The organism is Streptomyces sp. NBC_00376, from assembly GCF_036077095.1.
GTDB lineage: Bacteria > Actinomycetota > Actinomycetes > Streptomycetales > Streptomycetaceae > Streptomyces.
This window is the reverse complement of record NZ_CP107960.1, coordinates 2,702,664-2,760,334: the sequence shown is the minus strand read 5'-3', so window position 1 is coordinate 2,760,334 and position 57,671 is coordinate 2,702,664. Positions and strand designations below refer to the sequence as shown.

Below are 57,671 nucleotides of genomic sequence, written 5' to 3'. Positions count from 1 at the left end.
AAGTCCCGGCCCGCGGCCAGGGCGCGCAGCGCCAGCTGCCAGCCGTCCTGCGCACCGCTCAGGAACGGCTGGAGGACCCCGAGGGTGAGCGGCTTCGCGGCGGTGGCGGCCTCGAACCAGGCGACGGGGGCGGGCACCCGCCCGCAGCCCTCCCGCGCCAGCGCGAGCGGCAGCTCCAGATCGGGGTTGGTGCCCGGGAAGATCCGGCGGAAGATCTTGAGGATGTAGGCGTCGCCGTAGACCAGCGAGGTGTTCGACTGGTCGGTTTCGAGCAGCCGCGGTGCGAGCCCCGCCGCGATGGCAGGGCCGCTCCGGTCGAAGCGGAGCGCGCCCAGGGTGCCGGGCGTACGGAATCGTTCCAGCAGAAGTTCGGCCAGGCGCGGATCGTGCAGCGCCTCGTAGACGGTGCGGCCCGCGAGCGGCCCCTCGGTCACCCGGCCGATGAGCGCGGGTGCCAGCCGGGGCGGCAGCACCGCCCTTACGCCGAGCAGCAGTTGGTAGCAGTCGTCCGGCGACTGCGCGGGTGTGGCCGGCTGATGGGCCCGGACCAGCAGATGGAGCAGCCCGGTTCCGGTTCCGGAACCGGTGCCCACCGGCAGTATCTCGGTCGCCGACACCAGCGAGAACGCGGTGACCGGCCGCCCCTTGCCCGCGAACCACCGCTGCCGGGGCAGCCAGTCGTGCAGCAGGGGGGCGAGAGACGGGAGCAGGGCTGGGCTGTCGGCCAGGGCGACCCGAAGGGATGCAGCCTCCGACATGGCATCGCGTCCTTTCCCCGGGCACACCACAGGATGCGAAGAGTGTCCCGGATTGCGGCAATAGCTGTCCGGCTGTGCGGGACGTGTCGGGTCAGGATGGTCCGTACGGACTCGACTCGATGGGATCAAAACGCCAGATGGGGCCCGGAAGGGGCCGTATGTGTGCGGCGTCGGGAGGGTGTTCCGTGCGGGGCGGCGGAAACCGCCCCGCGGTTGGTGGTGGGAGGTGCTTTAGGGTCAGCTCGGCGGAGCGTCCTTGCGCAGCCGGAACCAGTAGAAACCGTGCCCGGCCAGGGTCAGCAGGTAGGGCCACTTGCCGACGGCGGGGAAGCGCACCCCGCCGATCAGCTCCACCGGATGACGCCCCTCGAAGGACCGCAGATCGAGCTCCGTCGGCTGCGCGAACCGCGAGAAGTTGTGCACGCACAGCACGAGATCGTCCCCGTGCTCACGGGTGAAGGCGAGCACGGCCGGGTTCGACGAGGGCAGTTCGTTGTACGTGCCGAGACCGAAGGCGGGATTCTGCTTGCGGATCTCGATCATCCGCCGCGTCCAGTGCAGCAGCGACGACGGGGAGGCCATCGACGCCTCGACGTTGGTGACCTGGTAGCCGTAGACCGGATCCATGATCGTGGGGAGGTAGAGCCGCCCGGGGTCGCTGGAGGAGAACCCGGCGTTGCGGTCGGGCGTCCACTGCATCGGGGTGCGCACGGCGTCCCGGTCGCCGAGCCAGATGTTGTCGCCCATCCCGATCTCGTCCCCGTAGTAGAGGATCGGGGAGCCTGGCAGTGACAGCAGCAGCGCGGTGAACAGCTCGATCTGGTTGCGGTCGTTGTCCAGCAGCGGTGCCAGCCGCCGCCGGATGCCGATGTTGGCCCGCATCCGCGGGTCCTTGGCGTACTCCGCGTACATGTAGTCGCGTTCTTCGTCCGTGACCATTTCGAGGGTGAGCTCGTCGTGGTTGCGCAGGAAGATGCCCCACTGGCAGTTCTTCGGGATCGCCGGTGTCTTCGCCAGGATCTCGGAGACCGGGTAGCGGCTCTCGCGCCGTACCGCCATGAAGATCCGGGGCATCACGGGGAAGTGGAACGCCATGTGGCACTCGTCGCCGCCCGCCTGGTACTCGCCGAAGTAGTCGACGACGTCCTCCGGCCACTGGTTGGCCTCGGCGAGCAGCACGGTGTCCGGGTAGTGCGCGTCGATCTCCTTGCGGACCCGCTTGAGGAAGTCGTGGGTCTCCGGGAGGTTCTCGCAGTTGGTGCCTTCCCGTTGGTAGAGGTACGGCACGGCGTCCACCCGGAAGCCGTCGATGCCGAGGTCCAGCCAGAAGCGGAGCGCGGAGATGATCTCCTCCTGAACCGCCGGGTTCTCGTAGTTGAGATCGGGCTGGTGGGAGAAGAACCGGTGCCAGTAGTACTGCTTGCGCACCGGGTCGAAGGTCCAGTTGGACGTCTCGGTGTCGACGAAGATGATCCGGGCGTCCGGGAACTGCTTGTCGTCGTCGGCCCAGACGTAGTAGTCGCCGTACGGCCCGTCGGGGTCGGTGCGGGACTGCTGGAACCAGTCGTGCTGATCGCTCGTGTGGTTCATGACGAAGTCGATGATCACGCGCATACCGCGCTGGTGCGCGGCGTCGACGAACTCCACGAAGTCGGCCAGGTCGCCGAACTCCGGGAGCACGGCGGTGTAGTCGGAGACGTCGTAGCCGCCGTCGCGCAGCGGCGACTTGAAGAACGGCGGCAGCCAGAGGCAGTCGACGCCCAGCCACTGGAGATAGTCCAGTTTGGCGGTGATGCCCTTCAGGTCGCCGATGCCGTCGCCGTTGGAGTCCTGGAAGGACCTGACGAGGACTTCGTAGAAGACGGCGCGCTTGAACCAGTCGGGATCGCGGTCCTTGGCCGGGGTGTCCTCGAACGTGTCGTGGACAGGCTCATTGACGATCATGGTGTGGGTGACCCTCCGGTCGGCGGGGACGGTCGCAGGACGACGACGTGCGCGGGCGTGACGCCCGGCTCTAGGCGCACGTAGAAGGTCCTGCCCCAGTGATAGGTATCGCCGGTGAGCTCGTCGCGCACCGGCACGCGATCGTGCCGGTCGAGGCCGAGTCGCGGCATGTCCAACGAGACCGTGGCCTCGTGGGTGTGGTGCGGGTCGAGGTTGACGACCACCAGAACGATGTTCGACCCCGAACGCTTGCTGTACGCGATCAACGCGTCGTTGTCGGTGGAGTGGAAGTGCACGTCGCGCAGCTGCTGCAGAGCCGGGTTGCGGCGTCTGACGCGGTTGAGCGTGGTGATGAGCGGGGCCAGCGAACGGCCCTCGCGCTCCGCCGCCTCCCAGTCCCTGGGGCGGATCTCGTACTTCTCCGAGTCGCGGTACTCCTCACTGCCGGGCCCGGCCGGGGTGTTCTCGCAGAGCTCGTAGCCCGCGTACACACCCCAGGAGGGGGAGAGCGTCGCGGCGAGTACGGCCCGCGTCTCGAAGGCCGGGCGGCCTCCGTCCTGGAGATAGCCGGACAGGATGTCCGGGGTGTTCACGAAGAAGTTGGGCCGCATGTACGAAGCGGTCTCGCCCGACAACTCCATGACGTATTCGGTGATTTCCTGCCGGGTGTTGCGCCAGGTGAAATACGTGTAGGACTGCTGGAATCCGATGGTCGCGAGCGTCTTCATCATCGCGGGCCGGGTGAATGCCTCGGCCAGGAAGATCACATCGGGATCGGTCCGGTTGATGTCCGCGATCACCTTCTCCCAGAAGATCACCGGCTTGGTGTGCGGATTGTCGACGCGGAAGATCCGTACGCCGTGATCCATCCAGAACCGCAGAATGCGCACTGTCTCCGCGACCAGTCCGTCCAGATCCTTGTCGAAGGCGATCGGATAGATGTCCTGGTATTTCTTCGGCGGATTCTCGGCATGGGCGATCGTGCCGTCCGTGCGGTGGTGGAACCACTCCGGGTGCTTCTCCACCCAGGGATGGTCGGGAGAACACTGGAGCGCGAAATCGAGGGCGATCTCCATGCGCAGATCACGGGCGGTCGCCACGAAATGATCGAAATCCTGGAGCGTGCCGAGATCGGGATGGACGGCGTCGTGACCGCCCTCGGCCGAGCCGATCGCCCACGGCACCCCCACGTCGTGCGGGGCGGCGGAGAGCGCGTTGTCGGGGCCCTTGCGGTGGGTGGTCCCGATCGGGTGGACGGGCGGCAGATAGACCACGTCGAAGCCCATCGCGGCGACCGCGGGCAGCCGTTCGGCGGCGGTGCGGAAGGTGCCGCTGACGATCCTCGTCGGGACCTCGGCCGCCTTCGCCGCCCTGCCCTTCCGCTTCGTGGGCGGGCCGGCCGATTCGACCCTGGCGCCCTCGGAGCGGGGGAAAAGCTCGTACCAGGAGCCGAACAGGGCCCGCCGGCGCTCCACCACCAGCGGCAGCGGCGGGGACGCGCTGACCAGTTCGCGCAGCGGATGACGGGCGAGCGCGGCCCGCGCCTCGGGGGCGAGCGCCGCGGCCAGCCGGGCGGCGGCCGGACGGGATTCGTCGCGCAGCGCGTCCACGGCGGCCAGCACCGCCTCGCGCCCGTCCCGCTTCGGTACGCCCTCGGCGGCCCGCTCGTGCAGCTCGGCACCCTCCGCCAGGACGAGCGCGGTGTCGATCCCGGCCGGAATCTTGATCCCGGCCTGCTGCCGCCAGGTGGCGACCGGATCGCTCCAGGCCTCGACCGTATACGTCCAGCGGCCCTCCGAATCCGGGGTGGCATCGGCGCCCCAGCGGTCGGTGCCGGGGGCCAGCTCGCGCATCGGCGTCCAGGGACCGGGACGCCCGCCCGGGTCCACCAGGACCACATTGGCGGCGACGGCCTCATGGCCCTCGCGGAAGACGGTCGCGGTGACCTGGAAGGTCTCACCGGCAACGGCCTTGGCGGGCCTTCTGCCACAGTCGACGAGGGGACGGACGTCGAGGACGGGAATGCGACCGATCATGGAATCACCTGGGGACTGGTACTGGGACTGGGAATGGGGCTGGGAGCGGGACCGGGGTCGAGCGGGGCGCGGCACAGCGGCGGAGGGCGAAATTCGCGCACCGCGACCGATGGGTTCCGTCCTTTCTAGCTGCTCCGTTGACGGCTGACGGGGTGTGGGCATGGCCGCTCCTGTCCGCATTCACTCGAATGGCAGTCGAATGGCCGGGGCACGGGTATGTTTCGTGGATGTGAACCGGATGGAAACCGGCTCGTGGATGCCTCGCATTCGTGCTGCGTCCGGGCATCGTTCATATGGCACCCGGTGCGCATCCGGGCGACCTACCGGAGAAGCCTTCCCACGATTCCAGGTGGGCCAATCCGGTGGTTTGTCAAATACTCGGGCGTATCTCTGACGACCTTTTCGCACCGGGCACCGACCCGCGTTCACGAGCCCGCAGATGCCCCTTTGGACGCCACTGGGCAGCTTTCCTTCTGGTGCGGAGTGCCACAAGACCGAACGGGGGAACGGAATCGGCCATTACCTGTGTGGCCGATGTGCCGGAACGGGCGTGGGGGACGCACCGGAGTACGTCCCCTCGGATCCGTACGTCCCCTGCGAAGGTGGAACACGTGAAGGCCATTCGTCGATTCACCGTGCGTCCAGTCCTCCCCGACCCCCTTCAACCGCTCAGCGACCTCGCCCGCAATCTGCGCTGGTCCTGGCACACCGAGACCCGTGAGCTGTTCCAGGCCGTCGACCCGGAGATCCGGGAGGCGGCGGAGCGCGACCCCGTGCGGCTGCTCGGCGCAGTGTCCGCGGGCCGGCTCGCCGAGCTGGCCCGGGACGAGCAGTTCCTGCACCGGCTGACCGAGGCGTCCCAGGACCTCCGGGACTACCTGGAAGGACCCAGGTGGTACCAGGAACAACTGGAGCTGGGCGCGGAACTCCCGGCCGCCGTCGCCTACTTCTCACCCGAGTTCGGGGTGACCGCGGCGCTGCCCCAGTACTCCGGCGGGCTCGGCATCCTCGCCGGCGACCACCTCAAGGCCGCCAGCGACCTCGGCGTCCCTCTCGTCGGGGTCGGCCTGCTCTACCGGCACGGCTACTTCCGCCAGAGCCTGTCGCGCGACGGCTGGCAGCAGGAGCACTATCCGGTACTCGACCCCAACGAGCTCCCGGTCACCCTGCTGCGCGAGGCCGACGGCACTCCGAGCCGGGTGGTGCTGGCCCTGCCCGGCGGCCGTTCGCTGCACGCCCACATCTGGCAGGCCCGGGTCGGCCGCGTACCGCTGCTGATGCTCGACTCCGACGTGGAGGAGAACGCGCCGGGCGAACGCGAGGTGACCGACCGGCTGTACGGCGGCGGCAGCGAGCACCGGCTGCTCCAGGAGATGCTCCTCGGCATCGGCGGCGTACGGGCCGTGCGCACCTACTGCCGCCTCACCGGACACCCGGAACCCGAGGTGTTCCACACCAACGAGGGGCACGCCGGCTTCCTCGGACTCGAACGCATCCGGGAACTCTCAGTCACCGGCCTGGACTTCGACTCCGCGATGGAGGCCGTCCGGGCCGGCACCGTCTTCACCACCCACACACCCGTGCCCGCCGGGATCGACCGGTTCGACCGCGAACTCGTCGCCCGGCACTTCGGCGACGACGGCGAACTCCCGGGCGTGTCCGCCGAACGCATCCTGCAACTGGGCACGGAGACCTACCTCGGCGGTGAGCCGGGCCTGTTCAACATGGCGGTGATGGGACTCCGGCTCGCCCAGCGGGCCAACGGTGTCTCCACCCTCCACGGCTCGGTCAGCCGGGAGATGTTCGCCGGGCTGTGGCCGGGCTTCGACCCGGCCGAGGTGCCGATCACCTCGGTGACCAACGGGGTCCACGCACCCACCTGGGTCGCGCCCGAGGTCTTCCGGCTGCGCAACCGCTACGGCGGCACACCGGGCCGCTGGGACTCCGCCACCGAGGTCCCCGACCGCGAACTGTGGGAGCTGCGGCGGTCCCTGCGCGGACAGCTGGTCACCGAGGTCCGCGAACGGCTGCACGCCTCCTGGCGGGCCCGGGGCGCGGAGCCGGCCGAGCTCGGCTGGATCGACTCCGTGCTGGACCCGGACGTGCTGACCATCGGCTTCGCCCGGCGCGTCCCCTCGTACAAGCGGCTCACGCTGATGCTGCGCGACCGCGACCGGCTGCGGGAGCTGCTGCTCCACCCGGACCGCCCGATCCAGATCGTCGTCGCCGGCAAGGCCCATCCAGCCGACGACGGCGGGAAGCGGCTGGTGCAGGAGCTGGTGCGCTTCTCCGACGACCCCCGGGTGCGCCACCGCATCGTGTTCCTGCCGGACTACGGGATGGCCATGGCGCAGAAGCTCTACCCGGGCTGCGACGTATGGCTGAACAACCCGCTGCGCCCGCTGGAGGCCTGCGGTACGAGCGGGATGAAGGCGGCGCTCAACGGCTGCCTCAACCTCTCGGTGCTCGACGGCTGGTGGGACGAGTGGTTCGAGCCGGACTTCGGCTGGGCGATCCCGACCGCCGACGGTCTGGCCCTGGACGAGGACCGCCGGGACGATCTGGAGGCGGCCGCCCTCTACGAGCTGATCGAGGACCGGGTCGCGCCGCGCTTCTACGACCGGGGCGGCGATCAGGCCCTTCCGGGGCGCTGGATCGAGATGGTCCGCCGCACGCTGGGCACCCTCGGTCCCAAGGTGCTGGCCGACCGGATGGTCTGCGAGTATGTGGAGCGGCTGTACGCGCCCGCCGCGCACGCCCGGCGTGCGCTTGACCCGCCGGCGGCGCGCCGGCTCGCCGACTGGAAGGCCCGGGTCCGCGCCGCCTGGCCGCGAGTGGCCGTCGACCACGTGGAGGCCGTGGCGCCCACCTCGGCGGACGGCTCGGCCGAGCTGGGCTCGACGCTGCTGCTCCGGGTCAGGGTCGCCCTCGGGGTGCTGGAGCCGGACGACGTGGAGGTGCAGGCGGTGGCCGGCCGGGTGGACGCCGCCGACGGCATCTCGGACGGCCGCCTCTTCCCGCTGAAACCGGCCGGCGGCCAGGACCTGGAGGGCCGCTGGCTCTACGAGGGGCCGCTCGCCCTCGACCGCACGGGCCCGTACGGCTACACGGTGCGGGTGCTGCCGGCCCATCCGCTGCTGGCGACCGGGGCGGAACTCGGCCTGGTGGCGCTGCCCGCGGAGGCGGCGGTGGACGGTGCGGGCGTGCTGATGCGCTGAGGGCCTGCCGGACGTGGAACCGCCCGGCAGGGGCGTGAGCTCCTGCCGGGCGGTGATCACCGGGTCATGACCGGTGAGTGGTTCAGAAGGTGAGCTTGAAGCTGTTGATCTTGCCCGTGTCACCCGAGTAGACGTCCTGGACCTTGAGCTTCCAGGTGCCGTTGGCGACCTCGGACGACGCGTTGACCGTGTACGTGGTCTGAACGTTGTCCGCGGAGTCGGAGGCCGAGGAGTTCTTCAGCCGGTAGGCCGTGCCGTCCGGGGCGACGAGGTCGATGACCAGGTCACCGCGGTAGGTGTGGGTGATGTCCACGCCGACCTTGAGGGTGCTGGGGGCGTTGCCGGTGACACCGGTGACGTTGACCGAGCTGGTGACGGCCGCACCGCGGTCCGGGATGTTGACCGTGGCCTTGTTCTCGAAGACCTTGCCGCCCGGGTCCGGGTTGCCGCCGTCACGGGTGCCGACGTTGATGGCCGCCCAGGCGTCGCCGACCGCCTTGTACTCGGCGCTGGTCGTGCCGTACAGCTCACCGGCCACGGCGAGGGTGCCGGTGCGGGCCGCCGCGTAGTTGGTGGTGGAGGTGAACTTGGTGGAGAGCGCCTTGAACCAGATCTGCTCGGCCTTGGCGCGGCCGATACCGGTCACCGGCAGGCCGTCGGAGGTCGGGGAGTCGTAGGAGACCCCGTTGACGACCTTGGCGCCGCTGCCCTCGGAGAGCAGGTAGAAGAAGTGGTTCGCCGGGCCCGAGGAGTAGTGGACGTCGATGTTGCCGATGCCCGAGTACCACGCGTCCTTGGACGCGCCGTCCTTGCTCGGCTTGTCCATGTAGCGCAGCGGAGTGCCGTCGCCGTTGATGTCGATCTTCTCGCCGACGAGGTAGTCGCCCGGGTCCGCGGAGGTGTTGGAGTAGAACTCCACGCCCGCGGCGAAGATGTCGCTGGTCGCCTCGTTGAGGCCACCGGACTCGCCGCTGTAGACCAGGTTGGCGGTGGCGGCGGTGACACCGTGCGACATCTCGTGCGCGGCCACGTCGAGCGAGGTCAGCGGCTTGAGGTTGCCCTCGCCGTCGCCGTACGTCATGCAGAAGCAGCTGTCCTGCCAGAAGGCGTTGACGTAGGCGTTGCCGTAGTGGACGCGGGAGTACGCGCCGACACCGTCACCGCGGATACCGGTGCGGCCGTGCACGTTCTTGTAGTAGTCCCAGGTCTCGGCCGCGCCGTAGTGGGCGTCCGCGGCGGCCGTCTCGGCGTTCGACGGGTTGCCGTTGCCCCACACGTCGGTGGTGTTGGTGAACAGCGTCCCGGTGCCGGACGACCCGTGGTTCAGGTTGTAGGTCTTGTGGTTGCCGCGGCCCGTGTCGGTCAGCGTGTACGACGGGGCGGTGCCGAGGGTGACCTGGCCGTTGTACTGGGTGTTGCCGGTGCCGTTCTCGACACCCTGCCACTCGTACAGCTTCGCCCCGGTGGCCGCGTCCGTGATGACGTGCAGCTCGTTGGGGGTGCCGTCCTGCTGGAGGCCGCCGACGACGGTCTCGTAGGCGAGCTGCGGCTTGCCCTGCGCCATCCAGACGACCTTGCGCGGTGCCTTGTCGGCCTCGGCCTTCTTGGCGCCGTCGGCCTTGGCGAGGCCGAGCGCCTGCTTCTCCGCCTTGGCGGGCGCGACGTCCGCCTTCAGGTCCACGGCCTTCAGCTGACCACTGGTCACCTTGGAGGCCTTGGTGACGGCCTGGGTCGCCCCGGCCTTGGACTCCTTGACGACCAGGTCGCCGCCGAGCACGGGGAGCCCGGCGAAGGTGCGATCGTAACGCGTGTGCGTGGTGCCGTCGTTGTCCTGGACGATGTCCTTGACGACGAGCTTCTCCTGCGAGCCGAGACCGAGGTCCTTGGCCGTGTCCGCCTTGTTCGCGTCCGCCTTGCGGATCAGCTCGGCGCGCTGGGACGGGGAGAGCTGCTTGGCGAGGGAACCCTGGTTGGCGCCGGCGGACGCCGGTACCGCCGAGGTCGTGCTGCCGGGGGTGGCAGTGGCCGTACCGGTCTGGACTCCGACTGCGATGAGGGCTGCTGCGGCTATCAGAGCGCCGGTCGCGGTGGCACGACGGCTGGGCGTGGATCTCACGCGGACTCCTTCTGCGAGGGGGGTACCGGCGGCACGGTGAGCCGTCCGGGGTGAGCGAGAAGTGCGCAGAACGGGGTGAAGAGTGTCAGCCGGAGGATGTTCCTGTCAGGACCGCGTCAACAAGTTGGCCGGAATTCGTTCGTTGCCAGAAAGGTCATGTTCGTTAAGCGGACGTTTCGCCGATCATCACCGCGATGCCGTCCAGCGTCCTCCGGAGCCCGAATTCGAAGAGAACGCCGAGGTCGAGCTCGAACTCCTCCTGTTCGAACAACGAGTTGAGGAACGGGTAGTCGCCACTGGCCGAGATGGCGTTGAAATGTGGCTCATTCCTTTCCATCCACTCCTCCATGGAGAGCCCGGTGTCCTGCAGAGCCTGCGATTCCAGCTCGCCGGCCATCGCCAGCCCCTGCACATGGGCGAAGAGCGTGAGGTGGATGTGCAGCTTCGTGTACGGCGGCAGTCCGGTGCCGGCGAGGGCGCGCAGCACCCACTCCGTGTACCGCATCGTGTGCGGGGAGGCCGTCGGCCGGGTGAAGGAGGCCACGGCCTGGGCCAGCCACGGATGGCGCCCGTACACCGACCGCAGCCACCGGGCGGCAAGTTCCAGCCCGGGGCGCCAGCCGTGGGGCACGGCGCCCAGCGAGCGCTCCCCGAACGCCTCGTCCGACATCAGCCGGACCAGCTCCGCCTTGCCCGGTACATGCCGGTACAGCGCCATGGTGGAGGTGGACAGGATGGTCGCGACCCGGCGCATCGACACCGCGGGCAGCCCCTCGGTGTCGGCCAGTTCGATGGCGGTACGCACGATGCGTCCACGGCTCAGGGCGGGCCCGTCGCCCGCGCCGCCGGGACCCGGCACGGGCCGCTCGGCGACGACCGTGCCGACCCCCGGCACCGCACGCACCAGACCCTCGCCGCGCAGCACCGACAGCGCCTTGGTGGCGGTCGCCATGGCGACCCCCCACTCCCGCACGATCATGCGCGTGGAGGGCAGTCGGTCGCCCGGGGCGAGCTCACCGGAGACGATCCGGTGGCGCAGTCCACCGGCGATCCTGAGGTAGGGCGGTTCGGTCGGCACGGGTGCACTGTACTAGTGCACCCGGAACGGCGTACGCCCCTTCAATCCAGGGAATCGGGAAGGGCTTTCGGGGCCGCTCGCCAGGTGCACTACGACAGTGATTGCGGTGTACGCGGAGCAACTGCTCTGCTCCCGGCATGACTTCAGGACCGAACACCCCGACCCCGGCTCCGGCCGCCCCGGCCTCCGCCGCGCCGGAGCCCGCCGCCCCGCGTGCCGGACGCCGCGAATGGACCGCGCTCGGCGTGCTGATGCTGCCGCTGCTCTTCGTCTCGATGGACGTCTCCATCCTGTTCTACGCCCTGCCGGCCATCGGCGCGGACCTCGAACCCGGCTCCACCCAGCAGCTGTGGATCCTGGACATGTACGGCTTCGTCCTCGCCGGACTCCTCATCACCATGGGCGCGCTCGGCGACCGCGTCGGCCGCCGCAAGGTGCTCATCGCCGGCACGGTCCTCTTCGCGGCAGCCTCGCTCGCCGCCGCCTACGCGCAGACCCCCGGGGCACTGATCGCGGCCCGTGCCCTCCTCGGCGTGGGCGGCGCCTGCCTGATGCCGTCCACCCTCGCCCTCGTACGCAACCTCTTCCACGACCCGGGGCAGCGGGCACGGGCGGTCGCCGTCTGGACGACCGTGCTGGCCACCGGCATCTCCGTCGGCCCGGTCCTCAGCGGGGCCCTCCTCGAACACTTCTGGTGGGGCTCCGTGTTCCTCGTCAACCTGCCCGCGATGGCGCTGCTGCTCGTCCTCGCGCCGCTGTTGCTGCCGGAGTCCAAGTCACCAGCCCGGGGCCGGTTCGACACCCTGAGCGCGGTGCTCTCGCTCGCCGCGCTGCTGCCGCTGATCCACGGCATCAAGGAGCTCGCCAAGCACGGCTACCAGCCGCTGCCGGCCCTGGGTATCGGCGCGGGCCTCGCCCTGGGCTTCGTCTTCCTGCGCCGGCAGGCCCGGCTCGCCCACCCGATGGTCGACCTGGCGCTCCTGCGCCGCCGCGCGTTCGGCGGGTCGGCCGCCGTCAACCTGCTGGCCATGGCGGCCACGGTCGGATTCGCCCCGTTCTTCTCCCAGTACATGCAGTCCGTCCTGGGCAAGAGCCCTTTCGAGGCGGCGATGTGGAGCCTGGTGCCCTCGCTCGGCGTCCTGGTCGCCGCTCCGGTGGGCGGGGCGCTCGCCCGCCGGTTCGACCGGGGACACGTGATGGCCGGCGGGTTCCTCGTGTCCGCCGCGGGCTTCCTCTGGCTGACCGGGACCGGGGTGGACTCGCCGCTCTGGACGACGCTCGCCGGGTCCGCCGTGTACGCGGGCGGGCTGGTCTCCGCGATGACCCTCGCCAATGAGCTCGCCCTGGGCGCCGCACCGCCCGAGCGCGCGGGCTCGGCCGCCGCCGTCGTCGAATCGGGGCAGGAGCTCGGCGGCGCCCTGGGAATGGCCCTGCTCGGCTCGGTCGGCGCCGCCGTCTACGGCCGGGACATGAGCGGTACGGTGCCGGCCGCCGTCCCCGATGCCGCGCGGGAGACGCTGGGCGGCGCGGTCGCGGTGGCCCGGCAACTGCCGGGCGAACTGGGGGACACGGTGCTCGCCGCGGCCTCCAGGGCCTTCACCCACAGCCTGGACATGGCCGCGGCCGGTGCCGCCGCCACGATGCTCGGCGCCACCGTGCTCTCCTTCGTCCTGCTCCGAGGCGTCCGTACGCCGCGGTGAGGCCCCCGGCCACCGGGCCTCAGCCGGTGGTGAGCACCATCCGGAAGCGGGCCGCGCCGGACATCATCTTCTGGTACGCGGCCTCCGCGCCGTCCAGCGGCACGGTCTCGGTCATCGGGCGGATCCCGTGCAGGGTGCTGAACGCCAGGGTGTCCTGCACGTCCTGCGCGGTGCCGGCCGGGTGTCCCCGGACGACCCTGCCCGACATCAGCAACTGGTTCGGGCTGATCCCCAGCGGCTCCGGGTCCGCCCCGATGACCACCAGCTCGCCGCGCGGCGCGAGTCCTTCCACGGTCGCCGTGATGGCGGCGGAGTTGGCGGCGGTGGCCAGCACGACCCGGGCGCCGCCCAGGGCCTGCAGCGCGTCCGCCACGCCGGTGCCCGCGGTGCTGTCGATGTAGTGATGGGCGCCGAGCTCCTTCGCGAAGTCGGCCTTGGCGGCGCCCCGGGCGATCGCCACCGTCTCGAACCCCATGGCCGCCGCGTACTGCACCCCCAGGTGCCCGAGGCCGCCGATGCCGAGCACGGCGACCAGGTCCCCGGGCCGGGCGGCGCTGCGCCGAAGCCCGTTGAACGTGGTCACCCCCGCACAGCCCATCGGCGCCGCGTCGACGGCGGACAGTGCGTCGGGGATCCGGGCCAGGGCGTTTGCCGGCACGGTCGCGCTCTCGGCGTAGCCACCGTCGTACGCCCAACCGGGCACCTTCAGGTGCTCGCAGACCATGAAGTCGCCCCGCCGGCAAGGTGTGCAGTGGCCGCAATTCCCGCCGAACCAGCCCACCGCCACCCGGTCGCCCACCTGCCAGGCACCCTGCGTACCCTCGCCGAGCTCCGCGATCCGGCCCGCGATCTCGTGCCCGGGTACGACCGGGAACCGTACGCCCGGCAGCGCGCCGCTCACGAACAGCGCGTCGCTGTGGCAGACCCCGCAGGCGTCCACGGCCACTCGGACCTGCCCCGGGCCGGGCTGCGGCACCGTGCGCTCGACGATCTCGAAGGGGCCGCCCGCGGCGGCGGCCTGCGCGGCTCGGTAGGTGCTGGAGACACTCATCTGGATCTCTCCGGGTTACGGACGGACGGCCCCCGGAACCAGCAGACCAGCTCCGGCCGGGTCGCGCGCGCCGGGTGGGGCGGACGGGGGCGGTCCCCTCCCCGGCCGCGCCCGCCGGCTCAGGAGGACGGCGGCCGTTCGCCGTGCCAGGAGTGCCAGAGCGCGGCGTACGCGCCGTCGGCCGCCACGAGCTCGTCGTGGGTGCCCAGTTCGGTGATCCGGCCGTCCTCCATCACCGCCACCCGGTCGGCGTCGTGAGCCGTCTGCAGGCGGTGTGCGACGGCCACGACGGTCCGGCCGTCCAGCACGGCAGCCAGCGCCCGCTCCGTGTGCCGGGCCGTCCTCGGGTCCAGGAGCGCGGTGGCCTCGTCGAGGATCAGCGTGTGCGGATCGGCCAGCACCACGCGCGCCAGGGCGAGCTGCTGCGCCCGTGCGCCGTCCGGCCGGTGCGCCCCGTGGCCCAGATCGGTGTCCAGGCCGTCGGGCAGCTCGTCGGCCCAGTCGGCGCCGACTGCGGAGAGCGCCGCGCGAAGTTCGTCGTCGGTGGCGTCGGCCGAGGCGATCCTCAGGTTGTCCCGGACCGTGCCGAGGAAGACGTGGTGCTCCTGGGTGACCAGCACGACGTGCCTGCGCAGCCGCTCGGGGTCCAGCCCATGGACCGGGACCCGCCCGACCGTCACCGAGCCGGTGCGCGGTGCCTCCATGCCCGCCAGCAGCCTGCCCAGGGTGGTCTTGCCCGCGCCGGAGGGGCCGACGACCGCGAGCCGCTCGCCGGGGCGGACCGTCAGGTCGACACCGTGCAGGACGTCGTCCCCGCCGTCGTACGCGTATCGCACCCCTGTCACCTCGATCCGGTCGTCGGCCGGTGCGGGGGAGGCGGCCAGCGGTACGTGCGCCGCCAGGGCGAGACCCTCGACCCTGGCGAAGGAGGCGCTGCTGCTCTGGAGCTGCTCCAGCCGCTGGAGGATGGTGTCCAGGGGCTGGGAGAGCTGCCGCAGATACAGGGCCGAGGCGATCACCGCGCCGAGGCTCACCGCGCCGTGGTCGTGCAGTACGCCGCCGACCAGCAGGACACCGGCCACCGGAACGACGTACGAGACGTCCACGGCCGGGAAGAGCACACTGCGCAGGAACAGCGTCCTGGTCCGGGTCTTCCAGCACTCCTCGACGGCCTCCTCGCAGGCGGTGACACGGTGCTGCTGAAGCCCGAGAGCCTCGACGGTGCGGGCCCCGGCGGCGGTGGCCGCGAGCTGCTCCGCGAGCGCCGAGTTGGCGCCTCCCTCGGCCAGGTACGCGGTGAGCGCCCGGCGCAGGTACCAGCGGGCGGCGAACCAGATCCCGAGCAGGCCCAGCACCCCGCACACACCGAGCAGCGGGTCCAGTACGAAGACCGCACCGAGGATGAACAGCGCCTGGACAGCGGCGATGAGGACCTCGGGCCCGGTGTCCCGGAGGGTGGCGCCGACCATGGCGACATCGGTGGTTCCGCGGGTCAACAGATCGCCCGTCCCGGCCCGTTCGACCACCCGGGCAGGCAGCGCGAGCGTCCGGTCGGCGAACTTCTCGCGGATGCGCGCCAGTGTCCGCTCGCCGAAGCGGTGTCCTACGTAACCGGCCCAGCGGACCAGGAGGAGCTGCGCCACGGCGAAGACGAGGATGGTGAGTGCCAGACGGTCCACCGCGGCCACCCCGGCGCCCGCCCCGACCTCGTCGACGATGCGGCCGAGCAGCCACGGGCCGACGAGTCCGGCACCGGCGGCCAGCGCGTTGAGGCCGATCACGGCGGCGAAGACACGGCCGTCCAGCCGGATCAGCCGGAGCGCCGCCCGGCGTGTCCGGGACGGTTCGGCGATGGGCAGGGCCGGTTCGGCGATGGGCAGGGCCGGGGACATCGGTTCGGATCCGGTGGTCATCGCACGGTCTCCCTGGTCGGCGGGACGGTTCCTCGGTCCCCTTCGTCGGCGGGGGCGTCGTCCGTTCCGCGGGACACCAGGAGGCGGTAGCCGGGCTCCAGGTCCAGGAGTTCCCGGTGGCTGCCGACGGCCGCGACGCGACCGTCGACCAGGTAGTACACGGTGTCCGCCCGGTCCAGTACGAGCGGTGAGGTGCTGGTGACGACCGTGGTGCGGCCGGCGCGTGCGGCGCGCAGCCGGGTCGCCATGGCCGCCTCGGTGTGCGCGTCGACCGCCGAGGTGGGCTCCACCGCCAGCAGCACCTCGGGATCGGCCAGCAGGGCCCGGACCAGCCGGACGCGCTGTCGCTGGCCTCCGGAGAGGTTGCGGCCCTGCGCGTCGACCGGCGAGTCGAGTCCGTCCGGCAGCCCTCGCACGATGTCCTGCGCCACTGCCGCGTACAGGGCCCGGTCGATGGACTCCTCGTCCCGGTCCCGGGCGCCGCCGATCACCTCGCGCAGCGGGCCGGCGAACAGATCGGCCTCGTTGTCCGCGACCAGGATCCGTCGGCGCACCTGCGTCAGGTCGATCTCGTCGAGGCGTATCGCGCCCCAGGTCGCGGCCGAACCGGTGAACCGGCCGAGCCGCTCGACCACCGCCGCGGATTCCGACGGCCGGGCACCGGCCAGCACGGTCAGCCTCCCGGGTGCCACCTTCACGCCGGACGCCGGATCACGGAGCGTGGCCGGCGAGCCCGGCCCGTCCGCCGCCGCTTCACCTGCCGTCCCGCTGCCCGTGGAATCGGGCTCCAGGTCCAGGAAACGGATGACCCGGCGGGCGGCGACCAGTCCGCGGCTGAGGTCGTAGCCGCCCTCGATGAAGAACTCGACCGGCACCGCGAGCACCGCGGCGTACCCGTAGACCGCGACCAACTCGCCGACAGTGATGGTCCCTTCGGCGGCCATCCGGGCCGCGAGCCAGGTCACGGCCCCGAGGAACAGGGTGGGCAGACCGACGCCGAGGGCCTGGATCCAGCTGGTCACCGCGCCGACGCGGTACCCCTCCGCCCGAAGCTCCTGCGAGCCGCGCCGGTAGCGCTCGGCGTACACCTCCTTGCCGCCGATGCCGTTGAGGACGCGCAGGCCCCCGACCATGTCCGCGAAACGGCCGGCGAGCCCGCCCTGCCGCTCCCGGTACGTCGCCTCGACACCCTGCAACCGCCCCAGCAGCGGGCCGACCAGCACCGCGAGCAGCGGCACCCCGAGCAGCACCACCGCGGCGAGCAGCGGTGACACGGCAAGCAGTAGCGCGGCCACGACGAGAAAGGCGAGGACCGCGCCGACACCGGGGCCGGTGATGGTCAGCGTGGCGGCGATCACCCCGACATCGCCGAACCCGATCGTGACGACCTCCCCGGCCGTGGCCCGGCGCGGCAGCGCCCCGCCCAGCCGGGTCGCCTGCGAGACCACGGCCCGCACGGAACGGAAGGCGGCGTCCAGCCGCACCCTGGTCATCGTGCGGTGCCGCATGATGGCCAGCCAGGCGTTCAGCACCCCCACGCCCAGCAGGGCCGCGACCCAGCCTGCCAGCGCGGGCCACCGCCCCGGTTGCAGCCCGTCGTCGATGGCGCGGGACAGCAGGTACGGCGGCAGCGTCAGACACACCATCCAGGCGCTGCCGAGCAGCGCGCCGGCGGCGATCCGGCGGCGCTGGCAGACGATCAGCCACCACAGGTAGCGCAGGGCGCTGCGGCGGTCGGGGGGTCGTACGGGGTGCGGCGAGCGATTTCTGATGGTGATCCCTCCCCGGGGCGGCAGCAGAGCGTGGTTCCATGTGCCTGTTCCGCGGATCGTACGGACACCGTGTATGTGCAGTCCTCGTCCGGGACGACGACGAGCAGCGGGGCTCCGCCCTTGATGTGTGCGCGGGCGGTGCGTTGGGTCTCGCGGTCCTCGTACCAGGCGCGGAGTTCGGCGAGGTGGTCGACGAGATCGAGCCGGCCCACGATCCACAGGGCCTGCCCGCCGAGCCAGCGCAGTGCGAGGACGGGGGAGATCGTCCAGAAGGTGCCCAGAACGTACCGCGCCGTTTCGTCCGTCCCGCCCACGAACCCTTCGGCGACTGCCTCGCACCGGTAACTCGCCTGTCCGGGGGCGGTGTTCACCTCGCCGGTCACAGGATCCGCCCCTCGCTCCGGGCGTTGCACCGCGCGATCTCGGCCCGTAACCGCTCCATGGGGCTCGGTGCCCGCACGTTCGCGGGTTCCGCCTCCCACTCCGTACCGCCGCAGACCGGCCGCAACGACCAGTAGGGGCCGGCCACTCCTCGGAACTCCCCGACCTGGTCACGACGGCCGGTGTCGACCAACAACGAGCCAGTGGACGGGACTTGCTGGGGCTTCTGCTCCCCAGAGGGGTCATCTTCCACACACACGAGCCACTCCTCTCCGTAACGTTTCCGCTACCAAGGGGGATCAGCGTGACCTAGGGTCGAGAGGTCTTCAACTTGCGCAAATTGTTCAGGGAATCAGGTGGTGGCTGATGAATCGGAAAGAGCTAGACCCCGAGGAATCGCCGAGTGCGCAGTTCGGGCAACACTTGCGCATGCTGAGAGATCAGCGAGGATGGACGCAGGACGAGCTGGCCGCACGCATCGGATGCTCCGGAACGCACATTTCTGCCGTCGAAACTGGGCGTCGCCCTCCAACTCGCCATTTTGCTGCAAGTGTTGACAGGGTGTTCGGAACTGGAGACAGGTTCGAACGTCAGAGCCTCGCTGTGCGTCAAACAGCGCTCATCGAAGGGTTCCCGGAGTACGTCGCCCACGAGGCGCGGGCCTCGGAGATCAGGCTGTACGAAGTGGGCGTCGTCCCTGGCCTGCTTCAGACGCTGGAGTACGCGGCGGCGCTCGAAGCGGACGCGGTGCGGCGGGAATCGATCACCTCTGAGCAGGCCGACGAACGTGTCGGGCTGGTGGCAAGGCGCCAAGCTTCTCTTGTCCGGTCGCCATCGCCCTTGATTTTTGCGGTACTTGACGAAGGGTGCATTCGTCGGCCTATGGGGTCTCCCGCTGTCACCGATGCCCAGTTCGCGCGCTTGCTCAAGTTCGCGGAGCTGCCGAACACCGTGCTGCAGATCGCACCGTTCTCCATGGGAGAGCGCAGGCCGTTCAGCCTGCCCATCACCGTGCTCACCATGCCGGACCGCTCGCTGATGTCCTACGCCGAGTCCACTCATCGGGGCCATCTCGAACGGGAAAGTGCGGTCGTGCTGCCGATGCTGACGGCCTACCATCAGCTACAGGCCGAGGCGCTCTCTCAGGCGGCATCCGTGGCCTTGATCGAACAGGTACGAAAGGGCACCCCGTGACTACCGAATCCCCCCGTTGGTTCACGTCCTCCTACAGCGGCAACGGCGGCCAGTGCATCGAGGTCGCTGCCAACCTCGTCGGCTCGCTCGGCGTGGTCCCCGTCCGCGACTCCAAGAACCCGAGCGGCCCGGTGCTGAACGCCTCCGCCGCCTCGTTCGCCTCGTTCGTGGCGGGCGTCAAGGCCGGAGAGTTCGGCGCCGTCTGACCATCCGGCCCATGTCCTGTGACCGCGCGACCGCAGGGCATGGGCGGAGTCCGTCCCGACGAACTATCACGTGAACAGGTCCAGTTCGGTGAGCTCGCTGGAGAGTTGCCAGAGTCGGGATGCCGCGTCCGGGTCGACGGCCCAGGGCTTGACCCCACCGATGAGCATGTCGTCGGTGTGGGCGGGTTCGGCGATGCCGCAGTCCTGACAGTAGGCGCCACCGTGGCCTTCGAGCAGTGGTGATGTCGCAGCCCATATGGCCGTCGCCGCGCCCTGTGCCGGCGTCTTGAATCCGGTTGCCGGTCTGCCGTCCGGGGTGATCCAGCCCTGGGCCATCTGTTCGTCACGGGGGATGTGCCGCTGCAACGGGGTCAGGATGCTGCCCGGGTGGACCGCGAAGGCGTGCAGCCCACTGTCGGCGCCGAGCGTATCCAGATGCACGGCGAAGAGGGCGTTCGCGGTCTTGGACTGCGCGTACGCCAGCCACCGGTCGTAGCCGCCACGGAAGTGGGGGTCGTTCCAGCGGATGTCGGAAAGAAAGTGACCGGACGAGGCCACCGAAACCACGCGTGCCCCATGTGCCAGTGCGGGGCGGAGGCGGTTGATGAGCGCGAAGTGGCCGAGGTGGTTGACCGCGAAGTGCGCCTCCCAGCCCGGACCGACGCGTGTCTCCGGACAGGCCATGATGCCCGCGCCGTTGATGACGAGATCGAGGGTGCGCCCGGTCTCCAGGAAACCGGTCGAGAACGCACGGACGCTCTCCAGGTCTGCCAGGTCGAGAACGTGAACCTCCGCCCGGGGGACACCTCGCAGGGCCTCTTCCGCTGCGGCGGACCTGCGCGCGGGGACGATGACATGTGCTCCCGCCCGCGTCAGAGCAAGCGTGGTCTCCAGTCCGAGGCCGGAGTAGCCGCCGGTGACCAGGGCGGTCTTGCGCGACAGGTCGATCCCGGCGAGGACGTCGTCCGCCGTGCTGTGGGCGCCGAATCCGGTGGCGGAGTTCTGTTGCTGCGTCGTCATGGCCGCGACGTTAGGATCTAGACCGTGCTCTAGGTCAAGGTACTGTCTGCGGCATGGGTAGAAGTGCGGGTGATCTGTCGATCGGAGAGGTTGCCGACGCGACCGGATCGAGCGTGCACGCGCTGAGGTTCTTCGAACGCGAGGGCCTCTTCCTCCGGCCGATTCCCCGTTCCGGCGGCGGGCAACGGGTCTACGAGCCCGCGGACGTGGAGTGGCTCCTGCTGTGCAACCGGCTCCGGGCGTCGGGCATGCCCATCGCCATGCTGAAGGAGTTCGCCCGGCTCGTCCGGTCGGGTCCGGGCAATGAGTCGGAGCGGCTGGAACTGCTGCGGGAGCACGAGCAGGCAGTACGGGCCAAAGTCGCCGGCCTGAACGCGGACCTGGAGGTCATCCACAGCAAGGTCGTCGCCTACGAGAAGCACGTCCGCGACGGGACCGCGGCCGGGGTCTGGGCGCCGACACCGTCCCACTGAGTCCCGGGGCCCGAGGGGGCGGCTCGGCGCAGTGAAGGCGGTGCACCGGCATCTCGCGGTCGTCAAGGCGTCCCGCACGTCTCCGTTACCTTCGTTTTCGGACTCCTTTCGCGGAACCGTGTGTTCCTCCCGTGCCCACGGAACACCTGTGGTTCCGGAGTGAACGCGTGAATGCGGGACGTTGTGGAAGATCTGGCAGCTGTGGCGATCGGTGTTCTGGCCGCGACCGTGACGGGCACCGCCACGCACTTCGGGCAGGAGAGTGCCGCCGCGGTCGTTCAGGTGGTCCGCGAGCGGCTGGGCAATACGGGACGCGGGCAGACCGCGCTCGCGGAATTGGGGGCGGCGCCGGGCGATCAGAGGGTCCGGCGGGAGGCCGTGACGGTGCTGCGCGGGGAGGTCCGCGAGGACCCGGATCTCCAGCGCACTTTGGCGATGCACTTGGACAGCCCGATGTCGCAGACGACCGGCAGCGTGACCTTCCACGGGAGCAAGGTTCGCGGCAACCAGATCGCATTCGGGTCGATCACCGTCAACAAGCCCGATTCGACCATCGCCACGGTGGGGCTCGTTGCCGTGGTTCTGGCCCTGGTCGCGTTGATCGTCTATGGAGCTGTCAACCTCTTCTCCGACACAACGGCGGACAGCGGGGACGAGAAGAAGGGCAAGCTCGGCACCGCCGTACGGGCGTTGAGCGCGGCCTAGGCCGAGCGGATGCTTCCCGGGCTGTCGGACCTGCCGGGAAAATGGAACGCAGATGGGCAGCCGTACGTCGAGGACGGCGGCAAGTGCCACACGGGCCAGGTCGACTACCGTGGCGTTGACGGGAACGGCTGGAGTACGGGAACGGCCGCCGGGAGGATGACCGGTTGATCTGCGAAGACAGCATCGCGCCCGTCCACCGGGCCGGGCAGACCGTCCTGTGGGACGGCACCCACCGCATCGATGAACACCTCACCCTGGAGTCCGCGCCGGGCCGCACGCCCGGCTCATCCGTACTGCGGCTCGCATCCGGGAGCGACCGGGCGGTCTTTCGTGGGGGATCTTCTGCACAGCCCGGTACAGATCCTCGCACCCTCCTGCAACCGCTGCTTCTGTCTGGATGCAGAACAAGCAGTGGCCAGCCGCCACTGGATTCTCGAACGAGCCGTAGTCGAAAAGGAGTTGGTCGTCCCTGCGTACTTCGGCGGGGCGGGTGCCGTGGAAGTCTGGCAGGAGGGCGCCGGGTTCACCCTCGGGCGGTGGGCGGCCTACGGCACGGAGTAGGCCGCTCAGGCTCGGGGGAGCCGGTGGCCACGCTGCGGCGCCCCGGCAAGCACGATCGAGTAGCTGAAGAACCACCACGTGAGACAGCCTCTTACTCTAGTTACGTAGAGGTCATCTCATTTGGCGCGTCTGTGGCGGCAGATGAGGGTGCGGGCGATGCCGGTGAAGGGCGCGGCTTTGCGCTCGTTGCTGCGGTTGAGGCGGCGGCAGTCGGCGAGCCCGGCCATGGTGCGTTCGATGGGTTAGCGGTGGCGGCTCGCGCTCGGAGGCCGCGCCTACGTCGACGCGGCCTCCTTCCTGCGGTCCGATGGACCGTCTCACGGCTGGACTGTCGGTCAGATGCCGGGAGCCGCGAGGTAGGTGAATCCGTCTGCTGCCAGGACGATCCCGGCGGCGTTGGTGACCCGGACGTCAGACGGGCCAGCCCCGCCATCGGGAGTGGGCGGGACGACCACGGACAGGGTGGTGTCGTTGATGACGGTGAACGGGGCATGAACGGCACCGAAGGTGACCGATTCGGTCGTTGCGAAGCCGGTACCGGTGATGGTCACCGCCGTTCCGCCGGACGCCGGGCCGGAGTTGGGGGCGATGGTGGTGATGGTCGGCACGTCGACGTAGGTGTACGACAGGCCGTTGTTGGTGCCGCCCGCGGTTGTCACGCTCACCGACACGGTTCCGGCTGCGGTGCCCGCGGGCACTGTGACGCTGATCTGGCTGTCGGAGACGACCGTCGGGGTGGCGGTGACGGCACCGAAGGACACACTGGTCGCGGTGGAAAGCCCGGTGCCGTTGATGGTGATGCTGTTGCCGCCGCCCAGCGGGCCGGAGGTGGCACTCAGTGAGGACTCGAACGGGGCGCCGACATAGAAGAACGACACCGGGTTACTGGCCCCGCCCGGGGTGGTCACGGTGACCCCGACCGTGCCGGCTCCCGAGGGAGACACGGCAGTGACCTGGGTCGGCGAGACCTGGGTGACGCTCGTCGCGGAATTGGAACCGAACGTCACCGCGCTGGCGTTGGACAGGTTCGTGCCCGTGATGGTCACGAGGGTTCCGCCACCGGTGGAACCCTCGTTCGGAGAGATAGGCATGGTTGGTCTCCCTTGCTGGATGAGAGGGACGGAGAAGCCGCAAACCGGTCGAACGACCACTGCTGCCTGCCGGTCGGTAGCCCAGGCGAGCGAGCAGTTCCAGAGGGACACGTGGTGCCGCACGGCGGCCACCCTGCGCACGCAGACGCAAAAAAGACCAGCGGACGTCGCCCCTACCACGCTTCCCCGGTATTGGGATGGGCGACCCACCGGTTCGATACTGACAGTGGCCCATACGGGCGCATGACCGGCAAGGGCATAAGCAGATGAATCAGCCATATGGAGTAACAGAGAGAGAGGATCCACCCTCCCCACGGCTGCACAGCCCCTTCAGAGGTCATCTCATTTAGCGAGTCTGTGGTAGCAGATGAGGGTGCAGGCGATGCTGGTGAAGGCGAGGAAGTGCTCGGCTTTGCGCTCGTAGCGGCGGTGGAGGCGGGGGCAGTCGGCGAGCCAGGCCATGGTGCGTTCGATGGTCCAGCGGTGGCGGCCGAGTCGCTGTGTGGACTCGGTTCCCTTGCGCGCGATGCGGTGGGTGATGCCGCGTCCGCGTAGCCATCGCCGCAGGTGGGAGTAGTCGTAGCCCTTGTCGGCGTGGAGCTTTCCGGGCTTGCGCCGTCGGGGCCCGCGGCGGGAGCGGATCGGCGATATCCCTTGCACGAGGGGGATCAGGGCCTGGCTGTCGTGCAGGTCAGCCCCTGAAATTCCGACGGAGAGGGGCAGACCGGTCCGCTCGGTGATCAAGTGGATCTTCGAGCCGTACCTGCCCCGGTCGACAGGATTCGGACCTGTCAGGTCCCCCCTTTTCAGGGCCCGCATGTTGACCGAGTCGATCGCGCAGCGGGACCAGTCCAGCTCGCCGCAGGCACCGAGTTCGTCGAGGACCAGGCGGTGGAGCTTGGCCCGCACCCTGGCCCTTGTTCATTCGGAGAACCTTCGGTGGGCCGTGGCCCCCGACGGCCCGAACGACGCCGACGACAACTGCTGTCACGTGCAGCCCGACGTGGCCACGAACACGATCGCGGCCAGCACCTCACGGTCGCCATGCCGGCGCCGTCCACCGCCCTGAGGCCGCGACGGCGCCTCCGGCACCACCCGCTGAAACAGTTCCCACAGTTCATCCGGCACCGGCCGCTCGACAATCCCCACGAGTCACGGCCTACTCAACTAGCCAAATGAGATGACGTCTTGGTTACTGAACGCAGCCAGAATGCGGAACCTGCATTCGGCCGGAACTACGACAGGCTCTCCCGCCACGCCCGGTGCAGCCCCGCGAAGCGGCCCGTGCCCGCGATGAGTTCGGCCGGGGCGCCGTCCTCCACGATGCGGCCGTGCTCCATCACCAGGACCCGGTCCGCGATCTCCACCGTGGACAGGCGGTGGGCGATCACCACCGCGGTGCGGCCGTGCAGCACCGTGTCCATGGCCCGTTGCACCGCCCGTTCGCCGGGGATGTCGAGGGAACTGGTCGCCTCGTCGAGGATCAGCACCGCCGGGTCGGCGAGCAGGGCGCGGGCGAAGCCGACCAGCTGGCGCTGACCGGCCGAGATCCGGCCGCCCCGCTTGCGTACGTCCGTGTCGTACCCGTCGGGCAGACCGGTGATGAAATCGTGCGCGCCGATCGCCTTCGCGGCCTGCTCGATCTCCGCGCGGGTCGCGTCCGGGCTGCCGATCGCGATGTTCTCGGCGACCGTCCCGGAGAACAGGAACGCCTCCTGGGTCACCATCACCACGCCGCGCCGCAGCTCCGGCACGGCCAGGTCGCGCAGATCCGTGCCGTCGAGCAGCACCCGGCCGTCCGTCGGGTCGTAGAACCGCGCCAGCAGCTTGGCCAGCGTCGACTTGCCCGCGCCCGTCGACCCGACCACGGCGACGGTCTGCCCGGCCGGGACCGTCAGATCGAAGCGGGGCAGCACCTCGCCACCCGTGCGGTAGGCGAAGCGCACCTGCTCGAAGACGACCTCGCGGCCCGGGTGTTCGCCGGTGAGGGCCGGCAGCTCGCGCGGATCCGACGGCTCGGGAACGGATGGGGCCTGGGCCAGCAGGCCCGCGATCTTCTCCAGGGAGGCCGCGGCCGACTGGTAGGAGTTGAGGAACATGCCGAGACGGTCGATCGGGTCGTACAGCCGGCGCAGATAGAGCACGGCCGCGGCCAGCACCCCGAGCGCCAGGGCGCCCGAGGCCACCCGGTACGCCCCCCACAGCACGATTCCGGCGATCGCCGTGTTGGCGACCAGCCGGGAGCCGACGACATAGCGGGCCATCTCCAGCATCGCGCTGCCGTTGGTCCACCGGTGCGTGTTGTTGAGGCCCTCGAAGTGACCGTCGTTGACCGGTTCGCGGCGGAAGGCCTGGACGGGACGGATGCCGTTCATCGTCTCCGCGAACTTCACGATGACCGCGGCGATCGCCGAGGACCGCTCGGCGTACAGCAGTCCGGCCCGCCGCTGGAAGCGCCGCACCAGCAGATACAGCGGGACGAAGGAGAGTACGGCCAGCGATCCCAGGCCGAAGTCCAGCCAGAGCAGCATCAGCGAGATGGAGACGAAGGACAGTACGACGGCGATCAGCTCCTGGAGCCCCTCGCTGAGCAGCTCCCGCAGCGACTCCACGTCCGTGGTGGAACGGGAGATGAGCCGGCCCGAGGTGTAGCGCTCGTGGAAGTCCACGCTCAGTGCCTGCGCATGACGGAAGATCCGCCCGCGCAGATCGAGCAGCGCGTCCTGGTTGACCAGGGAGGAGACCCGCACGAACGCGTACTGCGTGGCCCCGCCCGCCGCCGAGCACAGCGCGTAGGCGACGGCCACCGCGATCAGCGGCCCGTAGTCCGCGTCCCGGAACGCGGGCACCCCGCTGTCGATGGCGTAGGCGACGAGCAGCGGACCGGCCTGGAGCGCGGCCTGCTGGACCAGCAGCAGCAGCGCGATCAGCGCCACCCGGGCCTTCATCGGCCGCAGCAGCGACCGCAGCAGTGTCCCGGTCGCGCCGGGCGGGGTGGGCAGGTCGTCGCGGTCGAAGCGGTCACGGGACCCGGCTCGGGGGCCGGTGGCGTCCGTCGTGGCCGTCTCGGCCGCTGTGTCCGATGTGTTGTTGGCGGGGGCTGTGTCCGGCGTCGTACTGGTCATCGGGTGCCCTTCTCGGCGAGGACGTCCTCGGCGGACTGGTCGGGGAAGGCGCCCTCGGCATCACCGGCGCCCTCGGCGCCCGACATCAGCCAGGCGTACTCGGCGCTGCTGCGCAGCAGTTCCTGGTGGGTTCCGACGGCGGCGATCCGGCCCTCGGAGAGCAGTGCCACCCGGTCCGCGAGCATCACCGTGGACGGCCGGTGCGCGACCACGATCGCCGTCGTCTCCGCCAGGACCTCTCGCAGCGCGGCCTCCACCAGCGCCTCCGTGTGCACGTCCAGTGCGGAGAGCGGATCGTCCAGGACCAGGAAGCGCGGCCGGCCGACCACGGCGCGGGCCAGCGCGAGCCGTTGCCGCTGACCGCCGGAGAGGCTGAGGCCCTGCTCGCCGACCTGGGTGTCGACGCCCTCGGGCAGCTCGTGCGCGAAGCCGGCCTGGGCGATGGCCAGTGCCCTGCGCAACTCGTCGTCCCCGGCGCCCTCGGCACCCATCAGCACGTTCTCGCCGACACTCGCCGAGAAGAGCGTCGGCTCCTCGAACGCCACCGACACCAGCTCGCGCAGCCGCTCCCGGGACATGGTGGCGATGTCCGTGCCGTCCAGTGTGATCCGCCCCGCGGTGGCCTCGTGCAGCCGCGGCACAAGGGCGGTGAGCGTCGTCTTGCCGGAGCCCGTGGCCCCGACCAGGGCCATTGTCTCGCCGGGCCTGATCCGCAGATCGATCCGGGACAGCACGGGCACGGAGCCGGGCTCCGCGTCGGGGTAGCGGAACTCCACGCCCTCGAAGACCATTTCGCCCCGGGACGATTCGCGGCCCTGAGTCTGCCCGTCCACGCCGGCCCGCTCGTCCGCGCCGGCCCGCTCGTCCGCGCCGGCCTGCCCGGCCACGTCCGGCGCGTCCGCCTCCTCGGCCACGTCCATCGCCTCGAAGAACCGCTCGGTCGCCGTCGCCGACTCCTGGCTCATCGCCAGCAGGAAGCCGATCGACTCCACCGGCCAGCGCAGCGCGAGCGCCGTGGAGAGGAAGGCGACCAGGGTGCCCGCCGAGAGGTTCCCGTCCGCGACCTGGACCGTGCCGAGCACCAGCGCCGCACCGATGGACAGCTCCGGGAGCAGGGTGTTGGCGGACCAGATGCCCGCCAGCAGACGAGCCTTGCCCAGCTCCGTGGTGCGCAGCCGCTCCGAGAGGGAACGGAAGGCGAGGGCCTGGCTGCGGTGCCGGCCGAAGCCCTTGATGATGCGGATGCCGAGCACGCTCTCCTCGACCACCGTCGTCAGATCGCCGACCTGGTCCTGGGCCCGGCGCGCCACCAGTGAGAACTTCGTCTCGAAGAGCAGGCAGATGACCATCAGGGGCACCGCCGGACCGAGCAGCACCAGCCCCAGCGTCCAGTGCTGCATCAGCAGAATGACGATGCCGATCAGGATCGTCGCACCGTTGACCAGCAGGAAGGTCAGCGGGAAGGCCAGGAACTGACGCAGCAGCATCAGATCCGTGGTCGCGCGCGAGAGCAACTGCCCCGAAGGCCAGCGGTCGTGGAACGCCACCGGCAGCCGTTGCAGATGCCGGTACAGGTCGGCCCGCATCGCCGCCTCGACCCCGGCCAGCGGTCGCGCCACCATCCATCGCCGCACCCCGAACAGCGCGGCCTCGGCGATGCCCAGCAGCAGCAGGTACAGCGCGCCGAGCCAGACCCCGCCGGGGTCGCGGTCCGCCACCGGGCCGTCGACCATCCACTTCAGGACGAGGGGGATCACCAGGCCGGCGCTGGACGCGACGATCGCGACCAGGGCGGCGCCGAACAGCCGCTTGCGTACCGGCTTCACATAGGGCCACAACCGCAACAGGGACTGAACGGTGGACCGGTCCTTGGGCTCTGCATGTTCTTCGGGCATCACAGTCGAGACTACGTTTCACCCCTGACATCGCTCATGTGGTTTTCCGGCCGACGTACGGCCCATGGGCTGCGGGAGCGCAGGTCGTAGTCCGTATCAACCGATCGGCTGATGCCCCTTTGAGCGCGATGGACGATGGTGCGCCGGGCCCCCGCGCCCGATGCTCGTGGGCATGGCAATCATCGAAGTGAACGGGGTGCGGAAGGCGTACGCCGGGCGCACTGTGGTCGACGGAGTGAGCTTCGCCGTCGACGAGGGGGAGATCTTCGGGATCCTCGGCCCCAACGGCGCGGGCAAGACCACCACCGTCGAGTGCGTCGAGGGGCTGCGGGTCCCCGACGCCGGCACGGTCCGCGTCGCCGGACTCGACCCCGTCGCCGACCACGACCGGCTCACGCGGCTGCTCGGCGCCCAGCTCCAGGAGAGCGAGCTCCAGCCCAAACTCACCGTGGCCGAGGCGCTGGAGCTGTACAGCGCCTTCTACCCGGACCCCGCCGACTGGCGGGAGCTCGCCGAACGGCTGGGCCTGCACACCGTGTACGGCACCCGCTTCGCCAAGCTGTCCGGCGGTCAGAAGCAGCGGCTGTCCATCGCGCTCGCCCTGGTCGGCAACCCGCGCGTGGTGGTGCTCGACGAGCTGACCACCGGCCTGGACCCACGGGCCCGCCGGGACACCTGGAAGCTCATCGAGGACGTACGCGACAGCGGTGTCACCGTCCTGCTGGTCACCCACTTCATGGAGGAGGCCAGGCAGCTCTGCGACCGGATCGCCGTCATCGACAAGGGGAAGGTCGTCGCCCTCGACACCCCCTCCGGCCTGATCGGCAGCTCCGCCAGCTCCACGGTCATCTCCTTCACCCCGTCTCGGCCGCTCACCGACACCGAGCTGGAGCAACTGCCCGGCGCGGTCTCCGTGGAGCGCGAGGACGACCGGATCGTCATCAGCGGCACCGACGAGACGGTCAACGCCGTGATCTCCCTGCTGGCCCGGCACAGCATCACCGCACACCGGCTCCGCGTCTCGGAGGCGACGCTCGACGACGCCTTCCTCGACCTCACAGAACAGGCGGCCTGAGATGACCACGCCGAACTCAGCCACGGCGAACCCGGCCCCGGCCACGGCCACCACGAAATCCGCCCCCGCCTCCGCATCCGCGCGCAAGGCGGTGCTCAGGTCCGAGACCCGGCTCTTCCTCCGCGAACCCGCCGCCCTGTTCTGGATCCTCGTCTTCCCGACCGCGCTCATGACGATCCTCGGTCTGATCCCCTCCTTCCGGGACCACGACGACGCGCTCGGAGGACGGCGCGTCATCGATCTGTACGTACCGGTGGCGGTACTGCTCGCCATGATCATGTCCGGGCTGCAGGCCATGCCGCCCGTCCTCACCGGCTATCGCGAACGCGGCATCCTGCGCCGGATGTCCACCACTCCGGTACGCCCCTCCGCGCTGCTCACCGCGCAGATCGCCCTGCACGGCGCCGCCGCCCTCGGCTCCGCCGCACTGGCGATGGCCGTCGGCCGGGTCGCCTTCGGCGTCGCGCTGCCCGGACAGCCCGTCGGCTACGTCCTGGCGCTGCTGCTGTCGACGGCGACCGTGCTGACCCTCGGCGCACTGCTCTGCGCCCTCTCCCGTACGACCAAGGCGTCCGCCGGCATCGGTTCGGCGGTGAACGTCCTGATGATGTTCACCGCAGGCGTCTGGATCCCGGTGCAGAGCATGCCCGACACCCTCCGGAACATCGTCCGGTTCACCCCGTTCGGAGCGGCGTCCGAGGCTCTGGACCGGGCGGTGTCCGGCAGTTGGCCCGGTCTGACCCAGCTCGGTGTGATGGTGCTGTGGACCGCACTGGTGACCTTCCTCGCGACCCGTCTGTTCCGGTGGGAGTGACCGGCGCGCCGGATACGGGGAGACTGCACCCATGAAGGCGCGGGACACGGCGACGGCGCACCGGAACGATGTGACGAGCGCCGAGCTGGGGTGGGAGCGGTTCTTCAGGTACGGGCCCTACGGGTTCCTCGGCCTGAGCACCTTCGTCGCGGTCGTGAGCGCCCCGCTCATCATGGACCGCGCGGACGTGTACGCCACCGCGGTGCTGGTGCCGGTGGCCTTCGTCCTCCAGCTCTGGTGGGGGCGGGTCGGGCCGACCGTTGCTCCCAGGTCGCGGGCGGCGCAGTGCTACTTCGTCGCCCGCACCGCGCTCGCCTTCGCGCTGACCTGGTGCAACTCCTTCTACTCGGTGTTCGCGGTCCTCGGGTACTTCGACACCGGCCGGCTGCTCCCGCGCCGGGCCGTCCGCCCCGGGCTGCTGCTCACCGCCGCCATCATGGCGGGCGCGCAGTGCGGCAGTGGTCTGCCGCCGGTCTCCGCGATGAACTGGGTCGCCTTCGCCGCCCTGTTCGGCCTGCACGGAACCCTCACCATGGTCTTCGCCAGGATCGGCGACCGCGAGGCCGACCACGCCCGTACCCAGGTCGACACCATCACCGAACTGGAGTCGGCCAACGCCCGGCTCGAACAGGCCATGGCGGAGAACGCCGGGCTGCACGCCCAGCTCCTGGTCCAGGCCCGCGAGGCGGGCGTCGCCGACGAGCGCCGCCGGCTCGCCGCCGAGATCCACGACACCCTGGCCCAGGGCCTGGCCGGCATCATCGCCCAGCTCCAGGTGGTGACCTCGATCGGCGACGCCGACCCGGCGCAGGCCCGGGTGCACCTGGACCGCGCCGCCGCCCTCGCCCGGCACAGCCTCGGCGAGGCCCGCCGCTCGGTCCACGACCTGGTTCCCGCCGCACTGGAACACGACGACCTGCCGGGCGCGCTGAAGCGCACGGTCACCGAGTGGTCCGAACGCCACGGGGTCCGGGCCGACTTCACCGTCACCGGCACCGTCGAGCCGGTCCACGACGAGATAGCCGCCACCCTCCTGCGGATCGCCGGGGAGGCCCTCGCCAATGTCGGCCGCCACGCCGGGGCCTCCCGGGCCGGGGTCACGCTGTCGTTCATGGGGGAGGAACTCACCCTGGACGTACGGGACGACGGCTGCGGCTTCGAGCCGGCCGCCCTGCCACCGGCCGGCGGTTCGGGCGGCTTCGGGCTCGGCGGCATGCGGGCCCGAGCCGAACGCATCGCGGGCACCGTCGAGGTGGAGACGGAGCCGGGCCGGGGCACGGCGGTCAGCGCCCGGGTGCCCCTGGTCCGGCACAGCCGATGACCAGTACGGTTGTCCTGCCATGGCTCAGGAATCCGCACGTGTCATCACCCTCGTCGTCGTCGACGACCACCCCGTCGTACGGGACGGTCTGCGCGGCATGTTCGACTCGGCCCCGGACTTCGACGTCCTCGGGGAGGCGTCCAACGGGGTCGAGGGGGTCGAGCTGGCGGTCCGGCTGGACCCCGATGTCGTCCTGATGGACCTGCGGATGCCGGGCGGCGGCGGAGTCGCCGCCATCGCCGAACTGGCCAGGCGCGGCGCCCGGTCCAAGGTGCTGGTCCTCACCACGTACGACACCGACTCCGACACCCTGCCCGCGATCGAGGCCGGCGCGACCGGCTATCTGCTCAAGGACGCGCCCCGCGACGAGCTGTTCACCGCCGTCCGCGCCGCCGCCGACGGCCGCACCGTGCTCTCGCCCGCCGTCGCCTCCCGGCTCATCTCACGGGTGCGCACCCCGGCGGCGGGCAGCGAGGCGCTGTCGGGCCGCGAGCGCGAGGTGCTCGAACTCGTCGCGAAGGGCACGTCGAACCGGGAGATCGCCGCCGAGCTGTTCATCAGCGAGGCCACCGTGAAGACACATCTCACCCATGTCTTCGCCAAGCTGGGCGCCAAGGACCGGGCCGCCGCCGTCGCGATCGGCTACGACCGGGGCATCCTCGGCTGACCCAGGCCCCGGCGCCCGCTCACTCCGCTCATTCCGTGACGCGCAGCAGCTGCACCGACCTGGCCGGCACGGTCAGCGTCCCGTCGCCCGGGTGGACGGTGCCGGGAGCCGTGGCCTGGTCCTCCCGCGAGGTGTCCAGGACCAGCTCGTAGCTCCGCGCCCACGGCGGCCCGGGGAGCCGGAAGCCGCACGGGCGGTGGCCGGAGTGCAGGACCGCCAGGAAGCTGTCGTCCGTGATCTGCTCGCCCCGCGCGTCCCGGCCGGGGATGTCGCGCCCGGAGAGGTAGAGGCCGACCGTGGCGGCCGGCGCGTACCAGTCCGCCTCCGTCATCTCCGTACCCCCGGCCGTGAACCACGCCAGGTCCCGCAGCCCGTCCGCCGCCTGCGGCAGCCCGGAGAAGAAGGCCCGGCGGCGCAGCACCGGATGGGTGCGGCGCAGCCGCAGCACCCGGGTCGTCAGCTCGGTCAGCGCCCGCCAGCCGGGCTGTTCGAGCAGCGACCAGTCCAGCCAGCCGATCTCGTTGTCCTGGCAGTACGCGTTGTTGTTGCCGCCCTGTGTACGGCCCATCTCGTCGCCCGCGACCAGCATCGGCACGCCCGTCGACAGCAGCAGCGTGGTCAGCAGATTGCGCAGCTGGCGGCGGCGCAGCGCGTTGATCCCGGCATCCTCGCTCTCGCCCTCGGCACCGCAGTTCCAGGCCCGGTTGTCGTCGGTGCCGTCCCGGTTGCCCTCGCCGTTGGCCTCGTTGTGCTTCTGCTCGTAGCTCACCAGGTCGCGCAGGGTGAAGCCGTCGTGCGCGGTGACGAAGTTGACCGAGGCGTACGGGCGCCGGCCGCCCCACGCGTAGAGGTCGCTGGATCCGGTCAGCCGGTAGCCGAGGTCGCGCACGTCGGGCAGGGCGCCGCGCCAGAAGTCCCGCACGGCGTCCCGGTAGCGATCGTTCCACTCGGTCCACAGCGGCGGGAAGGCGCCCACCTGGTAGCCGCCGTTGCCGACGTCCCACGGCTCGGCGATCAGCTTCACCCGGCGCAGCACCGGGTCCTGGGCGATCACCGCGAGGAACGGCGAGAGCATGTCGACGTCGTGCATGGAGCGGGCCAGCGCGGCCGCGAGGTCGAAGCGGAAGCCGTCGACGCCCATCTCCGTCACCCAGTAGCGCAGCGAGTCCGTGATCAGCCGCAGCACCTGCGGCTGGACCACGTGCAGGGTGTTGCCGCAGCCGGTGTAGTCCGCGTACCTGCGGGCGTCGGGCTGGAGACGGTAGTAGCCCCGGTTGTCGATGCCGCGCAGCGACAGCATCGGACCGAGCTCGCCCGCCTCCGCCGTGTGGTTGTAGACCACGTCGAGGATCACCTCGATCCCCGCGTCGTGCAGCGCCCGCACCATCCGCTTGAACTCGCCGACCTGCTGGCCCGCGGTGCCGCTCGCCGAGTAGCCGGCGTGCGGGGCGAAGTAGCCGATGGAGTTGTAGCCCCAGTAGTTGTGCAGCCCGCGCCTCAGCAGATGGTCCTCGTGGGCGAACTGATGCACCGGCAGCAGCTCCACCGCCGTCACCCCGAGCCGCCGGAGGTGCCCGACGGCCGCCGGATGGGCGAGACCGGCGTACGTGCCCCGCAGCTCCTCGGGGATCTGGGGGTGCAGCTTGGTGAAGCCGCGTACGTGCAGTTCGTAGATGACCGAGTCCGCCCACGGGGTCTTGGGCCTGCGGTCCTCGGCCCAGTCGTCGTCGTCATGGACCACGACGCCCTTGGGGACGTGCGGGGCGGAGTCCCGTTCGTCGCGGACGGTGTCGGCGACCTGCTGCTGCGGCCAGTCCCTCACATGGCCGTACACCTCGGCCGGAAGGGTGAACGCGCCGTCCACCGCCCGTGCGTACGGATCGAGGAGGAGCTTGGCCGGGTTCCAGCGGGCCCCGGTCCAGGGGTCCCAGCGGCCGTGCACCCGGTAGCCGTAGCGCTGTCCCGGCCGCACGCCCGGCACGAAGCCGTGCCGGATCTCATGGGTCAGCTCGGTCAGCGCGAGCCGCTGCTCGGCGCCGCCCTCGTCGAAGAGGCAGAGCTCGACCGCCTCCGAACCACCCGCCCAGAGCGCGAAGTTGGTGCCCGCGACCCCGTCGGGGCCCACCCGGAACCGGGCCCCGAGCGGCGTCGGGGCGCCGGGCCACACGGTGGGCGGCCGCCCCCGGCCGACTGCCGTACCCGGCTCCGGTACTGCCTCCTGCTCGGCTGCGCTCGACACCTGCTCGCCTCCCGCGGCTCGTGGGGACCGGCACCGAAAAGGAGCGCACGGCGTCCCGGCCGCGGCTCCCCGAGTGTGGTCCTCCCCTTGTTTCTGCCCACCCGGACGCCCGCACTCACGTTTCCCCCGACCGGCCCCCGTCGTTGGGCGGGCGTGAACCACGTAGCGAAGAGGGCGGTGGCGAACCCGGCCACCGCGGCGACATGGGCAGGGCTGCTCGTCGTGCTGGCCGTACTGACCGGCTGCACCGGCGTCGGATCGATCTTCAGCGGGAAGGCGGGCCCGCCACCGGACGCGATCCAGGTCACCCCGCAGGACGGGGCGAAGAACATCGGCCCGGAGGACCGGATCGGGGTGAAGGTCCCCGACGGCCGGCTGGAGAGCGTGGCGGTGACCCGGATCGAGGACGCGCAGCGCCAGAAGGTGCCGGGCCGGATCGCGGACGACGGCCGGTCCTGGGAGCCCGCGAGCGGGGCGGGCCGGCTCAGGCTCGCCGCCAAGTACAGCGTGGACGCGGTGGCCGTGGACGGCTCGGGGCACCGCTCGGCCCGCCACACCACCTTCACCACGACGGTGCCCGAGCACCGCTTCATCGGCTACTTCAAGCCGGAGAACCGCTCCACGGTCGGCACCGGGATGATCGTCTCCTTCGACTTCAACCGGCCGGTCACCAATCGCGCGGCCGTCCAGAGGGCCATCAAGGTGACGGCCGTACCGCCGGTCGAGGTGGCGGGACACTGGTTCGGCGGGAGCCGGCTCGACTTCCGCCCCGCCGCCTACTGGAAGCCGGGCACCGAGGTGACCGTCGAGATGGCGCTGCGCGACGTGGCGGGCGCGCCGCACGTGTACGGGACCCAGGACAAGAAGGTCGTCTTCGAGATCGGCCGCTCCCAGACGTCCGTGGTCGACGCGGCCGCGCACACCATGGAGGTGCACCGCGAGGGCGAGGCCGTCACCACCATTCCGATCACGGCGGGCGCCGCGGGGAAGACGACCACGTACAACGGGAAGATGGTGGTCAGCGAGATGCGCGAAGTGACCCGGATGAACGGCCGCACGGTCGGCTTCGGCGGCGAGTACGACATCAAGGACGTCCCGCACGCCATCCGGCTCACCGATTCCGGCACCTTCCTGCACGGCAACTACTGGTCGGACGAGGACGTCTTCGGCTCTCAGAACGTCAGCCACGGCTGTGTCGGGCTGCTCGACGTACAGGGCGGCGGCAGCGACACCCCGGCCGGCTGGTTCTACGACCGGACGCTCGTCGGCGACGTGGTCGAGGTCGTCAACTCCAAGGACAAACAGGTCGCGCCGGACAACGGGCTCAGCGGCTGGAACCTGGACTGGACCGGATGGAAGGCCGGCTCCGCCCTCCGCTGACCCCCGTCGGCCCGCCCCGCCCGGCCGCCTCCCGTGCCACCCGGCAGAGCCCCGGGACAACTTGGGACTGAACGGTGACATCCGGGGGGTCATTTCCCCATGCTCGGTGTGATTATCTTTCGCTGAGCGTGCATGTGCAGCGCGCGGGGGAGGGAGCCTTCGGGCTCCCGGGGGCCTTGGCGGGGCCAGGCCGTGTGAGGGGAGACAACCACATTGAACGGGCAGCCGATATCGGGGACATCGGCCGGGGCGAACGGCGTACGGGGCGGGCGAGGATCCACCGGACCGCTTGCTCTGGTTCTGGGTGCGCTGTTGTTGCTGGTGACGGCGTGCGGCGGGGGAGACGACGCCGGCGGCAAGGGCGGCGGCGCGGGGAAGGCCGAGGACACCTCGGCCTCGCAGGCCGTGGTGACCGTCGCGCCGAAGGACGGCGCGGACTCCGTCGCGACGAGCGGCGTGCTGAAGGTCTCGGCCGACCAGGGGAAGCTGACCACGGTCAAGGTCTCCGACCCCAAGGGCACCGAGGTCGAGGGGAAGATCGCGGCCGACGGCGCCAGCTGGGCCCCGGACCAGCACCTGGCCGCCGCGACGAAGTACAAGGTCCACGCGGTCGCCAAGGACTCCAAGGGCCGTGAGTCGGCGAAGGACACCAGCTTCACCACGCTGGTCCCGCAGAACACCTTCATCGGGCAGTACACCCCGGAGGACGGTTCCACCGTCGGCGTAGGGATGCCCGTCTCGATCCACTTCACCCGCGGCATCACCGACCCGGAGGCGGTCGAGAAGGCGATCAAGGTGACGGCCGAGCCGTCCGTCCCGGTCGAGGGCCACTGGTTCGGCAACGACCGGCTCGACTTCCGCCCCGAGGACTACTGGGCCGCGGGCACCAAGGTGACCGTGAAGCTCAACCTCGACGGCGTCGAGGGCCGTCCCGGTGTCTACGGCAAGCAGGCCAAGACGATCTCCTTCACCATCGGCCGCAAGCAGGTCAGCACGGTCGACGCGAGCACCCACCGGATGAAGGTCGTCCGCGACGACCAGCAGATCAAGGACATCCCGATCTCGGCGGGCGCCCCGGCGACCACCACGTACAACGGTCAGATGGTCATCAGCGAGAAGCTCAAGGTGACCCGGATGAACGGTGACACCGTCGGCTTCGGCGGCGAGTACGACATCAAGGACGTGCCGCACGCGATGCGTCTGTCCACCTCGGGCACCTTCATCCACGGCAACTACTGGGGCAACTCCGGCATCTTCGGCTCGACCAACACCAGCCACGGCTGCGTCGGTCTGCAGGACGTGCGCGGAGCCTGGTCCAAGACGACCTCGGCGGCCTGGTTCTTCGACAACTCGCTCATCGGGGACGTCGTGGTCGTGAAGAACTCGCACGACGAGACGATCCAGCCGGACAACGGCCTCAACGGCTGGAACATGTCCTGGTCGGAGTGGACCAAGTAGTCCTCCGCGCAAGCGACACGTAGTTCTCCGCGCGAGCCGTACGGAGCGGGCCCGGTGCTGTGACCAACAGCACCGGGCCCGCCGTCGTTAGCGACGGTTAACCTGCCCCCATGACCGCAAACCTCGAAGTACGCGACGGCGTCGGCACGATCCTGCTGGACCGCCCGCCCATGAACGCCCTGGACGTCGCCACCCAGGACCGGCTGCGTGAACTCGCCGAGGAGGCGACCCGCCGCGACGACGTGCGCGCCGTGGTCCTCTACGGCGGCGAGAAGGTGTTCGCGGCGGGCGCGGACATCAAGGAGATGCAGGCGATGGACCACACGGCGATGGTCGTACGGTCCAAGGCGCTGCAGGACTCGTTCACCGCGGTGGCCCGGATCCCCAAGCCCGTCGTCGCCGCCGTCACCGGCTACGCACTGGGCGGCGGCTGCGAGCTGGCGCTCTGCGCCGACTTCCGCATCGCCGGCGACAACGCCAAGCTCGGCCAGCCCGAGATCCTGCTCGGGCTGATCCCGGGCGCGGGCGGCACCCAGCGCCTGGCCCGGCTGATCGGCCCCTCCCGGGCCAAGGACCTGATCTTCACCGGCCGCCACGTGCGGGCCGAAGAGGCCCTGGCGATCGGTCTGGTGGACCGGGTGGTGCCCGCCGCCGAGGTGTACGAGCAGGCGCACGCCTGGGCCGCCGCGCTGGCCAAGGGGCCGGCTCTGGCGCTGCGCGCCGCCAAGGAATCCATCGACGCCGGCCTGGAGACGGACATCGACACCGGGCTCACGATCGAGCGGAACTGGTTCGCCGGACTGTTCGCCACCGAGGACCGGGAGCGCGGAATGCGCAGCTTCGTCGAAGAGGGGCCGGGCAAGGCCAAATTCCTCTGACCGAACGCAAGTTGGGCACAGACCGACGCGCGTTCATCCGTGCGGGCGGATTAGCTGGGCCTTAAGACAACCTTAAGGCCCAGCACCCCGATGAGCCCTCGGATCGCGCTCGGAGGGCATGTTCGTGCAGGTCAGAGGGGTTGTAGCAGCTCGCATTCTGCCACTGGCATATGCCTACCCGTCTCCATGGAGCGGCGAGTTCCGGGGCGCTGATTCCTTTGGAACGGCCCCGGCCCGTCCGTCGTGCGGCCATGATGGTGTCCATGGCGGGCCTGGAGGGTGTGGAACAGCCGCGACCGCACAGCGGTGCGACGGCGGCGCGGTGGATGCCGACCGCGGAGGACGAACAGGCGTTCAAGGCACTGGAGTTGTTCGGGAATCCGGCGGAGGGCGAAGTCCGGTTGCCCTCCCGTCCGGAGTCCGCGGCGACTGCCCGGCGGCTCACCTCGTGCGTGGTGCTGCGTCAGTGGGCGCTCTCCCCGCAGACCGCCGAGTACGCCGTGCTGCTCGTCTCGGAGCTCGTCGGCAACGCGGTGCGGCACACCGGCGCCCGGGTCTTCGGGCTGCGGATGATGCGCCGCCGTGGCTGGATCAGGATCGAGGTGCGCGACCCCTCGCGCGGACTGCCCTGCCTGATGCCCGTTCAGCCGATGGATGTCAGCGGGCGGGGCCTCTTCCTCGTCGACAAGCTCTCCGACCGCTGGGGTGTGGATCTGCTGCCGCGCGGCAAGACCACCTGGTTCGAGATGCGGATCTCCGACCGCTGATCCCGGCCGGCGGGTCCGTACCCGTGCTGCCCGTGCCCGGAAACCACAGCAGCCCCCGTCCGCCGTGGTGAGGCGCTTCGGGGGCTGCTGTGTGGGGGCCGCGAAATGGGGGGTGTGTTCGCGGCCGCTTGTGACGACCTGGCTCGGGTCATGCGGTCGTGTGACCGACTATGGCAGACGGGCGACCTCCCCGCCAAAGGTGCAATCTATGCATCTACGGTCATAGCGGGACATTCTCCAGGTGAATCGCAGGTGTGATGGGTCACTTGCCTGTAAAAGTGTGAATATTTATGGGATTGAGTGAGTGATTCATTCGGTTCACCCATATGCCTAAATTGTTATTTCCATCTCATTTCGCCCCTACTGTGTCTGCACATGAACGTCTCCGACACTCCGGTGCACCGCCGCGGCGCCCTGCGCGCGGGAGCAGGGGCCGCCCTCGCCGGTGTCCTCGCCGCCGGATGCGCGGACCGCGATGCCGTCGGCACACCGGCCGGGACCGTCACGGACACGGTGAGCCCGAAGAACCTGGCCGACGCGACCACCCGGCCCCCGTCCCCGAATCCCGCCCCCGGACCGCACCGCTTCCCCGGACAGCCGGTCCAGATCGACCACGGCCCCCGCGACCGCGCCCGCGTCGCCCTCACCTTCCACGGCCAGGGCGACCCCGCCATCGCCCGCACCGTGCTCGCCGAGGCCGAACGGGCCCACGCCCGGGTCACCGTCCTCGCCGTCGGCAGCTGGCTCGACGAACACCCCGACGTGGCCCGGCGCATCCTCGACGGCGGCCACGAACTCGGCAACCACACCCAGCACCACACCGACATCTCCTCGATGGGCGAGGCCGAGGCGTACGCGGAGATCAACGACTGCGCCCAGCGGCTGCGCAGGCTCACCGGCTCCATCGGCACCTGGTTCCGCCCCTCGCGCGCCCGGAACGCCACCCCGCTCGTCCAGCGGCTGGCCGCCAGGGCGGGCTACCCGCACATCCTCTCGTACGACGTGGACTCCCTCGACTTCACCTCTCCCGGCGCCGCGGCCGTCACCCGCAAGGTGGCCGGGGAGATCCGCAACGGATCGGTGGTGAGCCTGCACTTCGGCTACGCGGACACGGTCGCCGCGCTGCCCCTCCTCCTCACCGAAATCGACCGCCGCCGACTGCGCGCGGTGACGACCACGGAGCTGCTGACCTGATGTCTCCCTCCACCAAGCACACCGCGGCCCTGCTCGGGGGCGTCCTGCTGGCCGTACTCACCGGCTGCGGCACCTCCGCCGAGAAGGCGAACGTCCAGGCCGTCGGCAGCGAGGCCGCCCGGCCCGCCGAGGCCGACCGCGTCGCGCCGCCCGCACCACCGGGGCTCCCCGGGATGCCCCCGGTGCTCGACGCCAAGGACGTCTACTCGGCCGACCGGGGAAAGCTGTCCCCGGTCGTCAAGGACTTCCCGTCCCGGGTGTACGTCCCCAACACCAACTCCGACACCGTGTCCGTGATCGACCCCGCCACGTACAAGGTCATCAAAACCATCAAGGTCGGCCGCCAGCCGCAGCACGTCGTCCCCTCCTGGGACCTGAAGACCCTCTGGGTCAACAACGACATCGGCGACAGCCTCACCGTCATCGACCCGGCCACCGGGAAGACCGGCCCCACGGTGCCGGTCTCCGACCCGTACAACCTCTACTTCACCCCGGACGGCAAGTACGCCGTGGTGATGGCCTCGATGGACCGTCAGCTGGTCTTCCGCGACGCCCACACCATGAAGACGGCCAAGACCGTCCCGGTCGACTGCGCGGGCGTCAACCACGCCGACTTCTCCGCCGACGGCCGGTACTTCATCGTCTCCTGCGAGTTCTCCGGCGAACTCCTCAAGGTCGACACCGCGAAGATGAAGGTCGTCGGGCAGCAGAAGCTGCCGCTCGGCGGCGCGATGCCGCAGGACGTGAAGCTGTCGCCGGACGGTGGGACGTTCTACATCGCGGACATGGTCGCCGACGGGATCTGGGTGCTGGACGGGAAGAAGTTCACCACCCCGAAGCTGCTGCACACCGGCAAGGGCACCCACGGCCTCTACGTCAGCCGCGACTCCAAGCAGATGTACATCTCCAACCGCGGCGAGGGCACCATCTCCGTCTTCGACTTCGCCAAGCGCAAGCTGGCGACGAAGTGGCGGCTGCCAGGCGGCGGCAGCCCCGACATGGGCGGGGTCTCGGCGGACGGCAAGGTCCTCTGGCTGAGCGGACGTTACGACGCCGAGGTGTACGCGATCGACACCGCCACCGGCAAGCAGCTGGCCCGTATCCCGGTGGGCAGCGGCCCGCACGGACTCGCCGTCTACCCGCAGCCGGGCCGCTACTCGCTCGGCCACACCGGCGTCTTCCGCTGACGGCCCGACGTCAACACCGCGCCTGACACGCTCGCCTTCGGGTGACACTCCATGGCCCGGCGCCGCGCCGCCGCGACAGTGACCATCATGATGATCACTTCTCGTCTGCGGCGCCGGGCCGCACTCGCCGTTCTCTCCCTCTCCGCCGTGCTCGTCCCGGCCGCCGCCACGGAGGCCGCCCCCGCCGCCGCCCCTGCCGCCGCGTTCAAGCCCGGCGGCTGCCCGGCCGTCGCCGACCACCTCTTCGCCGCCGCCGACCCGGTGGACGTCGACCGGATCACCCCGCAGCCCTCGTGGCGGGTCGACTGCCGCCAGCTCTACCGGGCGGACGGCCGGGGCCCGTCGGCCATCTTCGACGAGGGCTTCCACGCCAGGGACATCGACTACGGCCAGTACGACCTGGAGAAGTACGTCCTGGTCAACCAGCCGTCGCCGTTCGTCTCCACCACGTACGACCACGACCTGTACAAGAAGTGGAAGAGCGAGTTCAACTACTACATCGACGCTCCCGGCGGCATCGACGTGAACAGGACGATCGGTGACACCCACAAGTACGCCGACCAGGTGGAGGTCGCCTTCCCCGGCGGCGTCGACCGGGAGTTCATCGTCGGGGCGTGCCCGATCGACCGGGCGAGCAAGACCGAGATCATGAACGAGTGCGTCGACAACCCGCACTACAAGCCGTGGCGCAGCTGATCCGGCGAACACTCACCCCATGACGAAGAGGGCCTCCGAGCCCACCGGCCGGTAGCCCGCCGCCTGGAACGTCCGCACGCTGCGGGCGTTCCCCGGCGACTGCTGGGCCCAGACCACCGCGTCCGGCACCAGCTGCCTGGCCGCCCGCGCGAGCCGCTCGCCCAGCCGCCGGCCGCGCGCCTCCTCGGCCACCTCGATCGCGGTCTCCCAGCGGCCCGCGACGCCCCGGCCGAGGATCACCACGCCGCCGTCGGCGGACCAGACCCGCACCTCGTCGCGGTACTGCATCGCCCGCGCCACCCGTGGATGCTCCGGGTCCTCGATCTCCCGCAGCTCGATCTCCGGTTCGCCGGGCAGCGCGGGGGCGACCGTCAGCAGGTCGACGGTGTTCATGTGCCGGCCGGTCCGGGCCAGCAGCGCGTTCAGGAAGTGCGGGTTCATCGTCGCGGCGAGCTCGTCGCCGGGCGTTCTGGCCAGCACGGCCCGCACCCAGTCGGGGTCCTCGTCGGTGAAGACCACCGAGTGCGCGGTGAACGCCAGCACCCCGGCGTCCCGGGCCGAGGGCTGCCGCACCACGGTCGTCGAACCGTCCGGCGGGGGAAACCGCCCGTGCGCCGAGGCCGTCATGATCCGTGCCAGCGCGTCATCCATCGGTGTCCCGCTTCCCCGTCCGGTCCGTGGTCCGCCGGGCGGCGGACTCCCCCCACTCATGATCGACTACCGGCCGCCGCGAAGGCCACCGGTCGCGACCGTTAATCTGACCCCCGTCGGTCAGGCATTGGCCAGGCATTGATCAGGGATTACGAAGGGGCGAAACCGTGGCGGACATAGAGTCGGCGCGCAAGGCATTCGAACGGTTCGATCTGAACGGCGACGGGCTGATCTCGGCCGTCGAGTACAAGAGCGTGATGGCGCAGCTCGGCGACCCCTACGTCACCGAGACGGTGGCCCAGGCAGTCATCAACTCGCACGACGCCAACGGCGACGGGCTGCTCACGTTCGAGGAGTTCTGGGCGGCCCAGAACAAGGACTGAGTCCTGAAGGACCCCCGGCCTCCCGGGCCGGGGGCCGCCGTTCAGGCGCTCCCGCGGTACGGAGCCCAGCCGCGCAGCTCCTCGTCGCGCGGGGCCCGCACCACTGCGGGCCTGCCGGGGCCGAAGCCCATCACCGGGCGCGAGGCGTCCCAGGCCGGCCAGCCGGGGTCGCCGGACGCGGCGAACGCCACCCACGCCGCGTGCATCGCGTCGGCCAGCTCCTGCGGGGCGCCCGCACCGGCCAGCGCCACCGCGTCGGGCTTGTCCAGCGTGTCGAAGACGAAGCCGATCTCCAGCGCGTGACAGGCGCCCAGCCGCAGCACCGGGGACGGCCAGCCGAACTCGTAGACATGGGTGCTTCCCGGCCCGTCCGCACGGGCGTCGGCCACCCGGTTCAGCGGGACCCGCAGCAGCAGATCGGTGGCGAGCGCCCCGAGCAGCTCACCCGGCGTGGCCCCCGGCCGGTTCGCCCGGTACGTACGCGTCGTGGCGCCCGGCACCTTGAACTTCAGCAGGGCCAGCCTGAGCTTGAACGCGGACAGCCGCTCCGTCAGACCGCTCGGTACGAACCAGAGCCGGTACTCCTCGCTGTTCGAGCCCAGCAGCAGATCGACACCGGACGCGGCGCCGTCCAGCAGCGCTTCGAGCGGATCGCGGGGCAGCAGATCGCCGTCCACCACGATCTGGAAGGAATTCCCGCCGGTCAGCGGCGAGCCGCCGGCCGTCACCTCGGTCTGCGCGGCCAGCAGCGCGGCCGGATCCACCGCGGCCAGCGCCCCGGCCGTCGCCGCCACCCCGAGCCGCTTGGCGATCAGCTCCGTGGTGCGCCGGGCGCCCGCGCCGAGCGGCAGCGCGGTCGGCGCGCCGCTCTGCAGCACGGCCCGCCGGAACAGGCCCCTGGTCCGAGGGGCGGCCAGCAGGGCGCCGATGCTGATCGCCCCCGCCGACTCGCCGCACACCGTGACCAGGTCCGGATCGCCGCCGAACGCCACGATGTTCTCCCGCACCCAGGTCAGGGCCGCGATCTGGTCGAGCAGCCCCCGGTTGGCGGGCGCGTCCGGGAACACCCCGAACCCCTCCACGCCGAGCCGGTAGTTGACCGACACCAGGACCACACCGTCCCGGGCGAACGCGGTCCCGTCGTACAGCGGCACCGCCGACGAGCCGTGCAGCAGCGAACCGCCGTGGATCCAGACGATCACGGGCAGCCCGGTGGCGGCCGGGGACGGCGTCCACACATTGAGGTTGAGGCAGTTGTCGCCCGGTACGTCGGGGTCGGGCAGCAGCCGGTCCAGCGGCGGGTCGTACGGCCGCTTGGGCGCGGTCGGCCCGAACGCCACCGCGTCCCGCACCCCTTCCCAGGGCTCGGGCGGCACGGGTGCCCCGAAGCGCAGGGCGCCGACCGGCGCGGCGGCGTACGGGATGCCGCGGAAGACGGCGACACCCTGCTCCAGCGTGCCGCGCACCGCCCCGTGGACCGTGCTGACCCGGGGCGACGTCCCGGGTATCGGTGTGGGTACGGCAGACATGTGGTTCAGCCCTTCTGCGGTGCGATCGCGGACCGGTGACCGATGTGTACCCGGACCGGGGCCGCGTCGACCCGGACCGGCTCCGCCGCCGTGGCGGGCGGGGTCAGGAGGAGGGAGGAGCCGCCGTCAGTGCCCGCTTGAGCACCTTGCCGGTCGGGCCCAGCGGCAGCGCCCCGGTGAACCGCACGACGCGCGGGTACTTGTGCCGCCCGAGCCGCTCCCTGGACCAGGCGATCAGCTCCTGCTCCGTCACCGCCTCCGCCCCGGCCCGCAGTACGACGACCGCGCAGATCTCCTCGCCGCGCGCCTCGTCGGGCACACCGATCACCGCGACCTCGGAGACCGCCGGATGGCGGACCAGCACCTCCTCGACCTCACGCGGATAGATGTTGAAGCCGCCCCGGATGACCAGGTCCTTCTTCCGGTCGACGATGCTCAGGAAGCCGTCCTCGTCCCGGACCCCGAGATCCCCGGTGCGGAACCAGCCGTCGACCACCGCCCTGGCCGTCGCCACCGGATCGTCGAGATACCCGGCGAACACGTTGTGGCCGCGCACCACGACCTCGCCGACCTCGCCGTCCGCGAGCAGCACCACGGCCTCCTCCACCGCCGCGTCCGCCACCCCGATCTCCACGCCCCACACCGGGTGGCCGACCGTGCCGGGGCGGCGGCCGATCTCCGGCTGGTTGAAGGTGGCGACCGGGGAGGTCTCGGTCAGCCCGTAGCCCTCCAGGACCTGCGTCGCGAAGGTCTCCTCGAAGCGTTCGAGCACGGCGACGGGGAGGGCCGCGCCGCCCGAGACGGCCGCGCGCAGGGTGGGACGGTGCGTCGCGTCGTCCTGCGCCGCCGCCTCCACGAGGGCGTGGTACATCGTCGGCACGCCCATGAAGACGCTCACGCCTTCGGCGGCCAGCAGCTCCAGCGCGCCCGCGCCGCTGAAGCGCGGCATGAGCACGAGCGTCGCCCCGGCCCGCAGCGTGGCGTTCATCGCACAGGTCTGCCCGTAGGTGTGGAACAGCGGCAGACAGCCGAGGACCACGTCGTCGACGTCCAGCCGCAGCAGGTCGTGGGCGACCACGGAGGCGTTCAGCACGATGTTGAGGTGGGTGAGCAGCGCCCCCTTGGGCCGCCCGGTCGTGCCGCTGGTGTAGAGGATCACCGCGGTGTCCTCCGGCGCCGCCGGCTCCGCCGCGGTCAGCGGGTCGCCGCCCTCCGGCACGCCCTGCACGGCCCTGACCCCCGCGGCGCGTGCCCCCTCCTCGGCGACCGGCCACATCGGACCGCCGCCGATCAGCACGACGGAGCCGCTGTGCCGCAGCACGTACGCCACCTCCTCGGCCACCAGCAGCCCGTGCACCGGCACCACCGTCGCCCCGGCGGCCAGCGCGCCGAAGTACGCGTACAGGAAGTCCGCCGAGTTGGGCAGCAGCACCGCGACCCGGTCGCCCGGCCGGACCCCCGAGGCCCGCAGCGCGCCCGCGCAGCGCAGCGTCCCGTCCCACAGCTCGCGGTAGGTGATCCGGGTGCCCGAATCGACCACGGCCACGCGGTCGGGATGCTTGCGGGCCGACTCGCGCAGGACGATGGCGACGCTGAGAAACATGACACGCTCCAGGAAACATGGCGTTCACACGGCTCTTCCCGCTCAGAATCGGCCGTGGCCCCGGTTCCGCACAATGTGCAGTTGCCCACCATGCGCACCGCCCACCTGGGCAGCAGCCACGCGGAGAGGCACATGGCGAGGCATCCGCATAACGAGGGCGTTAATCTTCGGGGCATGGCGCAGAACCCGCGTGCCCCATCCCCTCGTACCGGCGACGACGGTGAGCTGCGCCGCGCCCTGGCCACCGCCCTCCTGCCGGGCATCGACGAACTGACCCGGCGGGTCGTCGACGACATCCACGCGCACAGCGGTACGTACGCCTCCGGCTCGCCCGTAAGCCGGGACGACCTGTGGGGGATCTGCCGCGACAACCTGCTGCGCGCGCTGGAGGACTTCGGCGGGCTGCCGTCCAGCGGGGGCGACGGCGAGCACGCGGCGCGCGAGACGGGGCGGCGGCGCGCGGAGCAGGGCGTACCGCTGGACACGGTGCTCCAGGCCTACCGGCGCGGTGGCCGGGTGATGTGGCAGGTGATGGCCGAGCATCTGCGGGCGACGCGCGGGACACCGGACGCCGCGGGGCCGGTCGCGGGCGACCGGGACACCGAACTGGACATGGCGGGCGCCGTGTGGGAGACCATCGACCGCTACTCGCTGGTCATGGCCGACTCGTACCGGCTCACCCAGCTGGAGATGCAGGGCAGGCAGGACACCCGCCGCGTCGCCCTCTTCGAGGCCCTGCTCGACGGGCGCGGCGAGGATCCGGCGGTCGCGGCGGCGGCCGCCGCCGCGCTGGGCGTGCCGGTCCACGACCGGTACGTCATCGTCGTCGCCGCCCAGGACCCGGCCGCGCCGCCCAACCCGGCACCCGTCCTCGACGAGCACGGCATCTGGTCCTTCTGGCGGCCCCGGTCGGGCCGGTACGCGGGAATCGTGCGGCTGGCGGCCTCGGGGGATTGCGGTGTCCTGCTCGACCTGCTGCGCCACCGCACCGGTGCCACCGCGGGGGTGTCACCGGAGTTCGACCGGCTGGCCAGGGCGGGGCGGGCACTGCGGCTGGCCGAGCAGGCGCTGCGCACGCTGCCCGCCGGAAGCGGCGAGGCGGCGGCCTTCGACGACCGGCTCGCGGAGGTGCTCCTGGTCGGCCGGCCGGAGATCGCCGAGCGCATCGTGACCACGCGGCTGGGCGGCGTACTGGACATGGCGGCCGAACGCGACGTGCTGCTCGGCACGCTCCGGGTCTGGCTCGACCACGGCTGCTCGGCGGCGCGGGCGGCCGAGCTGCTCTACTGCCACCGCAACACGGTCCTCAACCGGATCGGCCGGATCGCCGAACTCACCGGCGCCTCGGCGGAGTCGGGCGAGGTACGGCTGGGATGGGCGCTGGCCCTGCGGGCGCTTCCGCTGCCGACAGGCGACTACGAACAGGCGCCGGGGGAGAGCGGCTTGGGGCGGGCCGGGGCGTGAGCGGCGCCGCGCGGGACCGGAGGCCGTTGCCGGCCCCCGGTCGGCGGCTGCCGCATGTGCTGACGGTGGGTCAGGCCGCGAAGTGCTCGGACAGGGACTCCCGTTCGTCGACCTCGACGAGATCGGGACGGGTGTAGCGCTCCGCGCGGGCGTGGTAGTCGAAGTCGCCCCGGACCAGCCCCCGGTAGTCCCGTACGCACCGCTCCAGTGCGAGCCGGGTGGGGCCCTGGATGCCGGCCGCCTCGATCTCCTCGATCAGCTCCTTCTCGGCCCGCTGCACCCGCTGCGCGATCTGTGCGAGCTGCGCCCCGGCCTCGTCGACGGCCTCCTGGAGCGTGCAGTCGCGATCACGCTGGATGAGGCGCACCGCGTTGTGTTCGTACCCGAGCAGCGCCTCCTTCTCGAAGGAGCAGATGTCGTTGCAGAGCCCCGAGTGATCGGTGACCGCGTTGCGCAGCGCGATGTACGCGGGAAGGCTCCGGGCCGATTCCGGAAGGTCGATCCCGGCGGTGATCTCATGGAGGTCCAGGAAGGGCTGCATGGCCACCGAATCCCGGCGGTGCTTGACGAATTCGGTCCGGGACGGCGCCTGCCCGGCGGCCCGCTCCACGGCCTCGGCGTAGTAGGTCCACAGCCAGGCGACCGTGTCCCGCCGGAACTGCCGGATCCAGCGCGCCGACCGGTCCCGGTACGTCCGGGTCCGCAGCCCCACGAGCGCGCGCTCCATGGCGCCGCGCGGCGGGCCGCCGTCGAGCACGGTGACCAGCCGGTCGATCGCCGCCTCGCACATCCGCGGGTCACGTCCGGCGGGCCCGTCGTCGAACTCGTCGTCGACGAGGAAGGCCCAGAAGAGCCACTGGCAGAAGAGATCGAGATGCCGCTGCGACGCGGCCGGGAAGATGAGGGAGATCCAGAGCTCGGGCCTGGTCCGGATCATCTTCTTCCGGGCCACCGGGGAGAGCGCGAGGTCATTGGATTCGGCCCATTCCCACGCTGCCTCCCTGGTCTCCTCGATGCCTGGATTGCATCCGGTGCTCTGGAACGGCATATGAAACGCTGGCAGCGCAATCTGGCTCATTGGTGCCCCTCGTCGAAGCGGTTCGGATGAGCGATAAGAACGGGTAACCGGCCGGACTCACGCGTCGGCGCCGGGTACGCATCGGGGTACAGGCCGCCCGCGCCCACCGACTCTGGCCAGAGGCTCACCGTGCGAGACGAGGCAGTCATTCCTGCTCACTCTCCTCCGCCGGGGGTCGGGGCATCGGGGCCGGGCCCGTGGGCCCGCGGTGGCAATCGCCCGTGGTGCAGGACGGTGGCATCACCATGTGTAACCCCCAGTCAACCGCCTGTGGGCGAAAGAGGGAAGCCATTTGTGACCGAAACTGCTTGATCGTCAGAAACGATTGAACGTCTCTGAGCAGCCGGTGACCTGTTGTGGTGATCTCCGTTCGGCGGCACGGACGTCCGAGCAGGCATCCGCGCAGGCGATTTCACGCCGCGCCTCCTGCCGGGCCGCCGCGCCGCCCCGCTGAGCAGTTCTGCCCGCTGTCCCGACCCGCTCAGGCGCCCTTCAGATGCCGCATCAGCCGCTCGAAGTCCTGCCAGCCGGACAGGTCCGACGGGTCGCCCGGCAGCGGGTAGTACAGCGCCGGACGGGACCTCGGGCCGAGCTGGACGGGCGGCTCGGAGAGCGGGGTGCGCCGGGCGCGGTCGCCGGGCATCTCGCGCACCTCCTCCGCGCCGAGCACGAAGGCCAGCGGGACCCCCGGCCCCTCGAAGCGCGGCGGCACGGCCAGGTCGCGCCGCGCCCTGCGGAGCTGGACCAGCATCGACTGGAGGTGATGACGGGTGGCGAGCACCTCCGCCACCCGGGGCAGCGCGCCCAGCGGGGGTTCCTCGCCGGGGCCGTAGCCGAACGCCAGCGTGACGTCCTCCTCCACCCCCGCCTTCGTACGGCTGATGCGGACCGTGGCCAGGGCCGGCCGGTCCGGGCTGCCGACCACCACGAGCCAGGTCGGCTCGGGCGCCCGCTCGAAGGCGACATCGGTCAGCCGGCGCAGCGACCACGGCAGGTTGGCGGGCTCGGCGGTGCCCCACCCGGCCGGCGGCCGCCCCGTCAGCTCCTGCCACACCGACTCCAGCGCCCCGCCCAGCACCAGCCGGTCGTCCGCCGGGTGGACCGTGCGGAACGAGATCGCCAGCTGGCGGTCACCGGTGTCGGTGACCTCCTGGTAGGCGGCGGCCACCGGGGTGCGCGGGTCCTCGGGCGCGGCGTCGGGCGACTCGACCGTCGCGAACATGCCGTGCTGCCAGCGCAGTACGGCACCGGACAGACCGTCGTAGTAGCCGTCCTTCTCGTCCTGCACCACCCAGCGCGAGGGCCAGCCGCTGAGGCTGTTGCGCACCGCGGGGGAGAGCGTGGCGCCCGGCGAGGTGACGATCTGGAGCCCCAGCTCGGCGTTGGCCGCGGCCCGGAACGCGTCCGAGAGCCAGGCCGTCATGGCGATCACCGGACGGTCCTGGATGATGACGGCCACCTTGTCGGTGAGCGCGTCCACGGCGGGCTGCGCGGCGGCGGGCGTCGGCGCGACGCTCACCCCGTCGGTCTTCACCACCGCGAGGGAGCGCGCGGCCTGAGGCGGCCAGGCGGAGCCCCCGGCCAGGGTGGCGATCCGGGCCGCGAAGGTGCCCGCGATCAGCTCGGCCTCCTCGACCCCGGTGGTGGCGCGGGCCTCCGTCCACCAGAACGGAACCGGCGGCGCGGTGGCCCCGAGCAGCCGCTCGGCCTCGCCCGCGACCTGCACCAGCAGCGGCGCCTCGATGGAGACGAGCGGCCGGCCCTGCTCGTCGCAGAGCTGCACGACGGCATCCTCGCCCGCCGTCCCCACCAGCTTGTCCGGGCCGCCCGCGAGCAGCCCCGCGAGCACGGTCAACGGGTCGGGCATGCGCGGGGTGAGGGCGATGACGTCCTTGGTCATGTGGTCGGCCGTTCCTTCTTCGTCCGGGTGCGGATGTGCGGTGGGGGCGCGGCCCGCGGAAACGGGACCGCCCCCGGCGGGTCACTCCGCGGTGTACACGGTCTGGATCAGACGGTTCTGCCGGCCCCTGCGGATGAACACCCCGCGCCCCGGCGGCTGCTGGGTCGCGTACACACCGGGGAACAGCTGTCCCTCGCTGCGGTCGCCCGCCATCAGGAGCGCCGAGGCCCCCGACTCGCGCAGCCCCAGCATCAGCGGGTCGTACATTCCGCGCGAGGCGCCCGCGACCCGTCGGGTCAGCACGAAGTGGAGACCGATGTCGACGGCGGACGGGATGTACGGCAGGAACGGGTCGAGCGGCGCCTGACCGGCGGTGGTCAGCACGTCGTAGTCGTCGACCAGGATCACGATCCGCGGACCGCTGCCCCAGCTGCCGGGCTCCAGGTCCTCGGTGTCCGCCCGGTCGTCCGGCAACCGCTTCTCCAGCTCGGTGGCGATACCCGCGGCCAGACCCGCGCACATCTTTGCGTTGTACGCGTACCCGCCGCGGAACTCCTCGGGGATCGCGCCGCGCAGACCGCGCCGCGGGTCCATGACGGCGAAGACCAGCTCCTCCTCGCCGTAGCGCTCGATCAGCCCGGCGGCGACCGTCTTCAGCAGGTTGGTCTTGCCGCACTCGCTGTCGCCCAGGACCAGCAGGTGCTGGTCGTGGTGGAACAGGTCGAGCACGGCGGGCGCCAGCGCCGTCTGGTCCAGGCCGATCGGCACCCGCTTGGGCTCGGCGACCGGGCCCGGCAGCAGATGCGGCTCCAGGACGTGCGGCAGGATCCGGACCGGCTGGGCGACCTCGCCGCTCCAGGTGGCGCGGACCGTACGGGCGGTGTGCTCCAGGACCGCGCCCAGGTCCGACACGTCCGCGACACCGTCCGTGCGGGGCAGCGCGACCTGCGCGAAGAGCTTGCCGTCGGTGAGGACGCGGCCCGGCTCGTCGGGCGACAGGGTCTGCGCCAGCTTCCGGTCGATGCTGGACTCACTGGGGTCGTTGAGCCGCAGCTCGACCCGGGTGCCGAAGTTCGACTGGGTGGCGATGCGTACGTCGTTCCAGCGGAGCATGCCCGCGACGACGTGGATGCCGTAGCCGCCACCGCGCTTGAGGATGTCCACGACGGCGTCGTCCAGCTCGTCGAAGTCGTCGCGCAGCGCGCCGAATCCATCGATGATCAGCACGATCTCGGCCGAGGCCAGCTGCGGCAGCCGGCCCGCCGCGTGCAGCGAACGCAGCTGCTCCACGGAGTCGATGCCGTGCTCGCGGAACAGCTCCTCGCGGACCGCGAGCATGCCCCGGACCTCCTCGACGGTGCGCCCCGCGCGCTCCCGGTCCGCACGGCCGGCGACCCCGCCGACGTGCGGCAGCCCCGACACGGCCTGGAGGCCGCCGCCGACCAGGTCGAGGCCGTAGACGCCGACCTCCTGCGGGGTGTGGGTCAGCGAGATCGCCAGCGCGAGGGTGCGCAGCAGCGTCGTCTTGCCGGCCTGCGGACCGCCGATGACCGCGACGTGACCGCCCGCCACCGTGAGGTCCAGGTACCACTGGCCCTGCCACTGCTTGGTCGGGTCGTCGCGCAGCCCGAGCGGCACCTGGAGCGGGCCGCGCCGCTTGGCGAGCTGCATCCCGCGCGGGCCCACGTCCAGCGGCCCCGCGACCTTGTCCAGGGCGATCGCACCGGGCAGCGGCGGCAGCCAGATCCGGCGCACCGTACCGGCCGCCTCCCGCAGCTGGTCGACGATCACGCCCATCTCGGTCGGGCCGGTCTCCCGGCGCCGCACCTTCGGCTCCTCGCCCGGACTCTCCGGCTCGGCCAGGGTGTTGAACGCCTCGTACTCCAGGGCCAGCGGACCACTGTCCTGCTCCTCGTCACGCTGCACCGGCCCCCGGTACGCGCCCGAGACATAGCTCGCCTTGAAGCGCTCGTAATGGCTGGTGTCGACCTTGAGATAGCCGAAACCGGGCAGCGGCGGCAGATGGAAGGCGTCGGTGGTGTCCAGGACCGTGCGCGACTCGTCGGCGGAGAACGTACGCAGACCGAGCCGGTACGAGAGATAGGTGTCCAGGCCCTTGAGCTTGCCGCCCTCGATGCGCTGGCTGGACAGCAGCAGATGCACACCGATGGAACGGCCGATCCGGCCGATGGACAGGAACAGGTCGATGAAGTCCGGCTTCGCGGTGAGGAGTTCACCGAACTCGTCGATCACGACGAACAGATGCGGCAGCGGGTCCAGATCGGGCCGCCGGTCCGCGCGCAGCGCCGCGTAGTCACCGATGTCGGCGACATTGCCCGCGTCCTTGAGCACCTGCTGACGGCGCTTGACCTCACCGGCGAGCGAGGCGTGCACCCGCTCGACGAGGCCCGCCTGGTTCTCCAGGTTGGTGATGACCCCGGCCACGTGCGGCAGCTCCGCGAACGGGGCGAAGGTCGCACCGCCCTTGTAGTCGACCAGGACCAGCGCGAGGTCCTCCGGCGGATGCGTGGCCACCAGGGCGAGGACCAGGGTGCGCAGCAGCTCCGACTTGCCGGAACCGGTCGCCCCGACACACAGCCCGTGCGGCCCCATGCCCAGCTCGGAGGACTCCTTGAGGTCCAGGAGCACCGGCTGGTGGGAGTCGCTGATACCGATCGGCACCCGCAGGAAGGCGCGTTCGCCGCGCGGCGCCCACATCCGCGACAGGTCGAGGCGCGCCACGTCGTCGATGCCGAGCAGGTCGGCGAAGTCCACCGGACCGGAGAGCGGGGCGTCCACCATCGACTCGGCGGACAGCCGCATCGGCGCCAGCATCCGGGCCAGGCCCTCGGCGAACGGGATGCCGACCTCGTCCACGGTGCCGTGGGCGCTGACCGGTTCCTGCTCGCGCAGGTCCTCGATGACCACCGAGTCGCCGTCGACGGTGATCCGAACGCTGACGTGTCCCGGCTCCTGGACCCGGTGCTCCAGCAGGTGCAGCACGCTGACGCCCATCTCGCGCAGGCCGACCGCGTCGTCCGGTCGCGGCAGGTCGACGGCGTCCTCGCCGTGCCCGTCGGTGACGACCAGCAGCCGGGACGTCATGGACAGCGCGTCCTTACCGGACAGACCGCGCCGTACCTCGGCCGCGTACGAGGCGCGGCGGCGCAGTTCCGGACCGATCTGGCGGGCCAGCTGGGGCGCGGACGGGGCGATCCGGCGGGCGGCGACCGGGCCGTCGAACTGCTCGGTGTCGAGCAGGTGCGGCATCCACTTGGCCCACTCCCAGTCGGCCAGCCGCTCACCGGGCACGGCGAGCGCCATCGCGACGTCGTCGGGGGCATGTGTGGCGGCGGTCTGGACGAGCAGGGCGCGCGCGACGCGCAGACAGTCCTCGCGGGGACCGATGACGCTGATGTTGCCGACCCGGTCGAGCGGGACGGTGAGCGGGAGTTCGGTGCCGGTACGGAAGCGGTCCATCAGCGCGGACGCCTCGTTGAGCATGAAGGTGTCGGGCGGCGAGAGGACGGACGAACCCTGCTGGGCGACCGTCAGATCGCGTACCGGCATCTCACCCGTGCCGACGCGCACCCGCAGGAAGTCGCCGTCGAGCCGGCGCCGCTCCCAGACCCGGGCCGGGTCGCGCACTATGTCGTACAGGGCGTGCGGCGGCGGATTGAGGACATCGGCCCGCTCGGCCCGCCGGCGCTCCTCGATCGAGAGCTCCTCGCGCAAGTCCTCCAGATAGGCGAGGTAGGCCTCGCGCTGGGTACGGCGGGTGCGCTGGGCCTTGCCGCGCTGCGAGAAGACCAGCGCCACGGAGCCGATGACGGTGACGACGAGGATGATCGCCCCGAGCCCGGCGAACTGACTGTTGCGTACGACCGTCATCATCACGACGGAGGACATCACGCCGGCGACGGGCAACAGCGACATCGCGATGTTGCCCGACTTGCCCTCGGGCAGGTTCGGCGGGGCCTCGATGGTGCGCGCCTCGGAGGCGGCCGGCGGCCGGGTGGTCCTGGCCGGGCGGTGGATCAGTCGGGTACTCATCGTCGTCCGTCACTCGGGGTCGGGTCAGGTCGGCATCGGGACCGGTGGTGCTGCCGGTCGGTGATCAGTGGTGCTGCTGGGACAGCCGGAACACGTCCGCGGCGAGCCGGGTGACGGCCTCCCGGGTCGCGTGCGCCAGGAGTTCGGTACGGATCGCGCCGCCGGCCGCCAGATGACGGTCGTACGGCAGTACCTGGACACTCGCGCCGGTGGCCTTCAGCTTCTGTGCCGCCTCGTCGAGATCGAGCCCGGGGTGCGGCACCAGTTCGCTGAGCACGACGACGGTGCCGGCGATCACCTGCCGGGGCAGCGACTGCATCCACTGCAGGACCGCGTACGTGCTGGTGACGCCCTCCAGCGTGGCGGGGGCGGCCAGCACCCGGGCCTGGGCGGCGGAGAGCGCGACCCGGGCGACCTCGGCGGGCAGCGTCTCGCAGTCGACGACGGTGACGCCGAAGTAGCGGCGCAGCGACACCATGACCCGCTCGTACGCCCTGGTGTCCAGCATCGCGCCGATCTGGCCCTGACTGCCGGGCAGCAGCCAGGCGTTGCCGGGGAGCTGGACGAGATATCCGGTGATGTCCAGCAGCGACATCTGCGGCTCGATGATGCCCGCCAGGTCACCGGTGGTCCAGCGCAGCGAATCGGCGCCGAGCCGCAGCGGCAGCGAGCCGAGCGCCGGGTCGGCCTCGACGAGGAGGACCGGGTCCTGGCGGTAGTGCGCGTACGTGGTGCCGAGCAGCGCGGCGACGGTCGACTTGCCCGCGCCGCCCCGGATGGAGGTGACGGCGATCTGCCGACCGGTCGTCACGGGCTGCTGGAGCGTCTCGGCGGTGGCGGTGGTACGGGCGACCTCGCGCGCCGCCGACGAGGACACGCTCACCCGCAGGGCGCGCGCGGCCCGCGCGGCGAACGGCTCGCCGCGCCGCGCCTTGCGCCCGACGGAGGCCAGCTCCCGGTCCACCACGGGCCGGGAGTCGGGGGTGTGCTGGGGCCGGGTGCCCGGGGTGTACGCGGCGTGCTGCGCCTGGGGCTGAGCCTGCTGCGGCTGCTGTTGCTGTTGAGGCTGTACGGCGGGGTGGGCGGCCACCGCCTGGTGTCCCTGGTGACCGGGGTGCTGCTGGAGCTGCTGAGGCTGATGGGCCGACTGCTGGGCCGGTGCCTGCTGTCCTTGCTGGTGGCCGGCGTACTGCTGCTGGGGCGTCCCGTAGGCATGGGCGTTCTGCGCGGGAACGCCGGGACCCGGCGCGGCGGCACCGTACGGCCGACCGCCCTGACCCTGCGCGGGCGCACCGTGCCCCTGACCGCCGGGGCCCTGCGGGCCCCCCTGGGCGGCGCCGCCCCTCATGGCGCGCAGCACATCGCCCTGCCAGTTCTCTTCGTTCGGCATGTCTGCCCTTCCATTTCGCCCTGCTGCCCCGCCCGGAGCACCTGCGCGTCGACTCAGAACTTGTTGAGCAGCTGTCCGTACACGCCGAACACACCGACGGCCAGCGGGAAGAGCCCCACCACACCGATGGATTCGACCAGATCGGCCATGCGCCGCAGCCGGACCTGCACGTGCTCGGGCGGGTGCACCGCCAGGACGAGCAGCGGCAGCACCGCGGCCACGACCAGCAGGGCGAGCGGTCCGGCGCCCCCGGCGTGCTGCATCCACAGCATGACCAGGCGCACGACCAGGACCGCGGCGGCGGCGAAGAGCGCGACGACCTCGGCGACCAGCGGGAAGGCCCGCGCCCGGGAGAGCAGCACGAGGGCCACCAGCGAGGGCAGCGCCACGGTCCACACGGACGGCTTGCCGGCCGTGGTGAGCAGCCAGCCACCGGCGGCCGCGGAGACCGCGGTGACCACCGTCGCCAGGGCGAGGCCGCGGTGGGTGGCCGCCAGCGCGTTGCCCACCTGGTGGCGGCTGACGGAGGTGCCGCCGGAGCGGCGGTCGTCGAGCGCGGTGAGGCCGGAGGCCGCCAGCGCGAGCCGGGGGAGCAGTCCGAGCAGTACGACGGAGAAGACGGCCATCACCGCGCCGAGCCGGGCCGGGTCGTCCTGGACGGCGGCGACGGCCTCCCACGCCGCGGCGATCACGGTGGTGGCGACGGCGCCGATGAGCCCGCCGCGGCCGAGCGGGGAGAAGTAGCCGAGGAGCACCAGCGTCAGGACCAGCGCCGCGGCGACGGCGGCGAGCCGCGCGGTCCCCGGCCAGTGGTAGGCGTCCGCGGCGGTCCAGGCGGTGAGGATGCCGAGGCTGCCGGAGGCGAGCAGGAGCGCGGTCGCCAGGCCCCGGTTGCCCTGCCCGATCTTCGCGACGAGCGCACCGGCCGCGACCAGGACGAGCGTGGCGGCCGCGAGGGCGGCGGTCAGCGCGTCCAGGGCGAACTCACGCCGGGCCAACAGCGCGGCGACCACCGCGAAGGCCACCGAGGCCACGCCCGCACTCGCACGACGGGCCGCGGGACGCCAGCGCCAGGTCTGCAGATCGAGGTCGTCGGCCACCAGATCGGTGACGTCGTGCACGACCGGGGCAGGGGGCGCGGAATGGGCCCGGACCAGCCGGAGCACCGCACCGTCCGCGATCCCCGCCGAGGCCAGCGTGCTGTCGTGCGGGAGCGCGGAGCCGTCCGACGTGATCAACTGCCGTGTCATCGGGCGTGCCGCCGCCCGGTCGTCCAGCAACTGCAGAATGTCCGGCAGCAGCTGCCCGATCGGTGTGTCGGACGGCAGGACGATGTCGGCCCGGCGTCGCTCACCGACCAGAGTCACCCGGCTGAGCTGCGCTCGGGAAGTCGTTGCTGTGCTCACCACTTTACGGGAACCTATCATCGCGACGTTTTGAGGAATCGGGCAGCTTGGCGTGCCCATGCTACTGGCGCCTTCTCGGTCCCCTTTGCGGGGAACTCTTTCTGAATTCGCCGGAGTTGCCGAGTTATTGGGGATTCTTCGCCGAATCCCCGGATTTCTCCGGTTGCGCCGTCTTCGCCGGCTGCTGGTACTGCTGTTCCTGGCGCTGCTGCTTCTGCTGCTCGGCCTTCTGTTTCTCCAGCATGTTCTGGACAAAGGACCACCCCACGCATCCCGCGCACAGCACGGCGGCAATGGCGAT

The 57,671-nt window shown here is 71.1% G+C and carries 43 protein-coding genes and 2 pseudogenes (2 of these 45 cut by a window edge); 20 read left to right on the top strand and 25 right to left on the bottom strand.

The features are described 5' to 3' along the window. The 3 genes from OG842_RS12135 to OG842_RS12125 all read right to left on the bottom strand — a co-directional run. A protein-coding gene (locus OG842_RS12135; protein WP_266729620.1) for a maltokinase N-terminal cap-like domain-containing protein crosses the window boundary here: on the bottom strand, positions 1-758 show its 5' portion. Its footprint begins 637 nt before the window's first position; the window shows 758 of its 1,395 coding nt (coding positions 1-758); the start codon lies at positions 756-758; its stop codon lies beyond the left edge, outside the window. Between the two features lie 237 nt (positions 759-995). After that, entirely contained in the window at positions 996-2,702 is a 1,707-nt protein-coding gene (gene treS / locus OG842_RS12130) for a maltose alpha-D-glucosyltransferase (protein WP_266729619.1), read from the bottom strand. Continuing rightward, positions 2,699-4,738, bottom strand: a complete 2,040-nt coding sequence (locus OG842_RS12125; RefSeq protein ID WP_266729618.1) for an alpha-1,4-glucan--maltose-1-phosphate maltosyltransferase — start codon at positions 4,736-4,738, stop codon at positions 2,699-2,701. Before OG842_RS12125 ends, treS begins: the two co-directional genes overlap by 4 nt. A gap of 611 nt (positions 4,739-5,349) precedes the next feature. On the opposite strand from OG842_RS12125, the gene glgP reads away from it, so the two are divergent. Then, entirely contained in the window at positions 5,350-7,956 is a 2,607-nt protein-coding gene (gene glgP / locus OG842_RS12120) for an alpha-glucan family phosphorylase (RefSeq protein WP_266729617.1), read from the top strand. 82 nt (positions 7,957-8,038) lie between these two features. Here the strand turns inward: glgP and OG842_RS12115 are convergent, their stop codons facing one another. Beyond that, complete coding sequence (locus OG842_RS12115) at positions 8,039-10,072, bottom strand: M4 family metallopeptidase (RefSeq protein WP_266729616.1); 2,034 nt, start codon at positions 10,070-10,072, stop codon at positions 8,039-8,041. Between the two features lie 163 nt (positions 10,073-10,235). Next, the gene (locus OG842_RS12110) at positions 10,236-11,150 is read right to left on the bottom strand and encodes a TetR/AcrR family transcriptional regulator C-terminal domain-containing protein (protein WP_266729615.1); all 915 of its coding nucleotides are present in this window, start codon (positions 11,148-11,150) and stop codon (positions 10,236-10,238) included. A gap of 137 nt (positions 11,151-11,287) precedes the next feature. On the opposite strand from OG842_RS12110, the gene OG842_RS12105 reads away from it, so the two are divergent. Further along, positions 11,288-12,850, top strand: a complete 1,563-nt coding sequence (locus tag OG842_RS12105) for an MFS transporter (RefSeq protein WP_443063979.1) — start codon at positions 11,288-11,290, stop codon at positions 12,848-12,850. Between the two features lie 19 nt (positions 12,851-12,869). Here the strand turns inward: OG842_RS12105 and OG842_RS12100 are convergent, their stop codons facing one another. From OG842_RS12100 to OG842_RS12080, 5 genes are all read right to left on the bottom strand, one after another. After that, positions 12,870-13,901: an alcohol dehydrogenase gene (locus OG842_RS12100; protein WP_266729614.1), complete on the bottom strand. Its 1,032-nt coding sequence runs from the start codon at positions 13,899-13,901 to the stop codon at positions 12,870-12,872. Between the two features lie 119 nt (positions 13,902-14,020). Beyond that, positions 14,021-15,814: an ABC transporter ATP-binding protein gene (locus OG842_RS12095; RefSeq protein ID WP_266729613.1), complete on the bottom strand. Its 1,794-nt coding sequence runs from the start codon at positions 15,812-15,814 to the stop codon at positions 14,021-14,023. Further along, positions 15,811-17,460: an ABC transporter transmembrane domain-containing protein gene (locus tag OG842_RS12090; RefSeq protein ID WP_266729612.1), complete on the bottom strand. Its 1,650-nt coding sequence runs from the start codon at positions 17,458-17,460 to the stop codon at positions 15,811-15,813. Before OG842_RS12090 ends, OG842_RS12095 begins: the two co-directional genes overlap by 4 nt. 53 nt (positions 17,461-17,513) lie before the next feature. Beyond that, entirely contained in the window at positions 17,514-17,969 is a 456-nt protein-coding gene (locus OG842_RS12085; RefSeq protein ID WP_266729611.1) for a hypothetical protein, read from the bottom strand. Next, positions 17,966-18,220 carry a hypothetical protein gene (locus tag OG842_RS12080; protein WP_266733545.1) on the bottom strand — a complete coding sequence of 85 codons (255 nt, stop codon included), beginning with the start codon at positions 18,218-18,220 and terminating at the stop codon, positions 17,966-17,968. Before OG842_RS12080 ends, OG842_RS12085 begins: the two co-directional genes overlap by 4 nt. Before the next feature lie 110 nt (positions 18,221-18,330). Here OG842_RS12080 and OG842_RS12075 point away from each other — a divergent pair, with 110 nt between their 5' ends. Further along, positions 18,331-19,161: a helix-turn-helix domain-containing protein gene (locus OG842_RS12075; protein WP_443064058.1), complete on the top strand. Its 831-nt coding sequence runs from the start codon at positions 18,331-18,333 to the stop codon at positions 19,159-19,161. Next, complete coding sequence (locus OG842_RS12070) at positions 19,158-19,367, top strand: DUF397 domain-containing protein (protein ID WP_266729609.1); 210 nt, start codon at positions 19,158-19,160, stop codon at positions 19,365-19,367. Before OG842_RS12075 ends, OG842_RS12070 begins: the two co-directional genes overlap by 4 nt. Before the next feature lie 66 nt (positions 19,368-19,433). Here the strand turns inward: OG842_RS12070 and OG842_RS12065 are convergent, their stop codons facing one another. After that, positions 19,434-20,387, bottom strand: coding sequence for an SDR family NAD(P)-dependent oxidoreductase (locus OG842_RS12065; protein WP_266729608.1), 954 nt, complete (start codon positions 20,385-20,387; stop codon positions 19,434-19,436). Positions 20,388-20,440: 53 nt separating this feature from the next. Here OG842_RS12065 and OG842_RS12060 point away from each other — a divergent pair, with 53 nt between their 5' ends. The 3 genes and pseudogenes from OG842_RS12060 to OG842_RS12050 form a co-directional block, all read left to right on the top strand. Then, complete coding sequence (locus tag OG842_RS12060; RefSeq protein ID WP_266729607.1) at positions 20,441-20,860, top strand: MerR family transcriptional regulator; 420 nt, start codon at positions 20,441-20,443, stop codon at positions 20,858-20,860. A 171-nt stretch (positions 20,861-21,031) separates the two neighbouring features. Then, complete coding sequence (locus OG842_RS12055; protein WP_266729606.1) at positions 21,032-21,565, top strand: hypothetical protein; 534 nt, start codon at positions 21,032-21,034, stop codon at positions 21,563-21,565. A 134-nt stretch (positions 21,566-21,699) separates the two neighbouring features. Further along, positions 21,700-22,126 (top strand): annotated as a pseudogene (locus OG842_RS12050) (MBL fold metallo-hydrolase); the annotation flags it as partial. A gap of 335 nt (positions 22,127-22,461) precedes the next feature. On the opposite strand, the gene OG842_RS12045 reads toward OG842_RS12050, so the two are convergent. From OG842_RS12045 to OG842_RS12030, 4 genes and pseudogenes are all read right to left on the bottom strand, one after another. Continuing rightward, entirely contained in the window at positions 22,462-23,217 is a 756-nt protein-coding gene (locus OG842_RS12045; protein ID WP_266729605.1) for an IPT/TIG domain-containing protein, read from the bottom strand. A gap of 342 nt (positions 23,218-23,559) precedes the next feature. Beyond that, positions 23,560-24,366, bottom strand: a pseudogene (locus tag OG842_RS12040) (IS5 family transposase). Positions 24,367-24,452: 86 nt separating this feature from the next. Beyond that, positions 24,453-26,342, bottom strand: coding sequence for an ABC transporter ATP-binding protein (locus OG842_RS12035; RefSeq protein WP_266729604.1), 1,890 nt, complete (start codon positions 26,340-26,342; stop codon positions 24,453-24,455). Next, positions 26,339-28,237: an ABC transporter ATP-binding protein gene (locus OG842_RS12030; protein ID WP_266729603.1), complete on the bottom strand. Its 1,899-nt coding sequence runs from the start codon at positions 28,235-28,237 to the stop codon at positions 26,339-26,341. Before OG842_RS12030 ends, OG842_RS12035 begins: the two co-directional genes overlap by 4 nt. Before the next feature lie 172 nt (positions 28,238-28,409). On the opposite strand from OG842_RS12030, the gene OG842_RS12025 reads away from it, so the two are divergent. The 4 genes from OG842_RS12025 to OG842_RS12010 are packed head-to-tail and all read left to right on the top strand — an operon-like array spanning position 28,410 to position 32,114. Beyond that, positions 28,410-29,312, top strand: a complete 903-nt coding sequence (locus OG842_RS12025) for an ABC transporter ATP-binding protein (RefSeq protein WP_266729602.1) — start codon at positions 28,410-28,412, stop codon at positions 29,310-29,312. 1 nt (position 29,313) lies between these two features. Further along, a complete protein-coding gene (locus OG842_RS12020; RefSeq protein ID WP_266729601.1) occupies positions 29,314-30,126 on the top strand; it encodes an ABC transporter permease in 813 nt (270 codons plus the stop codon). Positions 30,127-30,157: 31 nt separating this feature from the next. Then, the gene (locus OG842_RS12015; protein ID WP_266729600.1) at positions 30,158-31,447 is read left to right on the top strand and encodes a sensor histidine kinase; all 1,290 of its coding nucleotides are present in this window, start codon (positions 30,158-30,160) and stop codon (positions 31,445-31,447) included. Positions 31,448-31,466: 19 nt separating this feature from the next. Further along, complete coding sequence (locus OG842_RS12010; RefSeq protein WP_266729599.1) at positions 31,467-32,114, top strand: response regulator; 648 nt, start codon at positions 31,467-31,469, stop codon at positions 32,112-32,114. Between the two features lie 28 nt (positions 32,115-32,142). Here OG842_RS12010 and glgX read toward each other — a convergent pair whose 3' ends face one another. Further along, entirely contained in the window at positions 32,143-34,353 is a 2,211-nt protein-coding gene (gene glgX / locus OG842_RS12005) for a glycogen debranching protein GlgX (RefSeq protein WP_328512212.1), read from the bottom strand. A gap of 153 nt (positions 34,354-34,506) precedes the next feature. On the opposite strand from glgX, the gene OG842_RS12000 reads away from it, so the two are divergent. From OG842_RS12000 to OG842_RS11970, 7 genes are all read left to right on the top strand, one after another. Further along, positions 34,507-35,733 (top strand): L,D-transpeptidase, encoded by a 1,227-nt coding sequence (locus tag OG842_RS12000; RefSeq protein ID WP_328512211.1) that lies wholly within the window; start codon positions 34,507-34,509, stop codon positions 35,731-35,733. Positions 35,734-35,946: 213 nt separating this feature from the next. After that, complete coding sequence (locus tag OG842_RS11995) at positions 35,947-37,191, top strand: L,D-transpeptidase (RefSeq protein WP_266729596.1); 1,245 nt, start codon at positions 35,947-35,949, stop codon at positions 37,189-37,191. Positions 37,192-37,301: 110 nt separating this feature from the next. Beyond that, positions 37,302-38,069: an enoyl-CoA hydratase/isomerase family protein gene (locus tag OG842_RS11990; RefSeq protein WP_266729595.1), complete on the top strand. Its 768-nt coding sequence runs from the start codon at positions 37,302-37,304 to the stop codon at positions 38,067-38,069. Between the two features lie 251 nt (positions 38,070-38,320). Then, positions 38,321-38,836 carry an ATP-binding protein gene (locus OG842_RS11985; protein WP_266729594.1) on the top strand — a complete coding sequence of 172 codons (516 nt, stop codon included), beginning with the start codon at positions 38,321-38,323 and terminating at the stop codon, positions 38,834-38,836. A gap of 375 nt (positions 38,837-39,211) precedes the next feature. Further along, positions 39,212-40,030 (top strand): polysaccharide deacetylase family protein, encoded by an 819-nt coding sequence (locus OG842_RS11980; protein ID WP_328512210.1) that lies wholly within the window; start codon positions 39,212-39,214, stop codon positions 40,028-40,030. Next, entirely contained in the window at positions 40,030-41,217 is a 1,188-nt protein-coding gene (locus tag OG842_RS11975) for a YncE family protein (RefSeq protein WP_266729592.1), read from the top strand. Before OG842_RS11980 ends, OG842_RS11975 begins: the two co-directional genes overlap by 1 nt. Before the next feature lie 90 nt (positions 41,218-41,307). Next, a complete protein-coding gene (locus OG842_RS11970) occupies positions 41,308-41,913 on the top strand; it encodes an ADP-ribosyltransferase (protein ID WP_266733544.1) in 606 nt (201 codons plus the stop codon). 12 nt (positions 41,914-41,925) lie between these two features. On the opposite strand, the gene OG842_RS11965 is transcribed toward OG842_RS11970, so the two are convergent. Further along, the gene (locus OG842_RS11965; RefSeq protein WP_266729591.1) at positions 41,926-42,564 is read right to left on the bottom strand and encodes a GNAT family N-acetyltransferase; all 639 of its coding nucleotides are present in this window, start codon (positions 42,562-42,564) and stop codon (positions 41,926-41,928) included. Positions 42,565-42,731: 167 nt separating this feature from the next. Between OG842_RS11965 and OG842_RS11960 the strand changes: the two genes are divergently transcribed. Continuing rightward, positions 42,732-42,947: an EF-hand domain-containing protein gene (locus tag OG842_RS11960; protein WP_328512209.1), complete on the top strand. Its 216-nt coding sequence runs from the start codon at positions 42,732-42,734 to the stop codon at positions 42,945-42,947. A gap of 41 nt (positions 42,948-42,988) precedes the next feature. Here OG842_RS11960 and OG842_RS11955 read toward each other — a convergent pair whose 3' ends face one another. Then, positions 42,989-44,476 carry a carboxylesterase/lipase family protein gene (locus OG842_RS11955; RefSeq protein WP_328512208.1) on the bottom strand — a complete coding sequence of 496 codons (1,488 nt, stop codon included), beginning with the start codon at positions 44,474-44,476 and terminating at the stop codon, positions 42,989-42,991. A 103-nt stretch (positions 44,477-44,579) separates the two neighbouring features. Continuing rightward, entirely contained in the window at positions 44,580-46,079 is a 1,500-nt protein-coding gene (locus tag OG842_RS11950; RefSeq protein ID WP_266729588.1) for a long-chain-fatty-acid--CoA ligase, read from the bottom strand. Between the two features lie 174 nt (positions 46,080-46,253). Between OG842_RS11950 and OG842_RS11945 the strand changes: the two genes are divergently transcribed. Further along, positions 46,254-47,543 (top strand): PucR family transcriptional regulator, encoded by a 1,290-nt coding sequence (locus OG842_RS11945; protein WP_328512207.1) that lies wholly within the window; start codon positions 46,254-46,256, stop codon positions 47,541-47,543. A 70-nt stretch (positions 47,544-47,613) separates the two neighbouring features. On the opposite strand, the gene OG842_RS11940 is transcribed toward OG842_RS11945, so the two are convergent. From OG842_RS11940 to OG842_RS11915, 6 genes are all read right to left on the bottom strand, one after another. After that, positions 47,614-48,621: a terpene synthase family protein gene (locus tag OG842_RS11940; protein ID WP_443063978.1), complete on the bottom strand. Its 1,008-nt coding sequence runs from the start codon at positions 48,619-48,621 to the stop codon at positions 47,614-47,616. 481 nt (positions 48,622-49,102) lie between these two features. Continuing rightward, positions 49,103-50,521, bottom strand: a complete 1,419-nt coding sequence (locus OG842_RS11935; protein WP_328512206.1) for a DUF6177 family protein — start codon at positions 50,519-50,521, stop codon at positions 49,103-49,105. Between the two features lie 81 nt (positions 50,522-50,602). Further along, positions 50,603-54,574 (bottom strand): type VII secretion protein EccCa, encoded by a 3,972-nt coding sequence (eccCa, locus tag OG842_RS11930; protein ID WP_328512205.1) that lies wholly within the window; start codon positions 54,572-54,574, stop codon positions 50,603-50,605. A gap of 64 nt (positions 54,575-54,638) precedes the next feature. Continuing rightward, on the bottom strand, positions 54,639-55,964 hold the full coding sequence (locus OG842_RS11925; protein ID WP_328512204.1) for a MinD/ParA family ATP-binding protein: 1,326 nt from the start codon (positions 55,962-55,964) through the stop codon (positions 54,639-54,641). A 53-nt stretch (positions 55,965-56,017) separates the two neighbouring features. After that, positions 56,018-57,391 (bottom strand): type VII secretion integral membrane protein EccD, encoded by a 1,374-nt coding sequence (eccD, locus tag OG842_RS11920; protein WP_266729583.1) that lies wholly within the window; start codon positions 57,389-57,391, stop codon positions 56,018-56,020. Positions 57,392-57,494: 103 nt separating this feature from the next. Continuing rightward, on the bottom strand, positions 57,495-57,671 hold the 3' portion of the coding sequence (locus tag OG842_RS11915) for a hypothetical protein (RefSeq protein WP_443063977.1). The gene runs 78 nt beyond the window's last position; only the last 177 of its 255 coding nucleotides appear in the window; the start codon falls outside the window, past its right edge; it ends in the stop codon at positions 57,495-57,497.

Bases quoted from the DNA above. Each gene is read 5' to 3' on its own strand.
- treS (WP_266729619.1), bottom strand. From the start codon at position 2,702: ATGATCGTCAATGAGCCTGTCCACGACACGTTCGAGGACACCCCGGCC.
- OG842_RS12125 (WP_266729618.1), bottom strand. From the start codon at position 4,738: ATGATCGGTCGCATTCCCGTCCTCGACGTCCGTCCCCTCGTCGACTGT.
- OG842_RS12105 (WP_443063979.1), top strand. From the start codon at position 11,288: ATGACTTCAGGACCGAACACCCCGACCCCGGCTCCGGCCGCCCCGGCC.
- OG842_RS12100 (WP_266729614.1), bottom strand. From the start codon at position 13,901: ATGAGTGTCTCCAGCACCTACCGAGCCGCGCAGGCCGCCGCCGCGGGC.
- OG842_RS12095 (WP_266729613.1), bottom strand. From the start codon at position 15,814: ATGACCACCGGATCCGAACCGATGTCCCCGGCCCTGCCCATCGCCGAA.
- OG842_RS12090 (WP_266729612.1), bottom strand. From the start codon at position 17,460: ATGGTGTGTCTGACGCTGCCGCCGTACCTGCTGTCCCGCGCCATCGAC.
- OG842_RS12065 (WP_266729608.1), bottom strand. From the start codon at position 20,387: ATGACGACGCAGCAACAGAACTCCGCCACCGGATTCGGCGCCCACAGC.
- OG842_RS12060 (WP_266729607.1), top strand. From the start codon at position 20,441: ATGGGTAGAAGTGCGGGTGATCTGTCGATCGGAGAGGTTGCCGACGCG.
- OG842_RS12055 (WP_266729606.1), top strand. From the start codon at position 21,032: ATGCGGGACGTTGTGGAAGATCTGGCAGCTGTGGCGATCGGTGTTCTG.
- OG842_RS12045 (WP_266729605.1), bottom strand. From the start codon at position 23,217: ATGCCTATCTCTCCGAACGAGGGTTCCACCGGTGGCGGAACCCTCGTG.
- OG842_RS12035 (WP_266729604.1), bottom strand. From the start codon at position 26,342: ATGACCAGTACGACGCCGGACACAGCCCCCGCCAACAACACATCGGAC.
- OG842_RS12030 (WP_266729603.1), bottom strand. From the start codon at position 28,237: ATGCCCGAAGAACATGCAGAGCCCAAGGACCGGTCCACCGTTCAGTCC.
- OG842_RS12025 (WP_266729602.1), top strand. From the start codon at position 28,410: ATGGCAATCATCGAAGTGAACGGGGTGCGGAAGGCGTACGCCGGGCGC.
- OG842_RS12020 (WP_266729601.1), top strand. From the start codon at position 29,314: ATGACCACGCCGAACTCAGCCACGGCGAACCCGGCCCCGGCCACGGCC.
- OG842_RS12015 (WP_266729600.1), top strand. From the start codon at position 30,158: ATGAAGGCGCGGGACACGGCGACGGCGCACCGGAACGATGTGACGAGC.
- OG842_RS12010 (WP_266729599.1), top strand. From the start codon at position 31,467: ATGGCTCAGGAATCCGCACGTGTCATCACCCTCGTCGTCGTCGACGAC.
- OG842_RS11990 (WP_266729595.1), top strand. From the start codon at position 37,302: ATGACCGCAAACCTCGAAGTACGCGACGGCGTCGGCACGATCCTGCTG.
- OG842_RS11985 (WP_266729594.1), top strand. From the start codon at position 38,321: ATGATGGTGTCCATGGCGGGCCTGGAGGGTGTGGAACAGCCGCGACCG.
- OG842_RS11980 (WP_328512210.1), top strand. From the start codon at position 39,212: ATGAACGTCTCCGACACTCCGGTGCACCGCCGCGGCGCCCTGCGCGCG.
- OG842_RS11975 (WP_266729592.1), top strand. From the start codon at position 40,030: ATGTCTCCCTCCACCAAGCACACCGCGGCCCTGCTCGGGGGCGTCCTG.
- OG842_RS11970 (WP_266733544.1), top strand. From the start codon at position 41,308: ATGATCACTTCTCGTCTGCGGCGCCGGGCCGCACTCGCCGTTCTCTCC.
- OG842_RS11965 (WP_266729591.1), bottom strand. From the start codon at position 42,564: ATGGATGACGCGCTGGCACGGATCATGACGGCCTCGGCGCACGGGCGG.
- OG842_RS11955 (WP_328512208.1), bottom strand. From the start codon at position 44,476: ATGTCTGCCGTACCCACACCGATACCCGGGACGTCGCCCCGGGTCAGC.
- OG842_RS11950 (WP_266729588.1), bottom strand. From the start codon at position 46,079: ATGTTTCTCAGCGTCGCCATCGTCCTGCGCGAGTCGGCCCGCAAGCAT.
- OG842_RS11945 (WP_328512207.1), top strand. From the start codon at position 46,254: ATGGCGCAGAACCCGCGTGCCCCATCCCCTCGTACCGGCGACGACGGT.
- OG842_RS11940 (WP_443063978.1), bottom strand. From the start codon at position 48,621: ATGAGCCAGATTGCGCTGCCAGCGTTTCATATGCCGTTCCAGAGCACC.
- OG842_RS11935 (WP_328512206.1), bottom strand. From the start codon at position 50,521: ATGACCAAGGACGTCATCGCCCTCACCCCGCGCATGCCCGACCCGTTG.
- eccCa (WP_328512205.1), bottom strand. From the start codon at position 54,574: ATGAGTACCCGACTGATCCACCGCCCGGCCAGGACCACCCGGCCGCCG.
- OG842_RS11925 (WP_328512204.1), bottom strand. From the start codon at position 55,964: ATGCCGAACGAAGAGAACTGGCAGGGCGATGTGCTGCGCGCCATGAGG.
- eccD (WP_266729583.1), bottom strand. From the start codon at position 57,391: ATGATAGGTTCCCGTAAAGTGGTGAGCACAGCAACGACTTCCCGAGCG.